Source organism: Larkinella bovis (genome assembly GCF_042655385.1).
Lineage (GTDB): Bacteria > Bacteroidota > Bacteroidia > Cytophagales > Spirosomataceae > Larkinella > Larkinella bovis.
Genome location: NZ_JBHSMA010000005.1, coordinates 288358 through 346028 on the forward strand (window position 1 = coordinate 288358; position 57671 = coordinate 346028).

The following is a 57671-nucleotide window of genomic DNA, read 5'->3' on the forward strand; positions in this document are numbered from 1 at the left end:
CTCAGCGAGCGGCAGCGCCGGTTTGCCGAAGCCGACGGGGAGGAGCCGTTTGGCCTTTTGTCGCCGGAACCCTCGGCCGAAGACCGGCTGGTGGAGGAACGGCTCAATCAGGAGCAGTACGAACAGATGGAACGGGCCTTCAAAACCTTGTCGCCCCGCCAGCGGGAAGTGTTGTACCTTCGTTACTTTACGGATTTAAGCTACGACGACATTTGCGCCGTGATGGGCATTACCTACAATACGGCCCGGACGCAGCTCTATCAGGCGCTGACTGCCCTGCGCAAACGACTGGAGTCCAACTGGCCAGTTTTACTGCTTCTGCTCCGGTTGTTTGACTAGTGCGCAATATTTCCGAAAAAACCACAAATTTTTCCTTTCTTCTTACTACAAACGGCGAGGTTTCAACTCTTACGGGTAATTGACTCGTTACCCGGCATGAAACCGCAGGATTATTACGCTACGCTCGACGCCATGGGCCTCGCCCGCGAACCCGACTTTCGGTTGTGGGTTCGCCAGCCGACGCTGGCACGGAACCAGTTCTGGGAATCGTTTAAGGCACTTTATCCGACGCAACAAGCGATTGTTGAAGAGGCTCGTTTGCTGGTTTCCGGCTTGGATGCCACCTGGACAGACATTCCGGAGCCGGAGGTACAGGCTTCTTTTCAACGCCTTCGGCAGAAACAGCTGGACCAGCAACCGAAGTCGTGGCAGGTCTGGTTCGGACCGGTTTTGTTCCGCTATGCTGCTGCCGTAGCCGTTCTCCTGCTGGCGGGTTTGGGATGGTGGTATACCAATCGGGCTGCTCCTTCCATTACGTACCAAACGGCGTACGGTGAAATTCGGACGGTTACACTGCCGGATGGCTCGGTGGTGACGCTGAACGCCAATTCGCGGCTGGAAGTGGCGGCCGACTGGCAAACCGTAGGGCGTCGGGAGGTCCTGCTGAAGGGAGAAGCGTTTTTCGACGTCACCAAAAAACCGCTCTCGTCGGGCGATCGAATGCCGTTTGTCGTGCATACCGGGGCTGCCGACGTAGTGGTTCTGGGTACCCGGTTTAATGTGAACACCCGCCGGAGCCGGATGCAGGTGGTGTTGCAGGAAGGAAAGGTCAGGGTCTATCTCGGCCGGCAACCGGATCTGATGCTGCAACCCGGCGATCTGGTGGAAACCACGGAGGGGCAACCCGCTATCCGCCGGACGCGGGTGGATGCCGACCGCTACGTAGCCTGGCGGGATAACCTGCTGGTGATGGACGACGAACCTCTTCAGGAAATTTTCCAGCGGATGCAGGATCAGTACGGACTGACGGTTTCCACTGCCGACCAACGCCTGTTGACCGAACGGTTTTCTGGTACGGTACCGGCCGACAAACCAAACCTATTGTTGCGACTGATTGCCGAAACCTTCCGGTTACGAATCAATCAAGAAAAAAATCAGATTGTCTTATCCAACTAACACAATGAAGAATCCCTTACCAACTATGATTCGATTGGCGATTCTGGGCGTGTGGTGTCTGACAACCACCGCCGAAGCGCAAATGCTGGCATCGTCTGCCACTCCTCAACAACCTCGTTGGTCGCAGGAGTTTTCCCGGACGACCCGTACGGGCAGCCCTGCTGCCCGCGCCCTGACCGATGTGCTGCGTGACCTGGAGCGGAAATACGGGGTGAAGTTTGCGTTCCAGCGCAAAATCCTGCGCGACAAAACCGTGAGTCTGCCCTTGCCCAACTCGGCCGATCGGGAAGCTGTTTTGAACGCGGTTCTAAAACCGAACAAACTGACCTTCCGTAAGGTCGATGATCTCTACTATGTCATCGTTGAAGCGGATCAGGAAACGAGTCGCATCACACCGGCAGTGGCGCCGATGGATGACACTCAATGGGTGCAAACCCGGATCAATGCTGTCGCGGACGAACGGCTGGCGAATGCCGGTCCGGCGCTGCTGGCGCTGCGGCAACCAATGGAAATTGCCGTGCAGGAACGCCGGATTTCGGGGCGGGTAACGGCGGAAGAAAACGGAGAAGGCTTACCGGGGGTGAGCGTTGCCCTGAAAAATACAACCCGCGGAACCACCACCGATGCATCGGGTAATTACACGCTTTCGGTGCCGAACGAAGGCGGGACGCTGGTATTCAGCTTCATTGGGTACGTCACGCAGGAGGTGCCGGTTGGCAGCCAGTCGTCGGTAAATATTTCGCTGAAACAATCCGACCAGACGCTAAACGAAGTTGTCGTAGTTGGTTACGGAACCCAGCAGAAGCGCGACGTAACCGGTTCTATCTCGTCAATCAGTACTAAAACGATTAAAGATCAGCCGGTTCCGAACATTGTGGAAGGGCTGACGGGGCGCTTGCCGGGCGTTTTGATTCAGCAAAATACCGGGGCGCCGGGCAATAGCCCGTCCATCAAAATCCGGGGGCTGGGTTCCATCAGCGCGGGCAACGGTCCGCTGGTGGTAATCGACGGACAGCCGCTGAACTCGGGCGATCTGGCCAACGGCGGTGGATTGAACCTGCTGAATCCGAACGACATTGAAAATATCGATATTCTCAAAGATGCCTCGGCGACGGCCATTTACGGGTCTCGCGGAGCCAATGGGGTGGTGGTCGTGACGACCAAACGCGGGAAATCCGGACAGTCTCGCCTGAATTTTGATTACTATACCGGTGTTCAGCAGATCACGAAGAAGATGGACATTCTGGACTCCCAGCAATACGCGGAATTCGTAAAAGAAGCGTTTAACAACGCGTACCTTGAACGGGTTGCCGGTGCAAAAATTAGCGATCCGAATAGCGTCCGTCCGGCTGGTCAGCGGTATCGGTATCCGCGCGGCGAATTTGCGGGGGTGGATTTTGATAATCCGGCGAACCTGGAGACCTATAAGTATCAGGACATGATTTTCCAGAATGCGCCCATGAGCAACTACCAGTTATCCGCTGCGGGTGGTAGCGAGAAGGTACAGTACATGGTGTCCGGAAATTACCTGAAGCAAAACGGGGTTGTCAAACGTTCCGGTATTGATCGCTATACGGTTCGGACCAACATTGATGCACAAATGACTTCCTATCTAAAAATGGGGGTTAGCCTGAGTCCGTCATTTTCGGTAGAAAACCGGGTAAATACCGATGGACACTGGGCCGATAACGGAATCATCAATGCCGCCCTGAGTTTGCCGCCGTTTATCCCAATCTATCAGCCGGGAACGTCAGTGTATAACTCCATGTCGTATTACGCGGCACCTTATGATTGGGGTGGTATTACCAATCCGGTTGCCAATATTTATGAGATTGATAACAAACTACGTACGACGCGCCTGTTGGGGAATGCTTACGCGGAAATAAAACTGCCCTTTGGCGTTTTATACCGGGGAACCATCGGCGGAGATGTTCGGCAAATGCGGCAGAATTACTATAGAACTTCAGCATTACCGCTGAATCAGTTGTTGCCGCCAACGGCGAATGCTGCCTACGCGGAATCCGTGCAGGAATTGAACTGGGTGACGAACCATACCTTAAACTACCAGAAGGAAATTGGCAAGGATCACCGGATTGATGTCCTGGTGGGGATGGAAAGTCAGAAAAATGATTTTGAACGCAGCCGGATCGATGCCAATAATTTCCCGAACGATATTGTCCGTACGGTGAACGCCGGAACGATTATTGGAACGCAAGCGGGCCGGAACATCCGTGATCAGTGGTCGCTGGCTTCGTATTTTGGTCGTGTTTCCTATTCGTTCAAAGATCGGTATCTGGCCAATGCTTCGTTCCGGCGAGATGGGTCTTCCCGGTTTGGTATCAACAGCCGTTGGGGTACATTCCCATCCGCTTCGGTGGGTTGGCGGATCTCGGAAGAGGCATTCCTGAAAGACAACCGGATTATTTCAGAACTGAAACTGAAAGCGAGCTACGGGATTTCGGGGAACAACGCCTTTTCGAGCAATTATCCGTCGATCGGTTTGCTAGGAGCTAATAATTATGTGCTGGGTGGTGTGCTGGCAAACGGTCTGGCCGTCAATTCGATCGGAAACGAAAACCTGACCTGGGAAAAAAGCCGCCAAACCGACATCGGTCTGGAACTGGGCCTGCTCAACAACCGTATTTTCCTGACGATGGATTATTACAAACGGATCACAACCGATTTGCTGCTGGCGGTGCAGGTGCCAACCCTGACCGGTTTTTCAACGGCGGTTCGGAACATTGGAAAGGTAGAAAATAAGGGGCTGGAAGTGGCGCTGAACACCCGCAACCTGACCGGTGCCTTTACCTGGACGACGGATTTGAATTTCTCATTTAACCGGAACACCGTGCTGGCACTCGGGCCCACAGGCGACCCGATTCGGAGCGGATCCGGCGTTGGTGAAACGAACATCACCATGATTGGTCAGCCGCTGGGAAGTTTTTATGGGTATAAGCAACTCGGTGTCTTCCGCGATCAGGCTGACCTGGATTCCTATCCGCATTTTGCCGATTCCCGACCCGGCGATGTGAAGTATGAGGACGTCAATGGCGATGGTAAAGTAGATGCCAACGACCGCACGCTGATTGGCAATAACCAGCCGGATTTCATTTACGGGGTGACGAACACCTTCAGTTATAAAGGGTTTGATCTGGGAGTTGTGATTCAGGGTGTTCAGGGTTCCAGCATTCTGAACCTGTCGCGCCGGTTTTACGAAAACCTGGAAGGAAACTCCAACAACCTGACGACGGTACTCAACCGCTGGCGGTCACCGGAACAGCCCGGCGATGGCATTACGCCCCGCGCCAACTCGCGGACGACTGGTAACAACAACGCAGTTTCGTCGCGGTGGATCGAAAATGGCAGCTATTTCCGGATTCGGAACATTACGTTAGGGTACAATGTGCCTAAAACGTTGATTCAGCGCATCAAGGTGCAAAGCCTGCGGGTATATGGCGGGGTGCAAAATGCCCTGACGATTTCGAAATACCTGGGTTACAATCCGGAGGTAAGTGGCTACGAAGGTCCGTTGACCGGTGGGGTCGATTATGGCAGCTACCCGCTGGCCCGTACCTACACGATTGGCGTAAACATTGGTCTTTAATTCTGAACAACCATGAAACGAAAATATTTAGTTGTTGCCTTGCTGAGCCTCACGCTGACGAGTTGTAAAGATGAGTTTTTGGCCTTATCGCCAATTTCACAGGCCAGTACCGCAACGTTTTATAAAACCAGTGCGGATTTGCTGAATGCCCTGAATGGTGCTTATGGCGCCCTTCAATCGAATGGTCAGTATGGTCAATACTACGTCGTGTCGGAAATACCTTCCGATGACACACGACCGGTTTTGTCAGGTTCGGTAACGGATCAGGACGAATTCGATAAGTTTTACCTGCGCACCACAAACCCATTTCTGGCGACCCGCTGGAGCGATGGCTACAGCGGTATTTACCGCTGCAACGCGGTTATTGATCGGAGCGGAGGGATTACCATGGACGAAACGCTGAAAAAACGCATCGTTGGGGAAGCCAAGTTTTTGCGGGCCCTGATGTATTTCAACCTCGTCCGGGTGTTTGGGGATGTGCCGCTGGTTGTCAAGGAAATTACCGATCCGCAGGAAGGTTACGAGTACGGGCGGACCCCGGTTGCCGATGTCTATGCGCAGATCATCAAGGATTTGACGGATGCCGAAGCCGTGCTGGATGTGAGCTATACCGGCACTAACATTGGCCGGGCTACGCGCGGAGCCGCCAAATCGTTGCTGGGGAAGGTGTATTTAACGCAGAAGAAATACGCTGATGCGGCTACGAAACTGAAGGAAGTGATCGATGCCGGGACGTATGATCTGTTACCGACCTATGCCGCGGTTTTTCAGGCTTCTAACAAGAACCATAAAGAGTCGGTTTTTGACGTACAGTACAAAAAAGGAAGCATCGGCGAAGGCAGCGGTTTTGCCAATGCTTACGCGCCCGAAAACTCGGGGAACGCGGTGATTCAGTTCGGGGGCGGGGGCAACAACCAACCGACGCCGGATATGATTGCGGCTTACGAACCCGGCGATTTGCGGAAAGACGTTTCACTGGCGACCAGTTACACCAACGCCAGCGGTGTCAAGGTGGACTACAACTTCATCCGGAAATACAAAGATCCACCGGTTATCAACGGTGATTCGGAAGATAACTGGCCGGTATTGCGCTACGCCGACGTGTTGCTGATGTATGCTGAAGCCCTGAACGAAACCGGCAAAACCGCCGATGCGCTGCCGTTCTTAAACCGCATCCGGACGCGGGCCGGAATCGCTCCAAAAACCGGTGCCGAGCTTGGAACCCAGGCGGCCATGCGGCTGGCGATTGAGCAGGAACGGCGCGTCGAGCTGGCCTTCGAAGGGCACCGCTGGTTCGACCTGGTGCGCACCGGTCGGGCGTTGGACGTGCTGAAAGCCAAAGCAACCGCGATCGGCATCAAAACCAATGTGACTGAAAATAATCTGGTGTTTGCCATTCCGCAGAGTCAGATTGACATCAACTCCTCGAAAATCAAGCAGAATCCGGGGTATTGATTTGATGTAGACAAGAGAAGCGAGACGTGAGACAAGAGACGTGAGAAGAAAGAGTTTGATCTCTTGTCTCACGTCTCTTCTCTTTTGTCTATCCTTACGTCCGGGCTTTTTTGACCGAATACTTGCCCACTTCTTCGCCATCGTCGCGGATCATGCGGAGGTTAAGTTCTTTGGAGTTGGCATTCAGCTTGATCAGCGTCCGGTTTCCCTCCAGCGGCCCCCCGCCGATAACGATGGGGTACGGATGGCTGGCATCCGGCGGGTGAACCCCGTAGCGGTGCGTGTGGCCCGAAAGCACGAGATCGACTTTCCCTTTGGCAAACAGGGGCGCAAACAGTTCGCGGTTGTGCAACGGGCCGTGCCAGTCACCGGAATGAAACGGCGGAATGTGAATCAGCACCACCCGGTAGGTGGCCTTTTTGAACGCTTCGGACTCAATTTCTTTTTCGAGCCAGGTCCGTTCCTGAATACGGTATTGATCATAAGCCGCCAGACCGCTGTATTCCCAGTTGTCATCGGTTTTGTCTTCGCCCGAATCCATCACCACAAACCGGACCGGTCCCTGCGTGAAAGCGTAGTAATATTCCTCCGTCGGATACGCAAAATAATCGGGGATATTCCGCGAAAAAGCCCCCCGGGTTTCGTGGTTGCCCTGGGTCAGAATAAACGGAATCTCTTTGGCAAAAATATCGACGGCGGGGTTGATCAGGTGTTTAAAAACCTGCTGTTCGGTATTGACATTGTCGAAGCAATCGCCGTTGAAAACGACAAAGTCAAAATCCGGTTTGTTGCCGGTATACCCGTGCCGGTACAGCATGTAGGGAATCGTCTGCGGCCGGTCGTGAATGTCGTTGAAAATGACCAGTTTGACCTCATCATCGTTCAGCCCCGGTGTTTTGAAGGTATACATAGGACTCTGAATGGGCTTGTCGTACTCCACTTTGGCGGGCTGAAAATTCAGAATTTCGGAGGAGACGATGCGGTACCGGTACGTCGTTCCGGGTTTTAATCCTTTGAGCGTAATCTTGTTAATCTTGTTGTTGGCTTCCACATGGCCGTTGCGGTACCGGTACCCTTTCAGGCTTAAGTGCATACCGGCTCCGTATTCAACCCAACTCAGGCTGTTTTTACTGGTCACCCACACAATGGTGGCTTCCGTCTGGCTAACGTTTTGGAGATAAGGACCCGTTACAAACGAGTTGATCTCATTGGCTGCTGGCGAAACCGCAGCCAATGCCGCGGGCGAAACCGCACTCAGGGTGCCAATTTTTGATGCTTTTTCGAGAAAGGATCGTCGGTTAAAGGGCATAGTTCAGCGTTGATTAAAGAAAAGAAGAGCGTTACGGAAGCCAAAAACCGTCTTTCCGCAACGCTCAAGATAGATTAATAAAGCGGATTCTGCTTCAACTTCGGGTTTTTCTGGATTTCGCCCACCGGAATGGGGGAGAAGTACCCTTTCGGATTGAACGCCCGCGTGGCGACCTGTACGACCTTGTATTCATACGTATGCGTGGTTCGGTCGGGGTTCAGCTTGCCCAGAATCTCGATGCCGGTCGCGTGCTTGTTCAGGGTCTGTTCCGCAATGCCCCAGCGCCGGACGTCAAAATACCGGTGTCCTTCAAAGGCCAGTTCGTATTTGCGTTCATACCGGTACAGATCTAGCAGGGCGGCACCGGTTACGGTGGAGGACACGGCGGGCATACCGGCCCGTTTGCGCACCATCGTCAGGTACGTACGGGCTTCGGCTTCTTCGCCCAGCCGCAGACAGGCTTCGGCGTAGTTCAGCAGAATTTCGGCAAACCGGAACATGATCCACGGCTGATCACCCCGGAAAAACTGCCCGTCAACGTTTTTGTCCAGAAACTTCCGGGTGTAATAACCGGTTGTGGTGGCATTCCAGTTTTCGACCGGACTATTGCGCGTATCGACGCCCGGGATCACCTCGATTTTGCCGGTGGCATTGTTCCAGCGTTCCATATTACCCGTCTGGATAATGCCTACCGGGTCGGAAGCAGCCGCGTCGGCCGGACGCGTCCGCCAGGGAGCACCGTTGTAGAGGATCGACGCGTAAAACCGGGGGTCGCGGTTGGCATAGGGCTGCTTAGACTGAACCGGGTTGGTCCAGCTAAACGCACTGCCGTCGCGCAGTTGATAACCACTTACAAATTCCTCCAGCGGGACATTGCCACCCCAGTTGTGGTAGCCGTTCGGCCCGTTCCAGAGATCGAGCGAGGTGCCGCTCAGTTGCTTGTTGTGCAGCTTGGCAAACAGGATTTCGGGGTTGTGATTATCCAGGAAAATCCGCGAATAATTTTCGGCCGCCGAGTCAGTGGGCGTATACAATTTGTGCGGACCCGGTTTGTCGATCAAGGCCTTGGCCGCGGCTTTGGCGGCCTGCCAGCGTTGCTGCTGGTTGCCGTCCGTATATCCCACCAGCGCGTTGGTGTTGCCTGGTTTGTTGTATAGATCGCTGGCGGCATAGAGCAGCAACCGGGATTTCAGCGCCATGGCCGAAAATTTCGTGGCCCGGCCCGTGTTGTCGCTGTTGTGGGTTTCGGGTAGCTGCTCAATCGCTTTGTCACAATCGGCCACAATGGCCGTCACACAGTCGGCAAAAGAGCTGCGTTCGATCAGCATCCCATCCTTGTTGTTGAGATCAAAGTTCTCCTTAAATAGCGGCACCCCGCCCCAGTAACTGACCAGGTTGAAGTAGTAATAAGCCCGCAGGAAATAGACTTCGCCAGTTAACCGCTGGCGTAGCTTTTCGTCTTTGAAGGGCACATTGGCGATCTGAGCCATGAAGGTGTTGCAGTTGCGGATGTTTTTGTAATAGTCCGTCCAGCGGCCAAACTGGGTCAGGGTTCCCATGTTTTCGGGAGTCAGCGTGCCCTTCACCACCACATCCGTGCCCTTGTCACGGATATACATGCCTTCGTCGGTCACGGCGGTGTGCATCACCTTCCAGTCGTCGCGGAATGGATCCCAGATGCGGGCGTAAAAATCGTTCACCAGCGCTTCCACCAGGGCCGGATCATTCCAGACGTCGGCGTCGCTGATGGCGTCGAGCGGTTTCCGCTCCAGGAAATCCTCCTGACACGACATCGTTCCGGACAGAATCAGAATCAAAAAAGAAGCGGATAGTATGCGGGTTATTTTTTTCATGGAAATGGTCATTAAAAGCTCAAACTGACGCCAGCGTTCAAAATTCTGATTTGCGGGTAATACTGACCTGACCCGTTCGGTACTTCCGGATCGAACAGTTTGACCTTATCGATGGTCAGCAGGTTCTGGCCGCTCACATACACCCGCAGGGTTTGCATCTTCAGCTTTTGCGTCAGAGCCGCCGGAATGTTGTAGCCGATTTGCAGGGTTTTGAGCCGCAGGTAATTGGTGTTATACAACCAGTAGGTGTTTTGCTGCGTAATCCAGTATTCGCGGTTGTCGAATACGCGCGGAACGGTGGCATTCGGGTTGTCTTTGGTCCAGCGGTTTTCGACGTATTCACGCGGGAAGTTACCGACCAGGCCCGATTCGGTCCGGACGTACTGGTTGGCATCCCCGGCACCCTGCCACAGCATCGTCAGGTCAAACCCCTGGTAGCGAACGCCGAGATTTAACCCGTACGTCAGGTTGGGAAACTCCGATTTGTTGACCCGAATCCGGTCCAGAGCGTCAATTTTGCCGTCCTCGTTGACATCCCGGAAAATCACATCGCCCGGTCGCGCACCCGAAAATTTCGGCGAGCTGTTGACTTCATCGACGGTTTTAAAGACACCGATGGCGTCGTAATACAGGCCCGATCCGATAGTGGAACCGGTATAGCGCTGGTAATCCGGAACATTCGGCGATTCATCCCAGAAGAGCACCTTGTTGCGGGAGTACGAAGCCGTTCCGGCTACATCGAATTTTACCTTGCCGAATGATTTCCGGTAAGCGATTTGCGCATCGAAGCCCCGGTTCCGTACTTTTCCGAGGTTCTCGTCGGGCAACACCATGCCCGTATATTCCGGCGTTGAGGCCGAGCGCGGAATCAGAATGTTGGACCGTTGGGTGTTGAAATAATCGGCTTCGACGGTTAGGGCTCCGTTGAAGAAATGCGTTTCGACCCCCAGGTTGAAGGTGTTGGCCACCTCCCAGGTAATGTTCGGGTTCGGAATCCGGACCGGGTAGATGGCCGAATTCAGGCTCAGGTTATTGCCAAAAATCGCGCCCGGAATGGTGCCGGAATCAAAACCGTAGATGCTCAGGTATTGAAAATTGGCAACTTTATCGTTCCCCATTTGCCCCCACGAACCCCGTAGTTTCAGGAAGTTAACCGCGTTGACATTGCCTTTCCAGAAGCCTTCGTTGGAAACCACCCAGCCCGCCGAAAAACCGGGAAAGAAGCCAAACCGCCGGTCGCTCGGGAAGTTCTGCGAACCATCGTACCGCCAGTTGAAATCGAACAGATACTTTTCACTGTACTGGTACGATACCCGGCCAAAGTAGTTCCGGCGGGCGGCTTCAAACCCCTGTCCGGTGATTTCGCGCTCGTCCTGTCCACCGGCAAACAACTGATCGACGATGGGGGAAACGAAGAATTTTCGTTTCCCGGAAAAGTCGTTTCCTTTCTGTTCGTTCTGCTCGTAGGCAACAAAGGCTCCGAGGTTGTGCGGACCAAACGCGCGGTTGTAGTTAATCTTGGCGTTGAACGTCACCTGCTGCTCATGAACAAACGCTTCCGACAATTCCGGTTTGGCGACACCCCGGGCCGCTCCGTTCAGAATCGGGTTGTTCTGGGCGTCAAAACCGCCGAACGTATAGAGCGTCCACGGTTTGATGAAATTCTTCTTGTGGGTCAGTTCTTTACTGGCCGCCAGGTTTCCGTCTACCGACAACCCTTCGACCCCCGGAATTTTGATATTGGCCCCGAAAATGATGTTGCCCAGGTTGATATCGTGCCGGTTATAGCCGATCGTGTTGGTAGAGGTTACCACCGGATTGTTGCCCTGTTCGATGTCGGGACCCGGCAGGCCGTTGGGCCAGACGGCGGTTTCGGTCGGACGACCACGCAGCAGAAATCGGAAAATCGAAGAGGAGCTTAACGGTGGATAATTTTTGTTGCTGTGTCGTCCCTGCACGTCGAACGTCAGCCGAACGTATTGATTCACGTCCGCATCGAGGTTAATCCGCAGGTTCTGCTGTTTGTAATTGGTGGCGCTGTTTCGGTACACCGCATCTTCGTAGAGCGTTCCCAGTGATACAAAATAGCGCACCTTTTCACTGCCTCCGCGCAGGGATAAATTCTGGCGGTTTTGCAGCGAAACCGGTTTGATAACTTCATCGACCCAGTTGGTATTGGGGTGGGTCCAGGGCGACGAACCGTCACGAAATTTAGTAATATCATCCTGGGTGTATTTAGGTTGTCCACCCGCGTATTCCTGAATTTCGTTGACCAATTGGGCGTACAAAGCCGCGTCGGCCATTTCGGGCAAGCGCGTGGGGGCCACAAAACCCTGATTGAAACTGTAGTCGATGGTGGGCTTACCGCTTTTTCCGCGTTTGGTTTTGATGAGAATAACGCCATTGGCCGCCCGTGAACCGTAAATCGAGGCCGAGGCATCTTTCAGCACGGAAAGGCTTTCAATATCGTTCGGGTCGATTTTGTCGAGGCCACCGAGCAGGCTGGGAATGCCGTCGACCACAATCAGGGGAGAATTGTCACCCAGTGTACTGCGTCCGCGGATGAACAGACTGGAGCCATCGGAACCCGGTTCGCCCGACCGGTTGACGGCAATGACCCCGGCGACGCGACCCGCCAGCGTGTTGGTGACGTGTGTGGTGGGGGCCTGGTTCAGGCTTTTTCCGTCCACCATCGAAATGGCACCGGTTACGTTGACTTTCTTCTGCGTACCGTAGCCTACCACCACGATCTCACTCAGCGATTTGGTGTCCGGTTGTAAGGTAAGATTGATAACCGATTGATTGCCAACGGATATTTCCTGGCTGGTAAACCCCACAAAGGAAAAGACCAGGACCGCTTTTCGATCCGGCACCGCCAGCCGGTATTTTCCATCGGCGTCGGTGGTGGTTCCGCGCGTTGTTCCCTTCAGGACGACGCTGACACCGGGTAACCCTTCGTTATTTTCGCCGACCACCTTACCCGAAATGGTTTCTTCGGCGGGCAGGATCAGAGACATGGAAGCCTGGGCCTGGTCGTTGTCGCCGGTTGGAATCGTGGAGTTGGTGGAGCCGGAGGGTTCGGTTTCCCGGTTGAGAATGATATACCCCCCGGCTACGGAATACTGAATTCGCAGAGGGCGCAGCATTTTTTCCAATACGTCGCTCAGCCGTTGATTGTGGGCCGTAACGCTTACTTTTCGATCCCGAATCAGCGCCGGAATGTACGAAAACCGTACTTTCGCCGATTTTTCCAACTGATTCAGAACGACTCGTAGTTCCCGCTGATCCGCTTCTACCGTGACGGTGCGGTTTAGCAGTTCCTGCGCCAGTCCGTTCCGGCCATAGGCCATTCCGGCAAGCAACAGAACCAGCATCATAGGTACACCGGTAACTTTCATAATGAGCGCAAAAAAATTGCGTGTTGTCGTTTTTTTCATAATTTACCACCGCTTTTGAATGAGAAAAAAGCAAAACTCTCCCGGGCCCCTTTTTGGAGGGACAATCATTACACTACTAATGAGGGAGTTACTGAAGTCGGTAATGCTGGACCCATTACCGGCTTTTTTGTGAAGAACGTCTACGTTTTTTGCATAGAGATGAGGTTTAGTTAAAGGTTAGTCGCAGCCCTGGCCGGCAATGACGATTTGGGTATCATAAACCTGATACGTGGCCCCGATCGTCCGGCAAACGATGTCTAGCTTGGTAAAGAAAGGCTCGTTGCTCAGCGGAACGGTCAGGTAGCAATTTTTCAGAACGGTTTTGTCGTACACGATCGGTAAGCCGTAGGTTTTTTCCAGCAGGCCAAAAACGTCCGAAATCGGGGTGTTATCAAAGTGGAAAACGGCGGGTTGCAATTCTTTTTGCAACAAAACCGGGTTTTCGACCACCGAGCGGGTCAGGCGGTTTTCCTTTTCCGAAAAGGTTGCCTGCTGATTCGGTGTCAGTAACAGCTGTTCGGCGTTGCGGGCTTTCGGATCGGCTTCCTGCATGCGATATACCGCGACTTGCCCCGAGCGAACCCGCACCGAAACGTTGGCTCCGGCCGACCGAACCGTAAAACTGGTGCCGACAACGCGCGTAATGAGGCCGTTTGCATAGACTAGAAAAGGCTTTTTAGGGTTTTTGGTTACTTCGAAGAAGGCTTCCCCTGTCAGAAACACCTCGCGCGACGCTTCCTGATCGAATTGGGTTGAATAGCTGATCCGGCTGTTTTCCGACAGCGTAATCCGGCTGCCGTCGGGCAGGGTCACCGGCAGCACCGAAGCTTTTGAATTGACGATTTCCCGAAGGGGCACTGCCGACGCTTCCGTCAGTTTTTCGTATGAATAGGCCGCCGGTGCCGATTGCTGTTGCCAGATTCCCCAACTCACACCCACCAGCAGGATAATGGCGGCTGCGGCTTTCCACCAGCCGAGTCCGTAGGCCGGGCCGGAAAGAGGCTGTTCAAGCACCGGTTCCGTGGACTGCATGACGCGGTTGATTTCCTGATTCAGTTCGTGTTCCGACAGCGAAGCGGGCTGATTTTGCCAGCTTTGAATAACCGCCTGGGCTTGTTCCAACTCGGCTTTTTTGTCCGGATAAGCCGCCGTTAAGTTCCGCCAGAAGCTCACCTGTTCGGGCGAACCCGACCGAACCCACTGCTGGAATTTTTCATCAAATAGAAAATCTTCAAGGTTGTAATCCTTATACTTCTTCATGATAAAGCACAGTTTAGGCGGCTTTCTATGAGGATAGTCTTAAAAGATCTTCGAAATCATCAAAAAGTACGAAAAAAAATAAGAAAAATCCGTAAGGGCCTGATTGCCAGGGATTAGGTGGCGTTGTCCTCAGAAAACCGTCCAGATAAAAAGGAGCAGATGCCAGTGTTCCCGAAACTGTTTCAGGCTTTGGTACAACAGATTGGCCACCGCCGGGCGGGAAATTCCCAGGATGTCGGCCACCTGTTCGTTGGAAAGGTTTTCGTAGAATTTCAGATGCAGGATTTCGCGTTGTCGCTTAGAGAGTCGCCCGATGAGGTGTTGCACCCGGACCTGCTGTTCGCGGCTGGTTTCGTCCTGAATGATCAGGTTTTCGGCGTAATCGTCGGCTTCGAATTCCTGGTTATCCCCGTCGGACAGGCCCGACAGGTAGCCGGTTTTTTGCTTTTCTTTAAAGATCCGGTTTCGGAACGCTTTAAAAAGGTACAATTTCAGATTTTCGGTCTCGTTCAGAAAAGCCCGGCGTTCCCATAAATTAACCAGCAGATCGTGCAAACAGTCTTTCAACTGGTCCCGGTCCTTCAGGAATTTGGTCCCGTATTCGAACAGTGGCTGGTAGTAGGTACGTAGCAAAGCCTCAAAGGCGCTGCGATCACCTTCCCGAAAAGCTTGCCATAGATGAATCTCCTGGTCGGTCACGAGGTTGGATACAATGAATAGACAAAGCTACCATCAGCCCAAATAAAGAAAAAATTTTACGGTTATAGTAATAGTTTTTTCACATTTCATCCGGATTTTTGATCATTTGTTAACGATAGCAGAAGAAATACGGGTTTGGAAAACGATGCCCGGCCGACAAAATCGCTGCCTGGTGGCTGCCTGTAACTAAAGAGTGATTTACCTACGTCAGTAGATGGATAAACATTACCATCTTTCTTTTATCAAAAAATAACGCATGCTGATCGACCGTCGTCAATTTTGAAGACCACCGCCCTGGCTGGACTCAGTGGGTTGGCCTTCCGGCCGACCACGGGAAAACCGCTCGAGGTTCCGGTTCGGGCGCTGAGATTAACCAATTAGTAGTACCTTCGAAGAACGAACCAAACCGTAGTGCTTCGACTAACCGAAGGCGGATACTATTCAGTGCGCATCCCATTTTCGTTAAATTTGTCGAGCCTTTATACTTGTACTCAAAATTTTGATCCTTTATATGCCTTCCATGAGTTCTGTCAACAAGTACAATGAGATCGCCCTTTGGGAGTCTCTGGGAAGAGGAGATCAAAAGGCATTTGAAATGCTTTATCAGCATTATTTTAAAATACTGGTCAACTATGGCTCACGATTTACATCGGACCCGCTTTTGCTGGAAGATGCTATTCAGGATCTGTTTACGTATCTCTGGCATCGGAAAGTTCAATTTGCCTCTCTGAAAGAGCCTAAATTCTATTTACTACGGGCGCTGCGCAATCAACTAAGCCGAAATTTCCGGAACGATCTATTTGATGATGCTGAAGATATCGATGATTTTCTGGATTACTTAGTCTCGCTTTCTGATGAACAGCAGGCTGTCGAACAGGAAACGCTCCTGGATCGTTCCCGCCAAATACAGGCTGCGATTTCCCGATTAAGTCCCCGGCAGCAGGAAGCCATCAATCTCCGTTTTTATCATGGGATGAGTCTGGATCAGGCCGCCGAGCTGATGGGTGTTACCAAACAGGTCGTCAGTAACCTTCTCTTCAAAGCGTATTCGATGTTACGACTAACGTTAAAAGGAATCTTTTCTCTGGGGCTTCCATTTCTGCATTCACTGACTCAGTAATACCCATTTCAAATCGGAGAACGGATCTGAGTGCTTTGAAAGCAGGCTTTCTGGATGTAGGCTTTACGTTCAGAACGTTATCGCCATTTTCTTGCCTTTTAGAAGGCATTGCTCAAAAAAAGAAAAAATATTTCAAGTCCACTGGTTAATTTTTTCAAAAACGTGACTGTGTATAGTAGAAGGGCCAAATAGGTTGATATGCTGTACAATGATTTTACCTTGCAGGATTTGCTAAACGACGATTCGTTTATCCGGTGGGCAGTGCACAACGAGCAGGATGATTACTGGCAGCAGGTGATGGCGGCCCATCCGACCAAGCAAGCGCTAATCAGGCAGGCGATTCAACTTATTCAAGAACTGCAACAGGCTGAGGAGAACCGGACCTTACCCGTCAATGAAGAGCAAACCTGGAAACGAATCCGTGAAAATACGATTGATGCGGATCTGCATTTCGGATTGCCTAAGAAACGATATTGGCTCAAAGCCTTGGGGGCAGGCATGGCAGCGGCATTGGTTACAGGATGGCTATGGGTTGGTTTCGCTACATCAAAGACGACGTACACCAAGCTAGTAGCCAAAGCCTCCGAAAAAAATACCCTCATCGAAAAGGTGAATTTCAACGACACACCGCTGAAAATCATTCTGGAAGATAGCAGCATTGTCTACCTGAAAAAAAATAGCCGGTTTAGCTATCCGGCGCACTTTACGGCCAAAGCGCGGGAAACCTTTTTAAGTGGAGAGGCATTTTTCCAAATTACCCACAATCCTAAAAAACCATTCTACGTCTATTCCAATGAACTGGTGACCAAAGTGTTGGGGACGAGTTTTGACATCAAAGCCTTTGATAATGAAGAACAAGTTCAAGTGAAAGTACGGACAGGGCGGGTATCCGTCTACAATCAAAAACCGATACGCTTAGTAAGCGAAGAAAGCCAGTCTCTCATTCTGTTTCCCAATCAGCAGGTTATCTTTAACAGAGAGACGGAACGTCTTTCGAAGCACCTGGTGGCCGACCCCCTGCCCATTCAGTCGGTAGCCGCAGGTGAAAAGCGGTATTTTGAGGACGTACCGGCGGCAACGGTGTTGCAGGCCCTGGAGAAGCGCTACGGTGTACGCATTTTGTATGATGAGGAGCTGCTCTCAAAATGCATTATTACAACCACCCTGAGGATGCAGCCACTAACCGACCAACTGGAGGTAATTTGTCAAACGATTGGGGCTACCTATAAAGAAATGGATGCCCAGTTCGTCATTGAGTCTGCGGGTTGCCAGTAATTACTCTCGATCTCATTAAATCCTAACCCTTAACACGCATGCTTTAAAGTCGATAAACCCAATTATAAAAAGAGAAGAAGGGGGCACCTCTTTTCCCGAACCCACCTGGCACTGGCTTAGTGCCGGAAGAAATTGATTTGTCTGATAAAAACAAAACAGTCAAAAGTATGTCAAAAGCTTTTACTAAAAAAAAGGGTTTCACACTCATGAAAATCATCTTTGCTCAACTCATTCTTGTGGTGTTGCTAATCGGTAATACGTTAGCTTACCCCACTGCTGCCCAGGAGTTGCTCAAGGAGCGGGTTAATTTAACGCTGAAAAACAGCAATCTCCGCTCCTTTCTGCACAGCCTCGAAAAGCAGGTGGATGTCGTGTTTTCGTACCAGAAAGGCGTTATTGAATCGAACGAAAAACTGAATCTAACGATCCAAAACGAAACGATCGATAATGTCCTGAAACAGGTGTTGGTACCCAGACGTATATACTATAGGGTTCTCAACAATAACCAGATTATTTTGACCCGTGCAGGCGATCCCCAAAACGACCAGGGCAAGCTGGAATCGAACCCCAGCAGCCCGGCCCGGTTTCCGGAACTAGAAGAAAATGTTCGGACGGTAACCGGCTATGTGAAGGATGAGAAAGGCGAAGCGTTACCCGGTGTAAGCATTGTTGTGAAAGGGACGCAACAGGGCACGGTCACCGATGCCAACGGCGCTTTTTCCATGACAATCCAGAATGAGAATACGGTTTTAGTGTTTTCTTTTGTGGGCTATATTTCTCAGGAAGTGACTGTAGGAAACCGAGAATCGTTAGAAATAGCGCTGAAAGTTGGCGAAAAAGTACTGGAGGAAGTGGTGGTAATGGGGTACGGTTCCATGAAAAAAAGAGATATCCTGGGGTCGGTAGCTACGATAAAATCGGACGACCTTCAGAAACTCACCCCCACATCCATGGATGCAGCACTACAGGGAATGGCATCGGGGGTTATGGTGACCTCGTCGGGTGTGCCCGGAGCTCCCGTGCAGGTGAAAATCCGCGGTATCAATTCCATCTCATCAAATACGGACCCACTGTGGATTGTCGATGGAATACCCATTGTGACGGGATCGATTGGCTCGGATTTCAACGGATCTACTAATCAGAATGTTTTATCGATGATTGATCCGTCGGATATTGAGTCGATGCAAGTACTTAAGGATGCTGCGGCCACTTCCATCTACGGCTCACGGGGTTCCAACGGGGTCATTGTCGTTACGACCAAGAGCGGAAAAGCCGGAAAAAGCACTTTTGACGTGGATGTTCGGACGGGCGTCAGCAACTGGACGAATACAAATGTCGGTATTGCCTCAGGCCGGGAGTTTGTCGAGATCATGGATCTAGTGCGGGCAAACAGCCGGTTATCGGGAGTGTATGAGCCCGTTCAGAGCCTCGGTCAGCTTGATACGTACCAGGCCAGTATGACAAGGGAAGATGCCATGAACACAAACACCCGGTGGGCTGACCAGATCAGTCGCCTGGGAAGTTATTCCGACGTGCGGATATCGGCAAGCAATGGTTCGGAAAAGACCAACTCATACCTGTCGCTGAATTACCGGAAAGACAACAGCAATCTCAAGTTCGGCGATATGCAAACCCTTTCCGGTAACTTCAATATCAAGCATAAGGTGTTCAATACCTTGTCCTTAGGGTACAGAATGCTGGCTTCCTACACGGATAATAACCGTATCAGCTCAGGCGACGGGAAGCAGGGGGCCGGGGGCTGGGGACAAATAAACTCCAATGCACTTCCCTGGTATAAAGTATACGACCCCAACGGGGTCAATGGATACTGGAACCCGCAATCGATGGTTAATCCGCTTGCCAGCATGGATCCAAAGCATTCGGAGAACAACCTGAAAGCCCTGAACCTGCTGACAGGACTGACCGCCGATTTGCAGCTGCCGCTCAAGGGCCTTTCCCTGCATGGCGATTTGGGAATGAACTACATCAATAGCCACGCACTATCGTGGATTAGTGAAAAGGTCCGCATTTTGGGAAGCCGCGCGCAGGAAGGCAAGATTACGTCTTCAACCTTGAACTATAACACCTATTTTAATTATGATGCTTCTTTCCAGGAACACAATTTGAATCTGGTGGCCGGAGCGGAAGGCACTCGTTCGCGCGCTCATATGACAAACCTAACGGGGATCGGATTGGTCGGCCCCTTTCATGAGATCGGCACGCCCGCTACACTTTCTGGCACTAGCGGCCTGGATGACGAGATGTATTTGATGGGTTTTTTCGGGAGAGCCAATTATAATTTTAAGGGAAAGTACTACGCCGGGTTCAGCATGCGACGCGACGGAATTTCCAAATTCATTAACGAAAACCGTTGGGCTACTTTCCTGTCAGGATCGCTTGGCTGGGTGATCTCAGAGGAAAAGTTCTTTTCTATTGAGGCCATCAATTTTTTGAAATTAAGGGGGAGTTATGGGCAGACCGGTAACACCAATATCCCAACGGGTATCACGGCAGATATTTGGAATAACCGGACCGGGGAGGGGACGCTGCAATTGTCCAACTCCAAGATGCTTACGAACATAGGCAACCGGAATATCAAATGGGAAACGACCAGCACGATTGACTTTGGTTTCGACTTCGGACTCTTCCAAAACAAGATCAACGGCTCGGTAGCCTGGTATACCAAAAATGTCAGCGATATGCTGCTTAAAGCTGCCGTCCCGCTGTCAGCAGGGATACAGCAAAGTAATTCGATCTGGCAGAATATCGGGGACATGAAAAACTATGGATTGGAGTTCGATATTGATGCTGTGCTTATTTCCAAAAAGGACTTTCAATGGAAAGTTGGCGGCAATATCGCTACCAACCGGAATAAGGTATTGGCACTGACCCCCGAATTGGATAAGACGGGAGCGGGCATTCTCCCCGCCGAAACCGTACGCGAAATCATCAAAACAGGTCTTCCGTTAGGCAACTGGTATATGGCCGACTATGCGGGGGTGGATCCCCAAAAGGGCATTCCCATGATTTATGGAATTGAAACCCTGGCCGACGGCTCTACCCGCCGTTCAGGAGCAATCATCCCAGCTACCACGACCAATCAATCCGCTAACAGAATGATTCTCGACGGAAAAACATCCATTCCGAAGATTACCGGCGGGTTCAACACCAAGATTACCTATAAGGAATTTAATCTGGGCATGTATTGGAATTTCGCAGCGGGTCATTACATCTATAACAGGCTGAGACAAAGTCTGATGACCCCCAATACCGGATTGTTGACGCTTTCAAAGGAAATACTGACCGACACCTGGAGAAAACCCGGGGATATTACCAAATATCCTATGACCACCTATGGCAATAGCTATTATTATGACAGCCAGGGGAATCCCTCCAATGTCCAGGTGCAGTATGGCAGCGAGAATATCACGCCCAATTCACTCTATTTGGAAAAAGGAGATTATGTGCGATTGAAAAACCTTCAGTTTGGTTACAACATCCCGACCAAATTTGCCGAAGGAAAGCGACTAAAAGGCCTCTACGTTTATATGAGCGGGACCAATTTGCTTACGTTCACCAAGTTCTCGGGCTATGATCCGGAGGTGATGATCAATGATGGCTCCATAAGCAGTGTCGTATTTGCTCTTGAGATGCCCCAGTCCAGAGTTTTCTCTGTTGGTGTCAGCGCTAAATTTTAACCTATTATCTCCGGAAAAATCATGAAAATATATAACAAGATTATCAGGACCTGTTGTCTCCTTTTTGCCATATTTTCGATAAGCTCCTGTGAAAAATATTTCGAACTGGAAAGACCTATTCAGTTCCCCTGGCAAAATGCAACCGAACTGGAACTGGCGGTCCGGGAAGGATACCTTCATTTGTCAAACGACCCCTGGTTCAACCCGATGGGCTCGTTGTCGATGATTGATTTCGGGCAGTCGGATATTGCCCGTTTGTTGCCCGAGGCCATTCAGGGTAATAATTATGCGACGCAATATTATAATCGAACCTACGCAACCGCGCCGTCGGATAAGGAAGTGGCTGAAACTTTCAAATTTCTGTATTACATCATCACCAATAACAATGCGGCTTTGCAGATGCTGAACGACGCGGAAAGGGACGGAAAGGATCCTTTTGAGGGAATGGTGAATGCCGACCGGGAGCGCGTGAAACGCTATAAAGGGGAGTTGTATTTTATGCGTGCGGTCGCCTACTGGTACCTTGCCAGGATATATGCTCCTCCTTTCAATCCAAACGGCAGCAATGAGAGCCGCCATTTCGTCTTACGGACAGACTACGTCCGGACCGCGGAAGAATTGAAAAATCCTAAATTAGGGAGTGTTGCCGAAGTATGGGCCCAAATCCAGAGCGATCTTGAAAAAGCAAAGGATTTACTGCCAGAAAGCTATGTCACAACAGAAACCCAGCCAAAAGGGCGTGCCAACAAGTTTGCGGCCTCGGGCATGTTAAGCAGGGTATACTTTATCACCGGTCAACACGCAAAGGCCAAAGCCGAATGCGACTTTATACTGGCAAGTTCCCTGTACAACCTTTCCGAAGATCCGATTACCGCCTTTAACCGTACCGGCGCGCAGGATGCCAAAGAGGTAATTTGGGAAACGGCCTACGTGAGCCCGAGTACCCGGTTTGACAGGACGCCGGGGATCTATGGCAAAAACCTGTATAACAACAATAACAGGGGCGGTGATTATTCCACCTACACGTTATCCTACTCCGCTTTGAAAGAAGTCGGATGGATGGCTGACGGACTGAAGGGGAATTTCGCCGAAGTTCCCGACGCGAAAAAAGACAAGCGTTACACGCAGCTCTACAAGCGTTATGAGCAATATGGTGTCCCGGGTGGCGACCCCAATGCAACCTGTAAGGTGGCCCGGCCCGAGGTATGGATCGACAAATATTTCCGCTCGTCGAATGGTCGCTATTCCAACCGTCCCATGATTCGTCTGGCTGAAGTCTACCTTACCCGTTCCATTCTCCGCTTTACCAGTGGAGATGTGCAAGGGGCCGCACAGGACCTGAATGTGGTCAGAAAGCGTGCAGGGCTGGAAGATATTACGGCCGCCAAAATTACAGCCAATGATATTCACAACGAGCGCATCAAGGAAATGGCCAGCGAGCACGGCGACCGCAATTATTATCTCATCGGCTTGCGCTTGCCATTGGGGATAGGCGACCGGGATCCGGCCCGTTTCTCCCCTGTCAATCCGCCTTATTCCAATTATTATTGGCCTGTACCGCTCGTTGAACAGCAACAAAACGCATCCTACCAATAAAAACCTGCTTTAAAATACCCGCGTTGCGGGTAAAACGACGGGCTTCCAACTCACTGGATCAAAAAGAAGCGCAACTGACCAGTCAGTTGCGCTATCCATTCAATCAACCTTCAGCCATGAAGCTAGCACGAACTCTTCAGCAGGTTTAACTATTCCTAACCCAATGAGAAGAATACTTTTTATCATTAGTCTCAGCATTGTTGGCTTCTTATCGGCCAGGGCAGATGAAAAACCGGTATTGAAATTCAATGCCCGGTCCAGGTTTAAAATAGTACAGTTCACGGATATTCATTTACAGTATGATTCATACCGTTCGGATAGCGTCCTGGTGATGATGAGGACGGTTATTAAAAGAGAAAAACCCGACCTGGTGATGCTTACCGGCGACGTGGTCGGCTCGGATAACAGAAAAAAAGCATGGCTGAAAGTCGCGCAGGTGATGATTGATGCCAAAGTCCCCTGGGCCGCCATGCTGGGTAATCATGATGCGGAGTATGAACTGGACAAGGAGCAGACCATGAATGTTATTGTCGGTTTGCCCTATAACCTGACCATCAGCGGGCCGAAAGAACTCGCAGGAAAAGGGAATTACGTCCTGCCCATACAATCTTCAAAGTCGCAAAAGACCGCGGCCGTGTGTTATGTTTTAGATTCCGAGGAGCGGCCGCAGTCGGACGTTTCCGCATGGATGGATGAAAGCCAGGTCCAATGGTACAAGGAGCAGAGTGCTGCATTTACCAAACAAAATAACGGAACTCCGCTTCCCGCGCTGGCATTTTTTCATATCCCTTTTCCCGAATATTCGGATGTTGTGGGAAAAAGCACCACCTATGGAATTTCCTACGAAAAGCTACATTCCAAACCGAAGAATCCTTCCAATTTATTTACAGCTTTTGGGGAAAAGAAAGATGTGATGGGGGTGTTTGTCGGGCATGAGCACAACAATAATTACATCGGCAGCTTAAATGATATTTGCCTGGCATTTGGTCAGGCCAGTGGCCGCCAGATTTATGGTGACCTCGGATCCGGGGCCCGGGTGATTGAATTGTATGAAGGGCAACGAAAATTCGATTCCTGGATTTTAAAGCTATACGACAATAACCGCGAACTGGATTTATGGAAACCTACTCACAGCAACGAACGGATGTTCTTTGTTTCCTATCCCGATTCGTTTAAGGAAAAAAACGCGGGCTCCAGCAAGATCAGTATGATCACGGAAGGCCGCAAGGTCAGTATTCAATGGTCCGGCTCCGGCTCAGCAACGGTAGACTGGGGCGATGGTTCGAAGAAAGAAGTCCTGACCCTTAAAGAATCCGTCTCACAGATTGACCACACGTATTCAGGTGCGTCGGCTCGTACGATCACTATTCATGGCGACAGGATCACAACACTGAACTGTCAAGGCGCTGGCCTGACGTATTTGGATGTCAGCAAAAATACCGAGCTGACAGCGCTGGATTGCAGCGACAACCGATTAATGAATTTGAACGTAAGGCATAATCCTGCGCTCAAAACGTTGTGGTGCAATGGTAATCAGCTAACGAATCTGGACATCAGCAAAAACACCATGCTAACGGAATTGTATTGCTATCGTAACCGGTTAATGACCCTGGATGTTAGCAAAAACACGGCCCTGGTATGGCTGAATTGTTATCAGAATGAATTGAGGAGTCTGGACCTGAGCATGAACACCGCCCTGCGGCGACTGGATTGCTACGAAAATCGATTGAAAACTCTGGATTTCAGTAAAAATACCGCGCTGACATGGTCGGTTTGCTCCGATAATCAATTGACAACCGAGACCCTGAATGCTTTGTTCGCAACCCTGCATAAAAGTGCCAGCTCTGCAAAAATATTCATTGGCGGCAACCCGGGCGAAAAAGAGTGCGATCGAAGCCTTGCAAAGAGCAAAAACTGGACAGTGAGCCTTAGATACTAAAACTTGTCAGCTATGAAATTGCGACACGTGTCATTTCTTACATTGTTGGTTTGTTGGGCTATGGCCGCCAGTGCCCAGGTTAAACCCGGTGACGTATTTCCGGACTGGTCGGCGGGTTATATGGATATTCATCACATCAGTACAGGCCGAGGGGAATGTGTATTTGCCATTCTGCCCGACGGCACCACGATGATGATCGACGCCGGCGAAACCGGTACGGATAAACGTAACTTTAAACCCAACAGCAGCAGAAGTACCGGCGAGTGGATATCGCGTTACATCCTCCGCATGATGCGTCCGTTGTCCGAGAAAAAACTAGACTACATTCTCCTGTCACATTTTCATGATGACCACATGGGGAATGTGAAGCTCAGCGACAGAAAATCCAGTAAAGGAGACTTTATCCTCACGGGTATTACCGAAGTAGGCACTCTGATCCCTTTCGGAAAGATCATAGACCGCAACTGGCCGGATTACAATTATCCCCGTCCCCTGTCCAACGACCCCGACGTGCAGAACTACATCCGGTTTGTAAATTGGCAGGTGGCGAACGGCGCACAAGCAGAACAGTTTCAGGTCGGTTCCAACCAGCAGTTTAAACTGCTCAGGCAGGCCGGCAAATACCCCGGTTTTGAAATCAGGAACATTGCCGCCAACGGACAGGTATGGACCGGAACCCACACCAATACCCGTCATCATTTCCCTCCTTTGGACAAGGTGCCAGAAGGAGAATATCCCGAAGAAAACGCATGCAGTGCCGCCATCCGGATCTCCTACGGGAAGTTTGATTATTTCAACGGCGGTGATATCATCCGCACTCACACCCCTGGCACCTGGAAACACATCGAGATGCCGGTGGGTTTGGCTACCGGTCCTGTCGATGTATGCGAAGTGAACCATCACGGAAAAGATGCCATGAGTGCCGAGTTTGTACGGGCGGTTTCTCCCCGGGTTTTTGTCATCCAGGGTTTTGGCCTTAGCCATCCCGACGCCATTGCGCTTAAGGCCATGGTGGCGAAGAATATATACCCCGGCGAACGCGACATCTTTACGTCTCATCTCTTTGACGTCAACAGGACGGTTCTCGGCCCATCCTTGGTGCGTCAGCTAAAAAGTACGCAGGGCCATACGGTCGTCAGGGTATATCCCGGCGGTGGCACTTATGAAGTTTATGTATTGGAGGATACTTCGGAAAATTTTACCATCAAATCCATTCATGGCCGATATGAAAGCAGATAGCGGGTTGAGGATTATGTTAAACAGGGCGTTACGGAATTCATTTTTGACCGCATTGCTGGTTGGTTTCCAAACAGTAATATTCGCACAAAGTAAAGTCGGCGATGCCTATCCCAACTGGACTGCCGGCTACCTGGATATTCATCATATTAATACCGGGAAGGGAGAATGTGCATTTGCCATCCTGCCCGACGGTACCACGATGATGATCGACGCCGGCGAGATCGCCAAAGGCAACCAAACCGCCGATCCGCGTCCCAACGACAGCCGGACTCCCGGCGAATGGATTTCCCGATACATCCTTCGCATGATGCATCCGTTGCCCGAGAAAAAAATAGACTATGTGCTTTCGACGCATTTACACGACGATCATATAGGAGCAGCGGAACCCGGCAAGAAAAAGTCCGCCAAAGGCAATTACCTGCTGTCGGGCATGAGCGAAGTGGGTGACCATATCCCTTTCGGGAAAATTGTAGATCGTGGCTGGCCGAATTACAACTGGCCGCTGCCCATGACCGACAATAAAAATGTGCAGAACCACATCAGCTTTGTAAAGAGTCAGCTTGCCCGTGGTGCAACGGCTGAACAGTTTAAGGCAGGATCGAATCAGCAGTTCAGGCTGCTTAAGAAAGCGGATCAATACCCCGAATTCGAGATCAGGAACATTGCTGTCAATGGACAGGTATGGACGGGGATACGAGATAACGTCCGAAATCATTTCCCACCTTTGGAAAAGCTCTCCAAAGAGGACTATCCAACCGAAAATCAATGCAGTGCCGCCATCCGGATCTCTTACGGGAATTTTGATTATTTCAACGGCGGTGATCTTGTTCACGCCAGTGCTCCGGTGGGTGCATGGCAGAATATTGAAACCCCGGCAGGTATTGTCACCGGTCCGGTTGAAGTGTGCGAAGCGAACCACCATGCGGCCTATGATGCTATGGGCGAAAACTTTCTGATGGCCGTACGGCCTTGTGTCATTGTCATACAGACCTGGGGCGCAAGCCATCCAAACAGCAGTACCTATCTGCGCATGTTGGAAGACGGGAAAGTCTATCCTGGTGAAAGGGACATATTCAGCACCAATCTCATGAAGGAAACCCTGGCGGTGATTAGCGAAAGACGGATCAGCGCTATGAAAAGTAGACAGGGCCACGTTGTGGTGCGGGTTCACCCGGGTGGCGGACAGTATGACATTTATGTATTGGACGACTCTTCGGAAAATTTTACCATCAAAGCCGTGCATGGGCCCTACAAAAGCAGGTAATAGGGACTATTTCGTTTTGACTTTGTGACCCTGACCCAGATCCTGCACAGTCTCATAAAAGTCAGATTGAAGAAAAAAATCCGCCAGCCGCAGCTAGCCTGTCCATCCTGGCGTTTGCCGGGAAGTCTCGACTGGGGGCAGATCTCGTCAATGGATTTGCCTTTCCCGCCAGCGAGAGCCTCTCAACAGTCTTCGGAGATTTTATAAGGAGCCAGGGCGTTAGGTGAAATTATGCCCTATGGAGCAATGGCTATGGCCTTAGGGGGCGAAAACCGGCGGGGCAACGCCCGCTTCGTAGGCTTCGCGCCAGCGCCGGACGTGCAGACACCAACGGTCGCCGGGTTTCAAACCGGGAAAGCGTAGTTCCGGGCGGGGTGTGATCCGGTTGTTCCCCCGTCTGCGCGAGTATTACCCAACAATTTTTGGCGTTTTCGCGCAGACGGGGAAAAACCCGGTTTTTGTTATCGGTCCGGCAAAACCGGTATTGGGGCCATGCAGCCTCTTTCCAGGGATTGCCGTAGACGTTTAGTTCTGCTGTAAAAAGGGGCAGAATGTTCTGCCCCCAGGTTAGCGGATAACGGCTTTGATCACAACCGGCTGGTGGTCCGATGGATACCGCCGGTCTTTGGCGTCGGTCAAAACGCCGTATTTCAGTACATCGATGCCTTTTTTGACGAAAACATAATCGATCCGTTCTGTCATCGGAGCATCGTGTTTGAACGCGTTGAAGGTGCCAACGGGGCCGTAGGGCGGTTGGGCGGTTGCCTTATACGAATCGCTCAGGAGTGTTTCGATGGTTTTGACCTGCTCCGTATCGGGTGTTGAGTTCAGGTCGCCAACCAGAATTACCGGGGCATCTTTCGCGATTTCCTTGATTTTCTGCACCATCAGGTTTCCCGATTGCCGACGGGCTTCCACGCCCTGGTGGTCGAAGTGAACGCTGAAGAAGTAAAATTTCTTTTTGGTCTTCAAATCCTGGAAGTGCGCCCAGGAGCAGATGCGGTTGCAGCAGGTGGCATCCCAGCCTTTACCCGGTTTGTCGGGTGTTTCGCTCAACCAGAAGTCGCCGGACTGCAGCACTTTGAAGCGGTCCTTTTTGTAGAAAATGGCTGAGTGCTCACCCGCCTGTTTGCCGTCGTCGCGGCCCGCGCCCAGAAACGCAAATTCGTTCAGTTCGGCAATGTCTTCCAACTGACCGCGAAAGCCTTCCTGCGTACCGAACAGGTCGAACTCATGGTAACGGATCAGAGCTTTGACGTTTTCCTTGCGGTTGGGCCAGGCGTTGATGCCGTCGTTTTTGGTGTTCATCCGCAGATTATAGGTGGCAATGTTGATGGGAGCGTCTTTCTGGGAAAAGGCTTCCTGGGTCATTAAAAGGGTGGTCAGCAGCAGTACGAGGGTTAGCTTCATGTGATTGTAGTTGAATTAAACTGGTATCGCAGAGTTAAGCGGAGGCCATCAGAGGTTAGCAGAGGCTCCGCTTAACTCCTTTTCCTCCGCTTATCTCTGCGAAATAACGCTTTTACTTATTACCAGCCCGGATTCTGACCGATGGCCGGGTTCAGCAGCCGATCGTTTTCGGGGATGGGGTAGAGGTAATATTTTTCATTCCACTTCCGTGGGATATTGCTCAACCAGGTCAGTTCGCCCGACGTATCGTTCGACAGCCGCTGCGGGTTCGGAACGCCGTTGACGGTTTCGGCCACGTTGATGTACGTGACGCCCGCCAGTTGCGTCGCCGGTCTAACCTTGTAGAATACTACGTCGTTTTTGCCGTCTTCGTTCAGGTCCAGTGGGGTGTCGAGGGCCGGTACGTAAAAACCGTTCCAGACCTGCTCCATCAGCTCCCCGCGTTTCCAGCGAATCAGGTCCGGAAACCGGAAGCCTTCCAGGGCCAGTTCGATGCCACGTTCGCGCCGGATTTCGAGCAGTGCCGGGTCCGAAATGCCGGGGAAATAGTTGGCCTGTAGGTACGGGTCAACGGTTGCCGGTTTGGCCGTCAGCCCGCCCGTGATGCCGGCCCGTTTCCGTAGCGCTCCGACGGTTTTGACCCAGTCGGCATCCGTAAAGGTACCAAGTTCCGCCTTGGCTTCCGCATAGTTCAGCAAAATTTCGGCGTAACGCATGATCGAAATGGAGTTGTCGTTACGCGTACCACCATCGAAATAGGTGTCATCCAGCGACCATTTGATCGGCATATACCCCGTGTAGGTGTACGAGAAAACCGGCGGGCCGGGTTCGACTGCGCCCCCGTTGACCCGGGTATAGCCCGGGGTCCGGATGGTTTGCGCAAGCCGCCGGTCGCGTCCTTTGACCTCCTCCATGAACGTCAGGGTTTTGTAATTCGGCTTACTCGTAAACGGCGTTCCGTCGAGGTTCAGGTAGGTGTTGACAAACGTACGGGTCAGGCTGACGCGGGCACCGTAAGTCGCGCTGGTCCACCACCAGTTGGCATCGTTGAAAACACTCAGGGCCGGATCGACTACCGCCGACAGCATGATTTCGTTCGTCACCGGGGTTTTGTTGATGAACAGTTGCCGGTACGATTTATCGGTGCCACCCGCTTCGTTCAGCGTAAAACCGCCTTCTTTCATCACCGCTTCGGCCGCCGTGACGGCTTCGTTCAGCCACTGCTGGGCGGTGCCTTCGAGCTTGTACGACGTCTGGTATTTCCGGAACGTTCCTTCAAACAGACACACCCGCGACTTGAAACCGTTTGCCACGTGCTTCGTAATGAGCGTACGGGAGTTGTCGGACGTGGTCCGGATGTTCTGCGTGGCATAGTTCAGGTCGGCCAGGACCGAATCCATCACCATCGCGCGCGGATCACGGCCTTTGTACAGATCCTGGTCGGTTACCCCCATCGCCTTGTTGATCCAGGGAACATCGCCAAACCGTTTTACTTTATCGAAATAAAACCAGGCGCGGAAAAACCGGGCCAGCCCGATGTAGTGCCGCCGAACCTCCACCGGAATGGCCGGATTGGTGGCATTTTCGATGAAATAGTTGATGTTCCGCAGGGCCGTCCACGACCAGCCGGAGCTTTGACGGGGGCCATACGCACCGTCCCGAATGAAATCCGGCACCTGCGTCCGGGCCGAAAAATCGGCCATTTCGTCGCTCCGGATGATGTCGTTGGCGGAAGGTAAGTTATCATAAAACGAGTTGGCGTAGAGTTCCAGCCCCTTCTCGCTGCTGAAAACCGCATTTTTGGAAGCGGTCGATTCCGGCACCTGCTCGAGTTCGCTACACCCCGCGAAAACCAGGCCCGCCAGTAATAATCCTATGTGTTGTACTTTCATGATGTTGCTGATTGTGAGATTAAAAAGTAACGGACAGACCCATCGTGAAGCTCTGCAGAATCGGATAATTGTGTCCGTTTCCGCTGGTACCACTGGTTAGCACCCTGTCGGATTCCGTAGCGCTTTCCACATCCAGATCCGTCGTCCGTTTGTACAGTGCAGACCAGGTCCAGATGTTTTCCGCCGACACAAACACCCGGGCGCTGGTCATGCCCGCTTTGCTGATCAGAAGTTTGGGCAGGTTATACCCCAGTTGAATGTTCTTCAGCCGGAGGTAGGCCAGGCTTTGCAGGTACCTGGTCTGCGCCTGCGCCAGTTCACCCGCGCTGTTTTGGGCTACGTAGCCGCGGTAGCGGGGCAGGTAGGCATTCGGATTGTCTTCCGACCAGATGTTATCGAGGTGCCAGGTGGGCAGGCGGTTATACGGACGGTTGTACTGGCCCCAGAACGTGCCGGCTTCGGCACCCGGCCACCAGTCCTGTTTGCCCACACCCTGGAAGAAGGCCGAGAAGAAGAAGTTATTCCAGTCGGCGTTCAGCATGATTCCGTAGGTGTACCGGGGCGTCGAGTTCCCGATAATGGTGCGATCGCCCGGTTTGTCAACCGTGTTGTCGCCCGGATCGATCACGCCGTCGCCGTTGATGTCCCGAAACTTGATGTCGCCCGGCAGCAACTGGTTGGTGTTCGACGCTTTGAACAGGGTTTGTTTGGCCGAATTCTTGATGTCATCGGCCGAGGTAAAGAAGCCTTCGGTGGTGTAACCCCAGATTTCGCCCACGGTCTGACCGGCGTAATAGTCGCTCAGCCGTCGGTTCGGGTTGTTGTACTTGTCGATGCGGGCCTTGTAGTCCGCCATCGTCAGGCGCACTTCGTACCCGAACGGTTTACCGCCCACGTTGGCTTTGTCCCGCCAGGACATCACCGCTTCCCAGCCCTTGGTGGTCAGGTCGGCGTAGTTTCCTTTCGGTACATCGGTTCCGAATACGGCGGGCAGCGTCATCCCGACCGTAAACATATCGGTCGTTTTCCGGATGTAAGCATCGGCGTTCAGCGTCAGGCGGTTATTCAGCATGCCGAGGTCCAGCCCAAGGTCGGAGGTGGTCGACGTCTCCCAGGTCAGCCCGTCAGGAATTACGCTCGGCTGACCGGTTTTCTGCGGCCGCACACCATTCAGGATCCGGCCGGACTGCGAAATCGAGAATTTCTCCTGGAAGGCGTACGAATCGATCGTACCGTTGCCCAACGATCCGTACGAACCCCGGATTTTCAGTTCGCTGATGAACTTCGGTGACACTTTCCAGAAGGGTTCGTTCGTCACGCGCCAGCCCGCCGAAACCGAGGGGAAGAACGCATACCGCTGGCCCGACGGGAATTTGGACGAACCATCATAGCGCCCGTTTATTTCGAGCAGATACCGGTCTTTGAAACCGTAGTTCAGCCGGTAAAAACCGCCCACAATCGCCCAGGTTTCGCGGCCGCCACCCGTGGTAATGGCCTGGCCCAGCGCCAGGTTGATGTCGTCGGCATCTTCGTAAATCAGACCGTTCCGAACCACTTCCAGCCGGCGGTAATTCGAGGTTTCGTAGTTGTAGCCACCCAGCACTTTGACGTAGTGGTTCTCGTTGATTTTAGGCTCGTACTCGGCGTACAGGTTCGTGGCCGTATACAGCGTTTCGCGGTAAATGTTCTGGAGGTCGTTGGTGTTGGTTCCCACGTACTCGATCACGCCCGGTTTGCGGCTGTAGGGCACCGGCACCCGCGTCCGGTATTCGTTGTTGTCGGTGGTCTGGAAGGTGAAGTTCCCTTTCACCCGGAACTGATCGTTGAAAAAGCTGGTCGCAAAGTCGGCCGTGTTCCGGAAAACCCGCTTGTCCATATCGATGCCGTTTTTGCCGTACCAGAAGTCGCCAACCGTGTAAGCGGCTGAATACGAAAGGGTTCCGTCCGGGTTGAACATGGGCGACATATTATGGCCTTCGTCCGAAATGTTCCGCCAGATGCTGCCGCCTTCCCCGACGTTCAGCGGATTGTGGTATTTCATGGAGGAATAGTCGGCGTTGTTCGACACCTTCAGCCACGGAAACACCTGGACCGAACCTTTGGCCCGCAAGCTCAGGATGTTATAATCGTCCGAGTTGTAGCGGAACAAACCGTTCTGGTTGTAATACCGCCCGGTTACGTAAAAATCCGCCTTCCCGCTGCTGCCGGATACCGACAGGTTGTGCTCGGTGGCGCTGGTGTTGTTCTTGTACAGTTCTTTGTACCAGTCGGTATTGTGGTAATACACGTACTCACCCGTTGTCGGATCGACTTCCGTGCGGGGCAGGCTCGGGTCGTTGTTCCGGCGCTCGAGTTCGGCCAGGTACGCCGGCGAAAACCGTACGGTTTTGTTTACGTTCTGGGGCGTCTGTGAATAATCGTTCCAGGCCGACCAACCTTCGTTGAACATCTTGGCAAACACGTAACCGTTGGTCACAAAATCCGGGACTGTGGTCGGGCTTTTGATCGAATGGTTCAGCGAATACGTCACGCTCGTCCGGTCTTTCGTGGGGCTTTTGGTGGTAATCAACACCACACCAAAGGCACCCCGGGCGCCGTAGATGGCGGCAGAAGCAGCATCTTTCAGGACCGAAACCGAGGCTACGTCGTTGGGATTCAACCGGCTTGGATCACCTTCCACGCCATCAATCAGCACCAGCGCACTCCCGCCCTGACCGATGGAGGTGGTGCCCCGGATGTTGTAGGCGGGTGACTGAATCGGTTTTCCGTCGCCCATTTTCAGGTTCAGGTTCGGAATTGTTCCCTGCAATCCCTGCGTCAGGTTCGGCAGCGAGCGGTTGTCGAGCACTTCGCTCGTCACCTGATCAACGGCACCGGTCAGGTTGACCTTTTTCTGCGTACCGTAACCAACCACCACAATTTCGCTCAGGGTTTTGGTGTCCGGTTTCAGGGAAACGTTCAGGGTGGTGCGGTTTCCGACTACCACTTCCTGGGATTCGTACCCCACAAAACTAAACACCACCACGGCATCCGTGGCCGGAACCACCAGTCGGTAAGATCCGTCGGCGTCCGTCGTCGTTCCTTTCTGTGAGCCTTTTATCACCACGCTGACCCCGGGCAGCGCTTCCCCTTTTTCGCCATCGGTCACGCGTCCTTCGATGGAAACATCGGCCGGGGCTACTTTTGCAACGGCGGCAATCGTTGGGTTCGGGGCGGTTCCGGCATGTTCAACGAGTTGACCGAACGGCAGCGAAGGCTGAATCAGGCCCGATTCTTCCCGGGGCCGGGCGGTTTCTTTTTCGACCCGGTCGCTGGTAATGATAAAGGTATTTTTGCGGGTCTTCCGGAAGTGTAATCCGCTGCCTTTCAGGAGAGTATTTAGATTTTTTTCGGCCGAATAATTCCAGTTCAGGCTATTGATCGGAGCGGTTTTTCCCGCCATGAGTTTGTCTTCAAAGACAATCTCGATCTGGTAATGCTGTTGCAGATCGAGCAGCGCATTCTTGAGCTGCATCGGCATGGTCCGGTCCGAGCTCGGTTGCTTTTGTTTCGCAAAGGCCAGCGTCTGGCTGTAGCCCGGAACCAGACAGCTGGTCAGGAGCAGCGCCAGGAGGCATGCGTTTCGTACGGGTTTTTTCATGGAAATTGGATAAAGAATCAGTTAGTAGTCAGTAAAATCACGTCGCCGTTCGGTTCGGCTTTGAGGTTAAAAACTTCGGATAGCGTTTCGAGCAGCTCATCCGCGTTTTTGGCTTTGAAGTTGCCCGAGATGGTGCGTCGGGCCAGGGAGTCGTTGGTAATTCCGATTTTAGTACCAAAATACTCGCGGAGCAGGTAACAGATTTCCCAGAGCGACGTACCGTTAAAGACGAAAAGGTGTTCTTTCGAACCCGCTTCGGTGGTGGTCGAATTCAACGGGCGGAGTTCAATTTTGCCCTGCTGGTTGACCGTCAGGAGTTCGCCGGGCTTCATCATCAACTGGCGTTTCTGGGCTCCATCGGCGTAGTCGACCCGGATTTTGCCCCGGTTGAGAACCACGTTTGTCCCGCGCTGGCGGGCATAAACCGTAAATTCGGTACCCAGCACTTCGACCTGAAACTGGTCGGAGGTTTTGACAATAAAGCGCTGGTTATCGGGCTTGTGCGTGATGTCAAACGTGGCTTCGCCGGTGAGCAGCACCTCGCGGGTGGGGCCATAAAAACCAAACCGGGGAACCTGCAACTTCGAACTGGCATTCAGGGAAACCCGGCTGCCATCGTCGAGTGTCATGGTCAGATGCTGACCGGCCAGCGTTTGGTACGTCCGGTAGAGAAGGTTGGTTCGGAGCGGGCTTAACCCAATGCCCAGCACCAGCAGCACGACGGCAGCGGTCAGCATACCGAAAAACGGAAAGAGCGGTTTGGGCGCGGGCGCCGGTTCGTCGGATTCGGCCGGAGCGGGGGCGTCGATCTGGTTGATGCGGTGGCTGAGTTTCTCGAAAGCCGTTTCGGCATCCGGACCATACTGCAGCGACTGGGTTTCCCATTCGAGGAGCCATTCGTGGAAGGTTGGAATATGGGCCGGATTTTTCAGCCATTCTTCCACGGTTTGGCGTTCGATCGGATTGACCTGCCCAGACAGATACCGAAACAAGATCTGCTTTGCCAAGGGGTGCTTCATCTTCTGTTAACGTTTGTGGACCAGACTCGGAGAATGCCTATTCTCCTTAGTTGGGCAGAAAAAAAGACAGCATAACAAGGAGCAACTGCCACTCTCCGCGTAGCGACTGGCGAAGGTGCCGGAGCGCTTTGGACATGTGGACTTCGACCGTGCGGGCCGAGATTTGCAGTTCCTGGGCGATCTCGTCGTACTTTTTGTTCTCAAACCGGCTTAGCAGAAAAACCCGGCGGCATTGCGTTGGCAACTGCCCGATGGCGTCGTTAACGGCCAGAAACAGGTTATTGAAATGTACCTCGGCGTCGGGCTGGAGATGCGGGTTGGTCAGCAGCGTTTCGGTTGTGTTGTCGAGTGAGTCGGTTTTGCCGAACTCTTTGCGCAGGTACGTATAAGCCTCGTTCCGAACCGCCGTGAACAGGTAGCTGATATACGAAGAATGGACTTTCCGAAAAGCTTCGGTGCGGTAAAACTGGTAGAAAACTTCACTCACCAGGTCCTCGGCGATTTGTTTGGAATACACAAACCGGACCGCATGACTGCATAGAGGTGTGTAATATTGTCGGAAAAGCAACTCAAAACCTTTTCGGGGCTCGCTCTCGAAGGTCTTTCGCAGGAAGGTTTCGCTATCGTAAACCGTTGGCGTTGCTGATTCCTCCGGCTCGGCATGAAGCACCGGTCGGTCGGTTAACGGTAACGGATAGCGATGAATAGAGTTGGTCATTGAGCTAATCAAAAGTAAAACAAATCAAAGACTTTGTTACACTATTTTACCCTTAGTGTCTTTTTGAATTTTTTTGAAAAAAAATATAAACTGGCCTTTTTGAGGTCGTTAGGGTCCCCGTTCCATTCGGTGCCGAATGGAAATAATGAACTATTGGTATAGTTGACTGGGAAATACTGACAAAAAAGTGGGTGGCAGTCGTCAGCAGTAGGCCTGTGCGGGTTGTAGGAATGAGGACGCGAAGAAAAAGAATTTCCGGTTTTTCCGGGTGGTGAAATTCATTAAGAAATCATGATTTTAAGCGATAAAAAATCAAATGAATTTAATGGAATCCGGTTGGGGCTGTCAGATGCGGTTTTGGGAATCGATGAGGATGGTAACCGGGCCGTCGTTGATCAGGGCAACTTTCATGTCGGCGCCAAACTCCCCGGTTTCGACGGGTTTGCCGAGGTCGGCGGAAAGTTGCTGAATCATCTGTTCGTAGAGGGGGATGGCCACTTCGGGCCGGGCGGCTTCGATGAACGAGGGGCGGTTTCCTTTCTTCGTGCTGGCGTGCAGCGTAAACTGACTGATGAGCAGGATCGAACCCCCGACGGTTTTCAGGTCGAGGTTCATTTTCCCTTCGGCATCGCCAAAAATCCGCATCCCGACAATCTTCTTGCTCAACCACTCCAGGTCGTCGCGGGTGTCGGTATGGGTAATGCCCAGCAAAATGAGAAAACCGGTCCCGATCCGGCCTTTCACCTGGCCTTCAATGGTAACGGATGCTTCGGAAACGCGTTGAATGACAGCAATCACAATTAGTGTACGGTTTATGGTATACGGTTTTCGGTTTACGGTAGGGGCGTTGGTTGCTGGTCGGCGATGGCTGGTGCGGTAGTCCCGGCAGGAACCGCACCGTATACCGTAAACCGGACACCGTAAACCGGTTAAATACTCAATAATAAACTGGCAATCAGGAAGTAAACGCCGATGCCGATCAGGTCGTTGACGGTGGTAATGAACGGGCCGGACGCGATGGCCGGATTAATACCAAACCGGTTGAGGGCGATGGGGGTAATGGTGCCCATCAGGGACGCCAGCATGACCACCGCCAGCAGCGCCAGCGACACCACCGGCACCAGCCGGGGTTCGCCGATGAGCAGGCAGTAGGAGCCCGCCAGCGAACCGATAATCAGGCCGTTGATCAGTGCAACCAGCACCATTTTGGCCAGCCGCTGGCCGACGGTCGCACTCAGGCCGGATTTTTCGGCCAGACTCTGCACAATCAGCGACGCGGTCTGAATGCCGACGTTACCGCCCGTTGAACCGATGATGGGAATGAAAGCCGCCAGTGCCGCAATTTTGCTCAACTGGCTGTTGAACGTATTGATGACGGTGGCCGCCAGCAGGCTCCCGACGGCTCCGGCAATCAGCCAGGGCAAACGGGCACCAACGAGTTTCCAGACCGTATCATCTTCTTCTTCCACATCACCGGTAATACCGGTGATGGCCTGAATATCCAATTCGGCCTGTTCGGTGATCACGTCAACGACGTCGTCGATGGTAATTTGACCCAGAAGCCGCCCCTGAACATTGACGACCGGCACGGCCTCGAGGTCATACCGCTGCATGACGTCGGCCACGTCCTGCACCGGTCGGTAGGTTTCCACAAAGATGACATCCTCTTCATAAATGTCGGCAATTTTAGCGTTTTTGCGCGCCAGCACGATTTTCTTCAGGGAGACCCGTCCCACCAGTTTGTCGCCATCATCAATGACATAAACCGAATAGACATTTTCCACATTTTCAGCCTGCTGCCGGATTTCTTCGATGCACTGATTGACGGTCAGGTTGAGGTTGACTTTGATGAGTTCCTTCTGCATCAACCCACCGGCTACGTCTTCGTCGTAATGCAGCAGGTCGAGGATAAACCGGGCCTGTTCGCGGTTGGCCAGCAGCGCAATGACTTCTTCGCGGGTCTGGATGGGTTGCTCGTTCAGCAAATCAACGGCGTCGTCGGAATCCATCTCATCGACGTAATGTGCCAGTTCGGCCGAGGTGAAGCTTTGGAGGAACTCCTGCCGGTCAATGACTTCCAGGTTGGCCAGGATTTCGGCCCCTACTTTTTTGTCGAGCAGCGCCAGCAGATACCGCGCCGATTCGGTATCCAGTTCGTAGAGGATTCCGGAAATATCCGCCGGATACAGCTCCTCCATCTCTGCCCGCAGGGTGGTATCGTCCTGCGCATCGATGGCCGTCTGAATGTGCTCTACGTATTCTTTGGTTAGCTCGAAAGTCATGTACTGGATGGTCTGGATGGAGTAGATGCTGGATGGATTAGATGCTGGATAGCCTGGATGTTGGATAGACTGGATACTGGATAGTAGATACTGGATGCTGGATATTTCTATTCATCCAGTATCTAAAACTATCTAGCATCCAGCATCCGAACCATCCAGCATCTAAAACCATCCAGCCTATCCCTCTTTCATTATTAGCAATGTGAGTTCAACAAATTCCGCTACGCCGAGTTGTTCGGCGCGTTTGTCCAGCAGGGGGTGCGACAACATCGCTTCCGGCGGGTTTAAGGGCTTCAGGGCATTTCGGAGCGTTTTCCGGCGGTTGTTGAAGCCCTGTTTGACCACCTGTTTAAATTTCTTTTCGTCGCAGGGCAGCGCGACTACGTTGTTTCGGCGGAGGCTGATCACCCCCGACTGCACGTTGGGTGGGGGCGAAAACACGTGGGCGTCAACCGTAAATTCGTAGCGAATGTCGTAGTAAGCCTGTAATAAAACGCTTAGAATACCGTAATCCTTGTTGCCCGGCGGGGAAGCAATTCGCTGGGCAACCTCCCGTTGCAGCATGCACACCACTTCCGGCACCTGCTGGCGGTGTTCTAATACGTTAAATAAAATCTGGGACGAAATGTTATACGGAAAGTTACCGATAATGGCAAAAGGCTCCAAAAACCGGGTCGATAAGTCCATTTTCAGGAAATCCCCTTCCAGAATGCGGCCGTGTAAAGCCGGGAAATGGGTATTCAGATAAACGATGGATTCGGTGTCGATCTCAACGACGTACGTGGTGTACGGCAGGTTGTCTTTCAGCAGGTATTGCGTCAGGACACCCATGCCCGGGCCTATTTCCAGCACGGTTTTGTAATTAGTATGGCCGGTCAGCAGGCTGGCAATGCGTTCGGCAATGCTGAGATCTTTCAGAAAATGCTGACCCAGGTGTTTTTTGGCACGAACGGCCTCCTTCTGATCGGTTTTCGTCCGATCCGGGTGGGTTCGCTTTGAAGATTTTCCGTAGGAACGCGCAGGCATATCACGATAATTTGGAGTTCACAAAGGTACACCGACCGACCGTATAAAATTCATGGCATTTGCGGGGAGATTGGTTAATTTTACGGCTTTCGGGTCAATACATCATTTATTCATGCAGAGGGGCGTTATTCATTACGATGAGCTGACCGAATGCGGGCTGTTTAAAGACGCCAGCGGCCAGATTCATCTGTTCCGAAAGGGCGATCCGGCATTTCAGCACCTCTGGGCGTATGACGTCCCCGAAAAAACAGTAGCCACAGCCGGGCTGCCGGGTGCCATCCGGCCCGGTTTGGGGTCGGCGATGGTACTGGAAAAACCGCCGATAACAGGTCCAGCCCGGGTCGGGTCACCTGCTACCCCGGCAAATCGGGTCGGTTTTCTGAACTGGGCGGGCATGGCGTTGTCGGGGCTGGCCTTGCTGCTGCTGATCAACATCGGGGGGGAGCCGCGCAAGGATGGCATCGGTACTAACCCCAAACTGATCGAATCGCTCTGGGCCGTGGCCGCTGGCGGTTTGTTACTGGTTGAGCTGATTTATTTCAGCGTGGGCGCGGCCCGGTGGCGAATACGTACGAATTACTGGAGTATTGTCGTTTGTACAGTGTTTGCCAGTCTCTTGATGAAAGGCTGTGATCATTATCAGGCCGATAAAGTAGCGGATGTCTATACCATTGTATTAGCCATTTTACTGCTGGTTGTTTATCTTCTACCCAAGCAGAAAAATGATCAAAAGCCTTAAGAATCCCTATATTGATGCGGGAACTATCCGGCCGGGAACCGGATTTCAAACCAACTAGATACGACGTGCACAAACGAATCAATCAGTCATCCTGTCGGGCCTGGGGCCTGGTTTTCCTGGTGCTTGTCCTGTTCGTTCAGGGCTGTGGACGGAAAGAAAAAAAAACCGAGAAACAACCCGAGACGAAACCCGCCGGTATCAGTAACATCCTGTTTTTCCTGGAAACCTCGGCCAGCATGGGCGGTTATCTGAAGGGAGAAACCAATTTTAAAGTGGCTGTTTCCGAGATTGTTACGAAACTGAACCAGGTCGCCCCGGTCGAAGTCTGGACCATTGCCGGCAAACCGCAACCGGTGGTCGGTGGGTACAACCAGTTTGTGGTTAACCTGGCGACCACGCCCCTGGCGACCGAGCGGAGTTCGGAACTGCACAAGATTTTTAAACAGGTGGGGGAGAAGGCCAAAGGCAATACCGTTACCTTACTGGTGTCGGACTGTATTCTGTCGTTCCCGGATGCTGACATCAAACAGAACCCGGAAATCAACCGCCAGAATGCCGAGAGCGTTCTGAAAAGCCAGATCAACGACCAGTTTGCCGCCTTGAAAAAACAGGGGGTGAGTGCGTCGGTCTGGGCCTACAGCTCCGGTTTCAACGGGACGTATTACGATTACCAGAACAACAAACACAAGCTGGCGGGCGAATCCCGGCCGTTCTATATCTGGGTGATTGGCAAGCAGGAACTCGTGGCCGATCTGAACCAGAAAATGAACGAGCTGCTGATTACCAAACCGGCCAAGCAACTTGATTTTGGGGCCAGCGGGGCGCTGAAACAGTTCGATCTGTTTTTCTCGCTCAACAAAAAAGGCAGCTGGCGCGCCGAGAAAGCGGGCCTTACGGAACTCTCCGTCAAACCCGCAGCCCCGGCCGAATTCGCGGTGGGCGTCAACCTGAGCGGTTTGCCCGCCTACGCGCAGGCCGAAGAGTATATCCGGAAAAATGCCGTCCTGACCACCCCGAGCGCCACCGTCAAGCTGGTGAACGTGCAGCAAAAAGAGAAAGTGTCGACCGAGCGGCTGAAAGAGCGGGAACTGAAACTACTCAACCAGAATACCCACGTACTGACGTTCCGAGTCGAAAATCTGTACGACGAAAAAACCGGGCTGACCATTAAACTTCCGGTGCGGTTCGACGACTGGTACGCCAACGGCTGGTCGACGATGGACGACCGCACGCCCGCGAGCCGGTTTAACAAGACCTTTGCGCTGGTGCACCTGATGAACGGGGTCAAAGAAGCCTACCAGTCTTCAACCAACGATTTTCTGGTCCTGAATCTTAACCTGGAGAAATAAGCGAATTTCTCAACCCAATACGCAAATACTAACCGTCACCCTCATGTTTGTAACGCTCTATGAACTCTGGCTGGGCCAGAACAATGATCCCATCTACGCCGACGAAATCTTTACACCCGTCGGGTTCATGACCCTCTTATTTTCAGCCCTTTTAGCGGCCGTGTTTTACCTCCTTCTGGGCCGCTGGAAGTCGGTTTTTTACCGCACGTCGCACTGGATCATTACCCTGGTGGTTGCCGGTATTTTTGGGTATGGTTACGCACTTTGGTATGCACTGGACGCAACCGATGCCGAAAATACGGATAGCTATATGCAGGGGTTTGGCGGGTTAAACTTATTCTACGCGCTAATTTACTTCTTCGTTTTTTCGTTACTCCTGAAGCGGTTTTCCATTTTTGCAAAACGAACTCCCTTCTGAACCCGGATTCCACTGATTAACGGGATGGATAGCGAATCTTCTCAGTTCATCCTTTCATCTGCGAAATCCCGGTTCAAGACGTTTTTAGCTCTATGAAACTATTTCTTTTCGGTATTGGCGGAACGGGTGCCCGCGTACTGCGCTCGCTGACTATGCTGCTGGCCGCTGGTGCAAAAACGCCCGCCGACCTGACGATTATTCCGATTCTGCTCGATATGGACATGCAGAACGGCGATACGGAACGGGCCCTGCGGGAAGTCGAACTCTACCGCGCTATTCGCCGGGTCGCTTATAAAGACACCGCAGCCAGCCAGGGTACTCAAACCGAACGACGAACGTTTTTTGCGACGCCCCTGCAACCGCTTGGAACGCTCCAGGCCGAAAATGCGCAGGAAAAAATTGGCGATTCGGTGCTGCCCAAATTAACCGATCACGAAGGGACCTTCGAAGAATTTCTGAGCGTCAGCAATATGGACGATATCGATCGGGAGTTGTTGAAGCTGCTCTACGACAATTCGGCCAAACCGACCAGCGCGGAACTGAAACTGAACCTGTCGGTCGGTTTCAAAGGCAACCCAAACATCGGCTCGGTGGTTTTCAACGCCCTGGAAGATTCGGCAGTGTATAAATACTTTACCGGGGCCTTCAACGACCAGACCGACCGGATTTTTGTGATCAGTTCCATTTTCGGCGGAACGGGGTCGGCCGGTTTTCCGCAACTGATCAAATTGCTGCAACACCCGAGTCAGAAAATCCAGATTCGCAACGCGAAGAAGGGGGCCGTAACGGTGATGCCGTATTTTGCGCTGGAAGAAAACAACCAGAGTGCCATCGATCAAAACCGGTTTTTATCGAAGACCAAGGCGGCTTTGTCGTACTACCAGACGCAGGTCAATCTGGATGCGCTCTATTACATCGGCGACCGGCCCGGCAGCAAACTGTATCCCAACGTGGAGGGCGGGGCCAAACAGACGAACAACGCCCACGTCGTTGAGATGCTGGCAGCCGCGTCCATTCTGGATTTTGCCAACAAATCCGAGGGCGAGTTCAGTGATGCCAAACGGTATTTCGAGTACGGCCTGAAGCGCAACGACCGGACACTGGATTTGCCGCATTTCCACGATCAGACCTACAACGGCTTGTTCGAGCCGCTCATCCGGTTTGCGTACGCGACAAAATTCTTCACTGATTTTGTGCCGGGGAATCTCGGCGAAGCGTTTGCCAAGAACCTGTCCCTGTCGCAAAACCTGCGGACGAATACGTTTTACACCTCGCTGGAAAACTTCATGACGTACCATTTCAAGGTCTGGCTGAGCGAAATGGCCCAGAACGACCGGGCGTTTTATCCGTTCGAAATGCAACTGGATTTCAACGCAATGGTACGCTCGAAGCGGATTGAAACCGGGTTCTTCGACAAGGGCATCAGCGAAAAATTCCTCCGCGATCAGGCCGGGAAAATCGAAAACTCGTTGCAGGCCCCGTTCCCGCAGCCGGAAATGCGGTTTATGCAACTGCTGATTGATGTGGCCGAAAAATGCCGCGAAAAACTCGGGCCGCTCAACCGGCAACTTTCCGACGCTGCTGTGTAAATGCTATGTTGTTTCGCGGAGCTAAGCGGAGTTTTTTGAGGTAAGCAGAGGCTCCGTTGAACTCTAAAGAACTCCGCTTAGCTCCGCGAAATAGTTTAATTTAAAGATATGCCACATATTCTCAGAATTGATAACGACCCCAACGTCAGCCAGCAGAACCACCAGGACTGGACCGGTTCGCATACGGGCCTGACGGGCAACCGTATTGAACACATTCCCGACACGCTTTCGGGCGCGGCTGGTGGAGCCTCCGGAGCTGCGGCCAAGGCCGGAACCTCGATTCCGTCGCCGTTTGCGCGGTTGTATCTGTTCGATACGGCGTTTCGGATGGTCAAAAACAACCAGTTGCCGCGCGAACTGTCGCTGTACCACGTGCTGGTGTCGCACGCCCTCGACATGCTGGAACTCCTGTTTCAGGCTGGTAACAGCGCCGACCTGACCTACCGGGTCTGGAACCGGGCCGAGCGGCTGGATGCATTACGGAAAAAGGCGAGTGCGTCGGGCATGACCCGGCACGCCCACCAGATTCTGGCAAAAGCGCTGGATCTGGATTTTCGAAACGAACTTGGTACGCTCCAACAGTTTACGCTGATTTATTACAAGGGTGCTTTGCTCGGCGGAACATCGCCCCTGTCGCTGGTGTTCACCTCACCGAACTGGGAGCAGGAGCGCCAGAATAAATTCATCGACCCGCCGAAAAGCACGACGGGCCGGACGTTGTTCCAGAACGAATACGTGCCATTGCAGGACCGCGACACGGCTTTTGTGACCTACCTGCGCCGGTTGTACGACCAGTACAAGGATTACCTGCCCCCGAAAGGCGGTTTTTCCGAGTTTCTGTACAAAGCGTTTTTCGACAATACCGTTCAATTGCCGGTGGAAGCGAACACCACGCTGGCCAATTTTGAACCCATTCAGATTGGGGGAGAGGGCAATTCGACCCTACAGGTGTTGCCGGGCCTTATGTTGTATAAAGTGCGCGAAAACGACGTCCTGGACGATATTGAGGAGAACAGCGATTTCGTGATGCAGCCCACGGTGTCGTACTACCAGCAGGAAAGCCGCAACGGAGCACCTACGAACGTGCGGAAACCGCTGGCGCTGGCGTCGCGGATGGACGTGGCCGGGAGGTACGTTAAAAATACGAACTGGAATCCGCAGACGGTCATCCTGCGGTCGCTGCTGAACAACCTCAGCGAAGGCGGTTTGCTGGCCGAACGGTATTTGCCGGGGGTCGATAACGTGCGCTATCCGTTCCTGACCACCGACGATTTTCTGGAGGATTTCCTGATTCAGGTGCCGTTCAAGGTCAACAACAAGCGGTTTTTTACCGGCACCATTGGCGAGTGTGAATTTCTGCTGCCAATTCGGAAAGAGTATTTCAATTTCTTCCGGATCGAGGATTTGCAACGGCAATTTGTGTTCTCGGCGGAACACCGCGGAACCGACAAAATCATCACGGCTACGCTCCGCATCCCGATTCGGAACAACCGAACGATCGAATTCCGGAAAGAATACAACCTGGCGCGGTCGGAAACCGTCGTCGATTTTCGGGCTGGTCTGGCGTTTTTTCCCTTCTACCGCGTGACGGTGCCGGATTTGCAGCACCTGAACCAGTACCACATCCTGCTGGCCGACGTCAGCGATCCGACGATTGGCTTCCGTGCGGCCAATTCCGTGCAGTTTTACGAACTCCCGAACATCATTGCCGGAAAACCGCTCAACGTACCGACGCCCGAAGCACGTTCGCCGAAAGTCGATCCGCTGCCCGCGTCGTATTTCTATAAGGTTCCCCAGGCGTTTGACGTGCTGGAAATCCGGCTGGAGCGCAGCGGCATTCCGTACCGGGGGCTGGTGTTGCCGCTGTTTACGACCATTGCCGAAAAGGGCTACAAAAACTTTACGTTTGCCATCGATTTCGGAACCTCCAACACGCACATCGCCTATACCGATGCCGCGATGGGCGATGTGGAGCCGAAAGCCCTGACGGTGAGCGATGCGGTCACGAACCTGGACAAGGACGAGTTGCAGATGGTCACGCTGAATAAGCCGTATGAAGGCTACGAAGCCACGACCATGTACGATAAATACCGCCTTCCGGCCAGTTACGGAAGTCTGGTGTCGCTGGATGCGCTGATCCGACGCGAGTTTGTACCGGCTATTATCGGGAAGGAGTATGGCTCTCCCTTTACCTTCCCACTGCGGACGACGGTGTACGAGAAAAGCGGTTTTACCAATAGCGACAACAACCTGTTTTCAAAGGTCAACCTGGGTTTCAACATTGATCTGGAAGAAGGCAGTACGGGCGTCAACCACTATGTTACAAACCTGAAGTGGCTGTTTGAGAACCAGCCGGCCGATACCCTAAACCGACCCCGGGTGCGGGCATTCTTCGAAACGTTGTTGTTACTGATTCGGAATAAAGTGGTTCTGAATCAGGGTAATGTGCAACAGACGGCCGTTGCCTGGCTGGCTCCGTCGAGCATGCGGGCCATGACGGAAGATAACCTCGTCGGGGAGTGGGAGCAGGCGTTCCGGAATGTGTTTGGAACGACCAGTAACTTCCGGGCGAAACCGGTTCCGGAATCGCTGGCTCCGTATTTTTACCTCGTCAAAAATGGCGTCAAGTCGTTTGCCGATACGGTCAACGTGGATATTGGGGGCGGAACCGCCGACATCATGCTGTTCATGAAACAGCAGGGCCGTTACCTGAATACGTCATTCCGGTTTGCCGGGTACGATATCTGGGGCGGTGGGCTGGACGAACAGGGCCATCCGTCGCACCGGAAAGACAACGGTTTTGTCAAAAACTACCTGGCCTACCGCCGGACCCTCAATCAGTCGCCCGCGCGGGAGGATTCCATTCTGGATACGTTCCTGAACAAACCGGAATTGACGGCGGAGGACATTATCAGTTTGCTCTTTAAGTACGATAGTCACTTCAAGTTTACGCAGTCGATTCAGGACGGAAAACCGGCCTTGCGGATTGTGCTGTATTTGCACTATAGCGCGATTGTCTACCACCTGGTTCAACTGCTGGAGTCGCATAACCTGGCGTTGCCGCGCTACCTGACGTTTACGGGTCGGGGAAGCCAGTACCTGGCCATGCTCGGATCACGTTCGCGGCTGATTCAGTTTACGAAGATGCTGTTCAAGGCGTATTCCAGCCAGCCGATTCCACCGGATTTTGAAGTGATTCTGTCCGATAACCCGAAGGAAACGACGGCCAACGGAGCGGTGTTGTACGAAAATGCCGGGGGCGAAAAAGCGCAGTACGAAAACCGGGAAACGACCTGCTACTGGGGGAACGCGCCCGAACCGACCGAAGAAGGACAGGAGCCGAAGTTTACGTTTGAATACCGCCGGACGAAAATCGGGGAAGTGAGCCCGCAACGGGAGTTTCACCATTCGGTCTTGCATAACATGCAGCGGTTTCTGGAACTGACGTTGCTCGACCGGGACATTGCGTACTTCCTGAGTGAATACAACATTCAGACGCCGGAACGGTACCTCGACTACCTCGTGGGCACCGATATTACGCGGGGAGGACGGCTTTACGACAGTTATATGCTGGCCCGGATGGGTTTTGAACAACGACCGAACGATGCGCTGGGCGAAACCTACTTTTTCCTGCCGCTCAAACACGCGCTCTACGAACTGTCGAAACACATTGCCGAATCGTAACCTTTCAATCACCAACGCACGGAAGATGAGTCAAACTACCCGCTGGATTGTGTTGCTGGGCGTGTTGCTGCTGAACCAGGCAGGTTTCGCCCAACCGGATGCCGAATACCGGAGAAAACTTGATCAGGCTGCTTTTCAGATGATTAAGGCCACCGTTGAGTTTCTGGCGACGGATAAACAAACGTTTCCGGAAGTACAGACGGCCCAATGCAATTGTGATTCGTACGAGAGCCTGAAGGCGTTTATTGAACAGAACAAGCTGGTGGGCGCCGACAAGCTGGTCGATGATGCGAAGCGGAAGGCAGCCCACAGCATTGCCCAAATCAATCAACCCGGAACCGCCCTGAACGAGGTGAAGGAGTACCTGATTCAGAAGGTGGCTCAGGGCGACAAGGCCATTCGGCAGACGCTGCCAACGTATGCGGCTTTTGAAACCAGCCTGAATACCATCATCAGCCGTAGTTTGGATGGTGAAACGGCCGCTGCGCCCTTGCCACCGACGCCCGCAGCCACAACGGATGCGGTGCCGGCCGATACGGCAGCGACCACCGAAATAACCCCAACTACCCCAACCAACTCTCAAAAAAACTGGATTTCTATGGATGGATTTGCGCTTTTTTTATCAATCCTGAGCCTCGCCGGGGTCGCTTTTCTGGCTTATATCGTGGTAAAGGCCCAAAAACCGCAACAGTCGGCCCGCGATGTGCAGTTCGATTCACAACTGGCCAAGCTGGCGGACCGGATCAGTAAACTGGAGATTCGCAAAAACCAGCCCAATGAAAACTTTCAGTTGAATGCCCGGCTGGACGCGCTGGAACGGGCGGTTCGGCACCTGGAACAAAACCGCGCCGAAAAACCGGTGGCTCCCGCGGCCCGCGTTCCGCTAGAAGTGGTAACGCCGGTACAGGAGCCACCGACCGAACCCGAAGCGCCGGCGCGTCCGGCCAACCGGTTTCGGTCCCAACCCGAAACACCCGCCAAACCGACGGCTTTCTACGCGCGCACGGCGGATCTCGGCGACGGATTCAGTGCCCGCGGACTGCTGCTAACGCCCGAGCGGGACACGGTTTTTGATGTGACCCTGCAGAGCGACACGCAGGCAACCTACCAGGTGTCTGAAAATCCGGATGCCCAGCGACTGGCGTTGAGCGATCCCTATTCCTACCTCAACGACGCCTGCGAATACCTGACCCAGCCCAGTCCGACCAGCCGTATCCGGACGGAGCAAGCCGGTCACCTGACGCTGCAGGGGGATAAATGGAAAATTACCGAGAAAGCAAAAATTAGATTTATTTAGTAATTTACTACCCAGTCCGGATTAATTTGGGATTAGACCAGGAGGAAATGATAAGATTTGATAGTCAATTAATTAATGACCGGTCTATGAGACACCAACTACGGATTTGCTGGTAACATGACGCTGGAAGAATTACGGGACCGGATAAAGAATGAAGTCGTTTTGCACGAAGGGGAACTGGCCGACTGGCAATGGCGCCAGAAAGGGCTGGTTGCCGAAGCCAGTGAACTGGGGATCACGGATTTTACGCGGTTAGTCAATGATATTAGCCGGCAGGTCAACCGGGATTTCGGGAAAATTCTGGACCTGAAAAAGAAGATTGTCACCGTTGCGCTGCAACGCCAGCATAAGTTAACAGCCGCCGACATGACGCAATTCGTCATGGAAGCCGAGCGGGTGCAGTTGTCGCGGACGTTTGTGGTGGACCAGTGGATACCGGCTATTCTGGAAGCCCTGCCCGCGTCCGTCGAACCGGAGCCGGTGCTGTTACCGGAGAATCCGCCCAGCGTGGTTTCGGCGGGCACCGCCCCTCCGCCCCCTAACCCGTCGGAACCGGCACCGTCCACCGATAAAGTGGAGTCGGTCCGGAAAAAAATCAAAAGCATTCTCGATGACTACGACAAACACATTCAGGCGCAAAGTCTGAACTTTCTGTTTAAGGCCGTCGACTACGACGAAGCGGCTCTGGCGGAGGAGATCCGGCGTTATCTATCGGAACACTATTACGCGTCGGTGCATCCGCCCCGTGGCACGACCCTCAAGGAAAAGCTGATTTCGACCGACTGGCGACACCTGAGCTGGTGGGAAAAAGACCAGTCTAAACCCGCCGACTCCGTGAAAACGCCGGTGGGTTACACCACGTCCACCACGCTGAATGCGGGAGGGACGCCCCATCGTCCGCCCGCTATGCCCTTGCCGGTTTCTGAAAAACCGCCGGGCCACGTACCACCCGCCGTTCAACCGACAGAACCGCCCAAAAAAAGCGGGTTGTCGGATGTTGCGCTGATTCTGCTGGCGGTTTTGTCGGCACTGATATTGATCTGGGTGGTCTTGCGGCTGACCCGCGGAACGGAAGAAGAGGAAGCGGTGCCGAAACCGCCTAAAAGCAGCAAGAATCAGAGTCTTGATCCCGGGAGAAAAGGGAAACCTGCGAAACCGCCCAAAACCGGATTAGGGGGTAAAAAAAAACTTTTACCGGAAGAGGAGCGCCCCGAATCGGCGAGTAGTACGGATAAAACAGGGAAGAATCGGCCGGGCCGGGCGGGCGAAATCAGAACCGTTGATTTTGATGAGGTCGATAATACCGTTGGCGAATTCGGGTTACGTCCCGCGCGAAAAGGCGGCTGGTGGGGCTTCGTCGATGAGTCGAATACCTGGGTCATTGAGCCACAGTTTGAGCTGGCAACGCCCTTCAACAATGGCAAAGCCAGCGTCGAGCTGGACGGAAATCAATTTTTTATTGATCGGTATGGAAAACGGATACGGGAGGGTAACTAGTTTATTTACAGGGAAATAGTGTAAGTGTTATTATCCGTTGCCAAGCAAAAAAAAGTAAATAATTGCTCTAAAGTACTGCAGGAATAAACAGACATAGCCACGCAAGGTTATTCGATTGAACGCCGGAGACCGGTCACTTAAAAAATTATGAAGAGAATCTTACTTTTCGTAACTTTTGAAAGTCTAAAGGAATGGGACCTGCGTTTGATTAAATCAAGCATGATATGATTGATACCATTCGTCAACAGATACAGGAGGTTTTTGGCCATCATGAGCGATACGTTTCTGCCGACGTTATCAATGATTTGTTTGTAGCTATTCCATCGGATGAGACCGTTTTGACGCAGGAAATTATGGGGTACCTGCTGGAGCATAATTACGAAGCCCTGACTCCTCCACGGGGCCAATCGCTCCGGGAACGGTTGATTTCGACCGACTGGCGTCAAAAAGAAAATAAAAAATGGGTGTCCGAACCTGAATTTCTGATGGCTCCGGCCCTGCCGAATGCCATAGCGCGTCCGGTTCCGACCTCGTTTGCCCAATCCAATAGAGTGCTGGTTGCCCTGGTGATTCTGATTGTAAGCATTCTACTCTGGTTCTGGAACGGGAAACTGTCGGCGATCGGAACCAGTACCAACGCCGAACGGGCCGACCAGGAACCGAGTTTGGAAACGCCTTCGGTGGCCCCCAAAGAAACGACCAGCCCGTCGATGGGCGTTCTCCCGCCGAAAAAAAATGTGGTGTTGACAGCGTCGGCTAAAAATAAGACACCTATACTATCCACGGTAGACAGACCGGAAAAACCGGCGGATCTGGCGGCTGCCAGCCCGCAGGAATCCGTTAAACCGTATGATATGGCCGACACCCAGGTTGGTGATTTTGGTCTGCGGGCTGCCCGGAAAGGGAATAAATGGGGGTATATCGATCAGAAGGACCAGTGGCATATTGAACCGATGTATGACGATGTGACGCCTTTCAACAACGGCAAAGCCACCGTCGTGCTGGATGGCCAGCAAATCACTATTGACCGTGATGGCGTTCGGATTCGCGAAGAAAACTAACGGGATGGCGCTCCGGCGCTGACCGTCAGGTTTCGGAAGGTGGTTCCGTCCGTGTTGGAAACAAAACCGATGCCGTTGCCCTGATATTGCCGGAACTGGTACGGGCTGGTCGGGATTTCCCGACCGTTCAGGTAGAAATGAATCTGTTCCCCTTTTTTACGAACCGTCAGCGTATTTTGGCTGGTCGACAACGGAATGCCCGCCGGTACATAATCCCCCCGCATGTAGATCGTATAACTCAGACCGTTGATGACGTACTTGACCGAAACCTGGTTTTTGTTGTTAATCCTGAAGTGGCAATAGTTCAGCGAATCGCGGACACCAATCAGTAAACCGGCATCGGGAATGATTCCGCCCGGGCCGCCAATTTCGACCTGCACCATAAACGTATCGACTTTATTGAGGTTAATACCGGTTGGAATCGGGATAAAACTAAACGCCGAGGTCTGCGTATTGCTGGCCTGCTTGTGAACCCGGTAGGCGTTCTGGGCCATATCGAACGAATAAGCCCCCCGCTGACCGATGCGCCACCGGTTACGATTATCCCTGAAATCATCGCTAAACAGACGGCCGGACGCATCGGCTGGATTTTTGGGCTTTATTTTGACGTGTACCCACGAGCCGGAAGCCGAATAGACGCCCACCTGCGCCGGGCTTTGGGTAACAAGGCCGAGCAGAATCCCAAAAAAGAGGATGATACGTTTCATGGACAGATGGTTAAAATTTGTACTGGAAAACCGCAACCGGATAACCGGCCTGTGTGCCCGGTAACAAACTAACCTTCGGCTCGGTCGTTTTCAACCGTTGTTTCTGGTTGCGAACTCCTTTGATAAACGTGGCGACGATATCGGTCACCCAGATGGCACCCGACAGGCGGGTTGCGATAAAATACCGGTGGTGGTGATCGTTAGCCCGGTCGTAATAGGGCTGTGCGGCCGCCCGGTTGCGTTGCTGCTCGTAAAGTGCGTACTCATCGCGCGACTTCTTGCGTTCGACCAGGCCGTAAAACAGCAAGCCGTAGCAGGCCGTGGTTATGCCCAGCCGGTGCCCGATGACGGGCCGGGGTGACTGCACAAAAATATTGCCGACACCGGGAGCGACCACCGACAGAAGGGCAAATTCGGGACCGCCGGGGCGGTATTTCCGTTTTGGCTCCGGTTCGGGGACCTTGGTGGCAAGGCTGGTTTGGGGAGCGGTGCTCGGCGCCGTTTTGACGAGAATGGTAGCCCGGATGTTTTCGTCCAGCTCAAAACCATTTGCCAGTGTTTGCCAGACGATGCGACGGTTCGTACCGGGCTGCACATCCTGCCCCCAATCGCCGGAAAGGTACTGGGCGGTCGGGTTCAGTAACCCATTTGTTTGACTTCGGATGCGAAGGTAAACCGAATCGGCCGGCTGATTACCCGTCAGATCGTACAGGACTTCAATGGCCGATTCGTCGATGACATTGATGCGAATATTGGTAACAGCAACCTGACCGATGGCGGGAAGTGTGCAAAGCAGGCTAAGAAATGCGACAACCCGTTTGAGCCAGTAACGCGTGTATTGCTGATGCATAGGAAGAGAGAAACTAGTTAGTAACGGTTACCAAACGCGAAGCCGTGAATTTGTCGTCACACTGATTGGCCAGCACCATGGAAACGTTGTACGTACCCGGTTTTTCGTATAAGACGGTGAATTGCTTTCCGGAACGGTTTCGTCCGTCGCCCAAATCCCAGCCGACGGCCCCAATCTCGCCTTTCTGATTTTCCAGAAAAAAGGTAACTTCCAGTTTTGTCGCCGTGAAACCAATAGTGCCTTCGGGCTTTTCGCAGACCGGAAAATTTTTCTGATCCAGATCAAACGGTTCACAGGATACGCAACACAGGCAAATCAGTATCAGGGCGATAAAGACTTTCATCATACGTGTTTATTAGGCACACGAAACTAATCAAATATTGGATAAACGTACTTCCAAAATAATGCCATTCCGGTAACCAACCAAGTATTTGTCACATTGCCGGTATTTTTTTGTAAATTTATTCGGTCTTGTCGCTTGATGCCGGGCGACAAAACAGCGGTTTATTCGGGCTGGAAATCCGGAAAACCGGGCCTTACAATCACGTTCAAACACCCACACACGGAGGATGTCCTGGTCAGCAAAAACAAAAGATGAACTGGTCGCCGAAATTCGGCGGCTGAGTAAAGAGGTAGGAATACGGAATTCCCTTGACGGTAATTCACAACCCCAGCACGCGTCGGTTTTTGACGTTAGCAAAACGGTTGACCAATTGAACCTCATTGGGTTAACGATTGAAGAAGATGGGACGGTTACGTTTTGTAACCAATATACGTTGCGGATTACGGCCTGGCAACCAACCGATGTCATCGGGCAGAATTTTTTCGAAATTTTTATTCCCGCAGCCGACCGCGTGCAGGTACAGCGGGATTTTAACGAAGCCATTGCGCGGGGCGGTTCTGTCGAACAAAAGGAAATCAACCTGCTGGCCAAGAGCGGTGCCGTTCGGAATATCCAGCTGAATTCGTTCATTATCAATAGCGTCGCCGATCGGTCGGCGGTGGCCTCGTATACCATCATTGGCGAAGATGTGACGAACAAAAAACGAGTGGCCTCGGCGCTGTCCTACTCCAACTCGCAATTGCAGGACCTGGTCGATAACACCAGCGACCTGATTCAGCTGGTTACGCTCGATGGCAAGTTTCTGTTTGTCAACCGGGCCTGGCGCGAGGTGCTGGAATATGGTTCCGACGAAATTGCTTCGCTGACGCTCCAGGATGTTCTCCATCCCGACTACGCCGAAAGTACGCTCATGCGCCTGCAACGGGTGCGCGATGGCGAGAAATTTCCGTATTTCGAGACGGTTTTTCAGAGCAAGAAGGGCAAGACCATTTTTGTATCGGGGAGCGTCAACTGCCGGTATGACCAGGGAAAACCGACGGCCTACCGCTGCATTCTGCACAACATAACGAGCCGCATCCGGGCCGAAAAGGCGCAGAAACTGTATTACAGCATCGCCAACTGGACGCTGAACGCGACGGATCTGGATGAGCTGTACCAGAATATTCACGAAGAACTGAGCAACATTATCGACGCCCGGAACTTCTTCATTGCGCTCTACGACCAGAGCAAAAGCTTCCTGTATTTTCCGTATTACATCGACGAATATTTCACGGGAATGCGGTTTACCAAACGGAAACTGGGTAACGGCCTGACCGAATACGCCATCCGGGCCAACCGACCGCTGTTTCTCTACGAGCAGGATATTCAGCAACTGGCCGATACGCAGAACCTGTACCTCTACGGACAGATTCCGAAAGCGATGCTTTGCGTTCCGCTCCGGATCGGCGACCGGATTACGGGCATTATCGGGGTAAAAGCCTACGACAAAACCGATGCCTACAACATCCGGGATCTGGAGTTGCTGGAATTTATTTCGGGCCAGGTGGCGCTGGCCATTGCCCGAAAACAGGACGAAGCCGCCATTAACAAGCAAACCGCCCGCCTGAATGCCATTTTTGACAGCAGTTCACACCTGATCTGGTCGGTTAATAAAAGCTTTCAGCTCACCTCGTTCAATCGGAATTACAGCCGTCTGATTGAGAACCAGTTAGGCGAAGTTCCCCAACTGAATGTGACGACCGAAAAGCTGGGCTGGCGGATCATTGGGACCGAAAACCGCAAGATGCTGGAAGAGAAATACCGGCTGGCGTTCCGGGGATTGCCCCAAACCGTTGAACTGCATTTTCAGACCCAGAAGGGCGATGCCTGGCTGGAAGTACACCTGAACCCGATTCTGCTCACGGGCGGGGTCATCGAGGAGGTCTCCGGGATAGCCCGCGATATTACGGCCCGGAAACGAACCGAGCTGGAACTGCGGGGCAGCGAGGAGAAATTCCGGGGCATTTTCGTCAACCTGCAGGACATTTACTGCCGGGTCGATCGGGAAGGCCGGATTACGATGATCAGCCCGTCGGTGCTGAAACGGACGGGCTATACGCCGGAAGAAGTTTTGGGCCAGCCCATTACTAATTTCGTTGATAAACAGGATATTCGCCGGGCCTTGCTGCGGTTGATCCGGAATAAAAGCCTCCGAAATTTCGAAGCGACCCTGCACCGGAAAGACGGTACGATTCGGCAGATCATGCTCAACATGTTGACGCTGAGTGATAAAAATGGCCGGGTGGAAGAAGTGGCGGCCCTGGCCCGTGACATTACCGAACTGAAGCGCAACGCCCAGGAGTTGATGAAAGCCAAAGACGAAGCCGAGCGGTCGCTGAAGGTAAAGGAGCGGTTTCTGGCCAACATGAGTCACGAAATCCGGACGCCGATGAACGGCGTCATCGGGATGATCGACCTGCTGAACGACACCCCGCTGGATCAGGACCAGAAGGATTACGTCCAAACCATCAAGAAATCCTCGGAGACGCTGCTTAATATTCTGAACGATATTCTGGATTTGTCGAAAATCGAAGCCGGAAAAATGGTGTTGCACGAAGCGCCCATCCGGTTTCAGGAAGTATTCGAAAAACTGGTGTCCCTTTTTGGGCAGCAGGCCAGTGTCAAGGGCAATACGCTGACGTACCATCTGGACGATGATTTGCCCAAATATGTGATTGCGGACCAGACCCGGTTATTGCAGATTTTGTCCAACCTGACCTCCAACGCCATTAAATTTACCGAGAACGGCGCGGTCACGGTGAAGGCGTCGCTGGTCGGCAAAAAGGGGAAGTTCAACCGGATCAAGATCGAGGTAAAAGACTCCGGCATTGGGATTGCCAAAGATGATCTGGGTCTTTTGTTCAATTCATTCAGCCAGGTTGAAATGTCGTCGCGCAAGTCATTCGGCGGTACGGGGCTGGGGCTGGCTATTTCGAAAGAACTGGCGGCCTTGATGAAAGGAAGCATTGGGGTCGAATCGACAGCCGGTCAGGGCAGCACCTTCTGGTTCACGATTGAATTGAAAGAAACGTTGATCAGCCCGACGACCCAGAAAGCCGATCAGGTGGAGGTTTCGTTGCAGGATGTGTTTAAAGATCACAAACCGTATCTGCTGCTGGTCGACGACAATGCGGTCAACCGGAAAGTCGCCACCGAAATTCTGCGGAAATCGGGTTGCCGGGTCGAGATGGCCTCCAGCGGCCAGGAAGCCATTGAGAAAGTAACGGCCTCGATGGCTGCGGGTAGCCAGCCGTATGAGCTGATTTTCATGGATATCCAGATGCCGGATATGGACGGGGTGGAAACGACCGGGAAGCTTCGCGAACTGTTTGGAACGGCGTTGCCGCCGGTTATTGCCATGACGGCGTATTCGATGCGGGAAGATCGCGACCGGTTTTTGAGCCAGGGACTCGACGATTACATTGCCAAACCGATCCGGGCGCAGAGCCTCATTGCGAAAGTAAAGGAAGTGGTGGATGCCCGGAAAGATTTTCGGGAAGCGGTTGAGATGCGGTCGAAGCAGTTGGAGAGCATTCGGGAGCCGGAAGCCCCCATGATCGATGCGGAGATTGTCGGCCAACTGGAGCAGGTTGGGGGCTGGGACCTGGTGACGTCCATTTTCGAAGATTTTGAGCAGGAAGCAACAACGCTTGTCCACGAGTCGATGGACGCCATTCTCATTGGGGATATTCCAACCGTTAAAAGCCACTTGCATACCCTCAAAGGAAGTGCGGGAACCATTGGCGTGGCCCGGATTGCCCAGATCGCGCGCGAAGCCGAAGCCAAACTCAAGGTGAACGATACCAGTACGCTGGCCGGCGATTTGCAACTGCTGGACCGGGAATTCAAGCTGTTTCTCAGCGACTATAAAAAAACATTAGACAAATTAGGCGCTGAAAAAGCCAACTAATCGAAACGATGCAATCACGTCAACTTATTTCCACCGGTTCTCCCTGGGAGCCGGTGGTCGGCTATAGCCGGGCCGTTCGGGTCGGCAACCTCGTTGAAGTCGCCGGAACGACGGCCATGGATGGTGACCAGCTGGTAGGTTTTGGAAACATATACGAGCAAACCCGGTTTATCCTGGAAAAAATCAGCACTGTGCTGGCAGAAGCAGGTGCCAGTTTATCAGACGTGGTGCGTACAAGGATGTACGTTACCGATATTGCGCAGTGGGAAGCGGTAGGCCGGGCCCATGGCGAGTTTTTCAAAGACATTCGACCTGCTGCTTCCATGGTGGAAGTCCGGGCGCTGATTGACCCCAATTTGTTGATTGAAATTGAAGTAACGGCCGTGGTACAACCTGTTGTCTAACTTGTTTCTGAATTAGTGGATCAATTTTATAGATCCTGCGTTAAATAGGATTTAAAACTGTATTTTTGTTTGTAATTAACATTAATAACCTACGAATCAGTGTGTTACATACTAATAGGTAAGTAAGAGTTACGAATGATACCAGAAATAAAACAACCAGTCGAAGAAGTAGTTACTACCGAACAGGTTATCAAAAAAGCGGTAGAAGTAATCTGTGGAAAATGGCGTTTAGTGATTATTCACCTGTTACGGGAAAAGACATTACGGTACGGGGAAATCAAACGGGCCGTTCCCGGTATCAGCGAAAAAGTTCTGGTTCACGAATTGAAACAATTGGTCGAACTGGGCATGGTTAACAAACAATCGTTCGGCGAAGTCCCCCCGCGCGTTGAATATTCACTCAACGAAAAAGGACGGTCCATTTTACCGGTCATTGATCTGCTTCTGGAAGTAGGACAGACCTTCATGTAAACGTATCCAGCTGTGAAAACCGGCGACTTGGTTTCGCGGATGCTTCACGGCTGGAGCTTCCCTTCTTAACGACTGATCAGTTTATAGCCGACCGCCAGCGTGGCGTAACCAATAAAACCGGTA

Annotated in this window: 39 protein-coding genes and 1 pseudogene (2 of these 40 only partly in view); 22 read left to right on the forward strand and 18 right to left on the reverse strand. The window is 52.5% G+C overall.

Going from position 1 to position 57671, the window contains the following annotated elements; all coding sequences use genetic code 11:
• The 4 genes from ACFPMF_RS17660 to ACFPMF_RS17675 form a co-directional block, all read left to right on the forward strand.
• Positions 1–339: the 3' portion of an RNA polymerase sigma factor gene (locus tag ACFPMF_RS17660; RefSeq protein WP_379847693.1), read on the forward strand. Its footprint begins 291 nt before the window's first position; only the last 339 of its 630 coding nucleotides appear in the window; its start codon lies beyond the left edge, outside the window; its stop codon occupies positions 337–339.
• A 96-nt stretch (positions 340–435) separates the two neighbouring features.
• A complete protein-coding gene (locus tag ACFPMF_RS17665; protein WP_379847695.1) occupies positions 436–1455 on the forward strand; it encodes a FecR family protein in 1020 nt (339 codons plus the stop codon).
• A 4-nt stretch (positions 1456–1459) separates the two neighbouring features.
• Positions 1460–5059, forward strand: a complete 3600-nt coding sequence (locus tag ACFPMF_RS17670) for a SusC/RagA family TonB-linked outer membrane protein (protein ID WP_379847698.1) — start codon at positions 1460–1462, stop codon at positions 5057–5059.
• 12 nt (positions 5060–5071) lie between these two features.
• A complete protein-coding gene (locus ACFPMF_RS17675; protein WP_379847701.1) occupies positions 5072–6514 on the forward strand; it encodes a RagB/SusD family nutrient uptake outer membrane protein in 1443 nt (480 codons plus the stop codon).
• Between the two features lie 94 nt (positions 6515–6608).
• On the opposite strand, the gene ACFPMF_RS17680 is transcribed toward ACFPMF_RS17675, so the two are convergent.
• From ACFPMF_RS17680 to ACFPMF_RS17700, 5 genes are all read right to left on the reverse strand, one after another.
• Complete coding sequence (locus ACFPMF_RS17680; protein ID WP_379847704.1) at positions 6609–7823, reverse strand: purple acid phosphatase family protein; 1215 nt, start codon at positions 7821–7823, stop codon at positions 6609–6611.
• 74 nt (positions 7824–7897) lie between these two features.
• Positions 7898–9676 carry a RagB/SusD family nutrient uptake outer membrane protein gene (locus ACFPMF_RS17685; protein WP_379847707.1) on the reverse strand — a complete coding sequence of 593 codons (1779 nt, stop codon included), beginning with the start codon at positions 9674–9676 and terminating at the stop codon, positions 7898–7900.
• Between the two features lie 11 nt (positions 9677–9687).
• Positions 9688–13053, reverse strand: a complete 3366-nt coding sequence (locus tag ACFPMF_RS17690; protein WP_379847710.1) for a SusC/RagA family TonB-linked outer membrane protein — start codon at positions 13051–13053, stop codon at positions 9688–9690.
• A gap of 237 nt (positions 13054–13290) precedes the next feature.
• Positions 13291–14373, reverse strand: a complete 1083-nt coding sequence (locus ACFPMF_RS17695) for a FecR family protein (RefSeq protein ID WP_379847712.1) — start codon at positions 14371–14373, stop codon at positions 13291–13293.
• 129 nt (positions 14374–14502) lie between these two features.
• Complete coding sequence (locus ACFPMF_RS17700; protein ID WP_379847714.1) at positions 14503–15072, reverse strand: RNA polymerase sigma factor; 570 nt, start codon at positions 15070–15072, stop codon at positions 14503–14505.
• Positions 15073–15592: 520 nt separating this feature from the next.
• Here ACFPMF_RS17700 and ACFPMF_RS17705 point away from each other — a divergent pair.
• From ACFPMF_RS17705 to ACFPMF_RS17735, 7 genes are all read left to right on the forward strand, one after another.
• Positions 15593–16192: an RNA polymerase sigma factor gene (locus tag ACFPMF_RS17705; protein ID WP_379847717.1), complete on the forward strand. Its 600-nt coding sequence runs from the start codon at positions 15593–15595 to the stop codon at positions 16190–16192.
• 198 nt (positions 16193–16390) lie between these two features.
• Complete coding sequence (locus ACFPMF_RS17710; protein ID WP_379847720.1) at positions 16391–17467, forward strand: FecR family protein; 1077 nt, start codon at positions 16391–16393, stop codon at positions 17465–17467.
• Between the two features lie 167 nt (positions 17468–17634).
• Positions 17635–21165, forward strand: a complete 3531-nt coding sequence (locus ACFPMF_RS17715) for a SusC/RagA family TonB-linked outer membrane protein (RefSeq protein ID WP_379847724.1) — start codon at positions 17635–17637, stop codon at positions 21163–21165.
• Between the two features lie 21 nt (positions 21166–21186).
• Entirely contained in the window at positions 21187–22761 is a 1575-nt protein-coding gene (locus tag ACFPMF_RS17720) for a RagB/SusD family nutrient uptake outer membrane protein (protein ID WP_379847727.1), read from the forward strand.
• Positions 22762–22924: 163 nt separating this feature from the next.
• A complete protein-coding gene (locus ACFPMF_RS17725) occupies positions 22925–24700 on the forward strand; it encodes a metallophosphoesterase (RefSeq protein WP_379847730.1) in 1776 nt (591 codons plus the stop codon).
• A 12-nt stretch (positions 24701–24712) separates the two neighbouring features.
• Positions 24713–25939, forward strand: coding sequence for a ComEC/Rec2 family competence protein (locus ACFPMF_RS17730; protein ID WP_379847733.1), 1227 nt, complete (start codon positions 24713–24715; stop codon positions 25937–25939).
• Positions 25926–27203: a ComEC/Rec2 family competence protein gene (locus tag ACFPMF_RS17735; RefSeq protein WP_379847736.1), complete on the forward strand. Its 1278-nt coding sequence runs from the start codon at positions 25926–25928 to the stop codon at positions 27201–27203. Before ACFPMF_RS17730 ends, ACFPMF_RS17735 begins: the two co-directional genes overlap by 14 nt.
• Before the next feature lie 258 nt (positions 27204–27461).
• On the opposite strand, the pseudogene ACFPMF_RS17740 reads toward ACFPMF_RS17735, so the two are convergent.
• From ACFPMF_RS17740 to rsmA, 9 genes and pseudogenes are all read right to left on the reverse strand, one after another.
• A pseudogene (locus ACFPMF_RS17740) lies at positions 27462–27599 on the reverse strand (DUF2237 family protein); the annotation flags it as partial.
• A gap of 171 nt (positions 27600–27770) precedes the next feature.
• Complete coding sequence (locus tag ACFPMF_RS17745; RefSeq protein WP_379847739.1) at positions 27771–28613, reverse strand: endonuclease/exonuclease/phosphatase family protein; 843 nt, start codon at positions 28611–28613, stop codon at positions 27771–27773.
• A gap of 119 nt (positions 28614–28732) precedes the next feature.
• A complete protein-coding gene (locus tag ACFPMF_RS17750; RefSeq protein ID WP_379847742.1) occupies positions 28733–30505 on the reverse strand; it encodes a RagB/SusD family nutrient uptake outer membrane protein in 1773 nt (590 codons plus the stop codon).
• A 19-nt stretch (positions 30506–30524) separates the two neighbouring features.
• The gene (locus ACFPMF_RS17755; protein ID WP_379847745.1) at positions 30525–34145 is read right to left on the reverse strand and encodes a SusC/RagA family TonB-linked outer membrane protein; all 3621 of its coding nucleotides are present in this window, start codon (positions 34143–34145) and stop codon (positions 30525–30527) included.
• Between the two features lie 17 nt (positions 34146–34162).
• Positions 34163–35164 (reverse strand): FecR domain-containing protein, encoded by a 1002-nt coding sequence (locus ACFPMF_RS17760; RefSeq protein WP_379847748.1) that lies wholly within the window; start codon positions 35162–35164, stop codon positions 34163–34165.
• A gap of 46 nt (positions 35165–35210) precedes the next feature.
• Positions 35211–35882 (reverse strand): RNA polymerase sigma-70 factor, encoded by a 672-nt coding sequence (locus tag ACFPMF_RS17765; RefSeq protein ID WP_379847752.1) that lies wholly within the window; start codon positions 35880–35882, stop codon positions 35211–35213.
• A gap of 345 nt (positions 35883–36227) precedes the next feature.
• The gene (dtd, locus tag ACFPMF_RS17770) at positions 36228–36680 is read right to left on the reverse strand and encodes a D-aminoacyl-tRNA deacylase (RefSeq protein ID WP_379847755.1); all 453 of its coding nucleotides are present in this window, start codon (positions 36678–36680) and stop codon (positions 36228–36230) included.
• A 131-nt stretch (positions 36681–36811) separates the two neighbouring features.
• Complete coding sequence (mgtE, locus tag ACFPMF_RS17775; RefSeq protein WP_379847759.1) at positions 36812–38164, reverse strand: magnesium transporter; 1353 nt, start codon at positions 38162–38164, stop codon at positions 36812–36814.
• A 177-nt stretch (positions 38165–38341) separates the two neighbouring features.
• Entirely contained in the window at positions 38342–39190 is an 849-nt protein-coding gene (rsmA, locus tag ACFPMF_RS17780; RefSeq protein ID WP_379847761.1) for a 16S rRNA (adenine(1518)-N(6)/adenine(1519)-N(6))-dimethyltransferase RsmA, read from the reverse strand.
• Between the two features lie 112 nt (positions 39191–39302).
• Between rsmA and ACFPMF_RS17785 the strand changes: the two genes are divergently transcribed.
• From ACFPMF_RS17785 to ACFPMF_RS17820, 8 genes are all read left to right on the forward strand, one after another.
• Positions 39303–39929, forward strand: a complete 627-nt coding sequence (locus tag ACFPMF_RS17785) for a hypothetical protein (RefSeq protein WP_379847764.1) — start codon at positions 39303–39305, stop codon at positions 39927–39929.
• 14 nt (positions 39930–39943) lie between these two features.
• On the forward strand, positions 39944–41278 hold the full coding sequence (locus tag ACFPMF_RS17790) for a hypothetical protein (protein WP_379847767.1): 1335 nt from the start codon (positions 39944–39946) through the stop codon (positions 41276–41278).
• 43 nt (positions 41279–41321) lie between these two features.
• Positions 41322–41696 carry a hypothetical protein gene (locus ACFPMF_RS17795; RefSeq protein ID WP_379847770.1) on the forward strand — a complete coding sequence of 125 codons (375 nt, stop codon included), beginning with the start codon at positions 41322–41324 and terminating at the stop codon, positions 41694–41696.
• A 92-nt stretch (positions 41697–41788) separates the two neighbouring features.
• Entirely contained in the window at positions 41789–43285 is a 1497-nt protein-coding gene (locus ACFPMF_RS17800; RefSeq protein ID WP_379847773.1) for an FtsZ/tubulin family protein, read from the forward strand.
• Between the two features lie 108 nt (positions 43286–43393).
• The gene (locus ACFPMF_RS17805; RefSeq protein WP_379847776.1) at positions 43394–46969 is read left to right on the forward strand and encodes a hypothetical protein; all 3576 of its coding nucleotides are present in this window, start codon (positions 43394–43396) and stop codon (positions 46967–46969) included.
• A 25-nt stretch (positions 46970–46994) separates the two neighbouring features.
• The gene (locus tag ACFPMF_RS17810) at positions 46995–48266 is read left to right on the forward strand and encodes a hypothetical protein (RefSeq protein ID WP_379847779.1); all 1272 of its coding nucleotides are present in this window, start codon (positions 46995–46997) and stop codon (positions 48264–48266) included.
• 117 nt (positions 48267–48383) lie between these two features.
• The gene (locus tag ACFPMF_RS17815; protein ID WP_379847781.1) at positions 48384–49763 is read left to right on the forward strand and encodes a WG repeat-containing protein; all 1380 of its coding nucleotides are present in this window, start codon (positions 48384–48386) and stop codon (positions 49761–49763) included.
• Positions 49764–49987: 224 nt separating this feature from the next.
• Positions 49988–50824, forward strand: a complete 837-nt coding sequence (locus ACFPMF_RS17820; RefSeq protein WP_379847784.1) for a WG repeat-containing protein — start codon at positions 49988–49990, stop codon at positions 50822–50824.
• On the opposite strand, the gene ACFPMF_RS17825 is transcribed toward ACFPMF_RS17820, so the two are convergent.
• From ACFPMF_RS17825 to ACFPMF_RS17835, 3 genes are read right to left on the reverse strand one after another with little or no spacing between them, the layout of a single operon-like run.
• Entirely contained in the window at positions 50821–51531 is a 711-nt protein-coding gene (locus tag ACFPMF_RS17825; protein ID WP_379847787.1) for a hypothetical protein, read from the reverse strand. The genes ACFPMF_RS17820 and ACFPMF_RS17825 overlap by 4 nt on opposite strands.
• 10 nt (positions 51532–51541) lie before the next feature.
• Complete coding sequence (locus tag ACFPMF_RS17830; RefSeq protein ID WP_379847790.1) at positions 51542–52381, reverse strand: hypothetical protein; 840 nt, start codon at positions 52379–52381, stop codon at positions 51542–51544.
• Between the two features lie 13 nt (positions 52382–52394).
• A complete protein-coding gene (locus tag ACFPMF_RS17835; protein ID WP_379847793.1) occupies positions 52395–52727 on the reverse strand; it encodes a PKD domain-containing protein in 333 nt (110 codons plus the stop codon).
• A 223-nt stretch (positions 52728–52950) separates the two neighbouring features.
• On the opposite strand from ACFPMF_RS17835, the gene ACFPMF_RS17840 reads away from it, so the two are divergent.
• The 3 genes from ACFPMF_RS17840 (at position 52951) to ACFPMF_RS17850 (ending at position 57548) form a co-directional block, all read left to right on the forward strand.
• Positions 52951–56673: a PAS domain S-box protein gene (locus ACFPMF_RS17840; RefSeq protein WP_379847796.1), complete on the forward strand. Its 3723-nt coding sequence runs from the start codon at positions 52951–52953 to the stop codon at positions 56671–56673.
• Positions 56674–56681: 8 nt separating this feature from the next.
• Positions 56682–57077: a RidA family protein gene (locus tag ACFPMF_RS17845; protein WP_379847799.1), complete on the forward strand. Its 396-nt coding sequence runs from the start codon at positions 56682–56684 to the stop codon at positions 57075–57077.
• A gap of 135 nt (positions 57078–57212) precedes the next feature.
• Positions 57213–57548, forward strand: a complete 336-nt coding sequence (locus tag ACFPMF_RS17850) for a winged helix-turn-helix transcriptional regulator (protein WP_379847802.1) — start codon at positions 57213–57215, stop codon at positions 57546–57548.
• 65 nt (positions 57549–57613) lie between these two features.
• On the opposite strand, the gene ACFPMF_RS17855 is transcribed toward ACFPMF_RS17850, so the two are convergent.
• Positions 57614–57671: the final stretch of an outer membrane beta-barrel protein gene (locus tag ACFPMF_RS17855; protein WP_379847804.1), read on the reverse strand. Its footprint extends 737 nt past the window's final position; the window shows 58 of its 795 coding nt (coding positions 738–795); its start codon lies off the right edge, out of view; it ends in the stop codon at positions 57614–57616.

What these genes read in the sequence shown, in the direction of transcription:
- ACFPMF_RS17665 (WP_379847695.1), top strand. Translation starts at nt 436, where the DNA reads ATGAAACCGCAGGATTATTACGCTACGCTCGACGCCATGGGCCTCGCC.
- ACFPMF_RS17670 (WP_379847698.1), top strand. Translation starts at nt 1,460, where the DNA reads ATGAAGAATCCCTTACCAACTATGATTCGATTGGCGATTCTGGGCGTG.
- ACFPMF_RS17675 (WP_379847701.1), top strand. Translation starts at nt 5,072, where the DNA reads ATGAAACGAAAATATTTAGTTGTTGCCTTGCTGAGCCTCACGCTGACG.
- ACFPMF_RS17680 (WP_379847704.1), bottom strand. Translation starts at nt 7,823, where the DNA reads ATGCCCTTTAACCGACGATCCTTTCTCGAAAAAGCATCAAAAATTGGC.
- ACFPMF_RS17685 (WP_379847707.1), bottom strand. Translation starts at nt 9,676, where the DNA reads ATGAAAAAAATAACCCGCATACTATCCGCTTCTTTTTTGATTCTGATT.
- ACFPMF_RS17690 (WP_379847710.1), bottom strand. Translation starts at nt 13,053, where the DNA reads ATGATGCTGGTTCTGTTGCTTGCCGGAATGGCCTATGGCCGGAACGGA.
- ACFPMF_RS17695 (WP_379847712.1), bottom strand. Translation starts at nt 14,373, where the DNA reads ATGAAGAAGTATAAGGATTACAACCTTGAAGATTTTCTATTTGATGAA.
- ACFPMF_RS17705 (WP_379847717.1), top strand. Translation starts at nt 15,593, where the DNA reads ATGAGTTCTGTCAACAAGTACAATGAGATCGCCCTTTGGGAGTCTCTG.
- ACFPMF_RS17710 (WP_379847720.1), top strand. Translation starts at nt 16,391, where the DNA reads ATGCTGTACAATGATTTTACCTTGCAGGATTTGCTAAACGACGATTCG.
- ACFPMF_RS17715 (WP_379847724.1), top strand. Translation starts at nt 17,635, where the DNA reads ATGTCAAAAGCTTTTACTAAAAAAAAGGGTTTCACACTCATGAAAATC.
- ACFPMF_RS17720 (WP_379847727.1), top strand. Translation starts at nt 21,187, where the DNA reads ATGAAAATATATAACAAGATTATCAGGACCTGTTGTCTCCTTTTTGCC.
- ACFPMF_RS17725 (WP_379847730.1), top strand. Translation starts at nt 22,925, where the DNA reads ATGAGAAGAATACTTTTTATCATTAGTCTCAGCATTGTTGGCTTCTTA.
- ACFPMF_RS17730 (WP_379847733.1), top strand. Translation starts at nt 24,713, where the DNA reads ATGAAATTGCGACACGTGTCATTTCTTACATTGTTGGTTTGTTGGGCT.
- ACFPMF_RS17735 (WP_379847736.1), top strand. Translation starts at nt 25,926, where the DNA reads ATGAAAGCAGATAGCGGGTTGAGGATTATGTTAAACAGGGCGTTACGG.
- ACFPMF_RS17745 (WP_379847739.1), bottom strand. Translation starts at nt 28,613, where the DNA reads ATGAAGCTAACCCTCGTACTGCTGCTGACCACCCTTTTAATGACCCAG.
- ACFPMF_RS17750 (WP_379847742.1), bottom strand. Translation starts at nt 30,505, where the DNA reads ATGAAAGTACAACACATAGGATTATTACTGGCGGGCCTGGTTTTCGCG.
- ACFPMF_RS17755 (WP_379847745.1), bottom strand. Translation starts at nt 34,145, where the DNA reads ATGAAAAAACCCGTACGAAACGCATGCCTCCTGGCGCTGCTCCTGACC.
- ACFPMF_RS17760 (WP_379847748.1), bottom strand. Translation starts at nt 35,164, where the DNA reads ATGAAGCACCCCTTGGCAAAGCAGATCTTGTTTCGGTATCTGTCTGGG.
- ACFPMF_RS17765 (WP_379847752.1), bottom strand. Translation starts at nt 35,882, where the DNA reads ATGACCAACTCTATTCATCGCTATCCGTTACCGTTAACCGACCGACCG.
- mgtE (WP_379847759.1), bottom strand. Translation starts at nt 38,164, where the DNA reads ATGACTTTCGAGCTAACCAAAGAATACGTAGAGCACATTCAGACGGCC.
- rsmA (WP_379847761.1), bottom strand. Translation starts at nt 39,190, where the DNA reads ATGCCTGCGCGTTCCTACGGAAAATCTTCAAAGCGAACCCACCCGGAT.
- ACFPMF_RS17785 (WP_379847764.1), top strand. Translation starts at nt 39,303, where the DNA reads ATGCAGAGGGGCGTTATTCATTACGATGAGCTGACCGAATGCGGGCTG.
- ACFPMF_RS17790 (WP_379847767.1), top strand. Translation starts at nt 39,944, where the DNA reads ATGCGGGAACTATCCGGCCGGGAACCGGATTTCAAACCAACTAGATAC.
- ACFPMF_RS17795 (WP_379847770.1), top strand. Translation starts at nt 41,322, where the DNA reads ATGTTTGTAACGCTCTATGAACTCTGGCTGGGCCAGAACAATGATCCC.
- ACFPMF_RS17800 (WP_379847773.1), top strand. Translation starts at nt 41,789, where the DNA reads ATGAAACTATTTCTTTTCGGTATTGGCGGAACGGGTGCCCGCGTACTG.
- ACFPMF_RS17805 (WP_379847776.1), top strand. Translation starts at nt 43,394, where the DNA reads ATGCCACATATTCTCAGAATTGATAACGACCCCAACGTCAGCCAGCAG.
- ACFPMF_RS17810 (WP_379847779.1), top strand. Translation starts at nt 46,995, where the DNA reads ATGAGTCAAACTACCCGCTGGATTGTGTTGCTGGGCGTGTTGCTGCTG.
- ACFPMF_RS17815 (WP_379847781.1), top strand. Translation starts at nt 48,384, where the DNA reads ATGACGCTGGAAGAATTACGGGACCGGATAAAGAATGAAGTCGTTTTG.
- ACFPMF_RS17820 (WP_379847784.1), top strand. Translation starts at nt 49,988, where the DNA reads ATGATTGATACCATTCGTCAACAGATACAGGAGGTTTTTGGCCATCAT.
- ACFPMF_RS17825 (WP_379847787.1), bottom strand. Translation starts at nt 51,531, where the DNA reads ATGAAACGTATCATCCTCTTTTTTGGGATTCTGCTCGGCCTTGTTACC.
- ACFPMF_RS17830 (WP_379847790.1), bottom strand. Translation starts at nt 52,381, where the DNA reads ATGCATCAGCAATACACGCGTTACTGGCTCAAACGGGTTGTCGCATTT.
- ACFPMF_RS17835 (WP_379847793.1), bottom strand. Translation starts at nt 52,727, where the DNA reads ATGATGAAAGTCTTTATCGCCCTGATACTGATTTGCCTGTGTTGCGTA.
- ACFPMF_RS17840 (WP_379847796.1), top strand. Translation starts at nt 52,951, where the DNA reads ATGTCCTGGTCAGCAAAAACAAAAGATGAACTGGTCGCCGAAATTCGG.
- ACFPMF_RS17845 (WP_379847799.1), top strand. Translation starts at nt 56,682, where the DNA reads ATGCAATCACGTCAACTTATTTCCACCGGTTCTCCCTGGGAGCCGGTG.
- ACFPMF_RS17850 (WP_379847802.1), top strand. Translation starts at nt 57,213, where the DNA reads ATGATACCAGAAATAAAACAACCAGTCGAAGAAGTAGTTACTACCGAA.